Source organism: Micromonospora sp. NPDC023956 (assembly GCF_040639195.1).
Lineage (GTDB): Bacteria > Actinomycetota > Actinomycetes > Mycobacteriales > Micromonosporaceae > Micromonospora.
Genome location: NZ_JBEZZN010000003.1, coordinates 57,048 through 114,718, shown reverse-complemented (window position 1 = coordinate 114,718; position 57,671 = coordinate 57,048). Strand labels below are relative to the sequence as shown.

44 protein-coding genes, 1 tRNA gene and 2 pseudogenes (2 of these 47 cut by a window edge) are annotated in these 57,671 nt (G+C 72.7%); 25 read left to right on the top strand and 22 right to left on the bottom strand.

Annotated features, from left to right (window positions below):
- From AB0F58_RS06715 to AB0F58_RS06705, 3 genes are all read left to right on the top strand, one after another.
- Nucleotides 1-1,280, top strand: the 3' portion of a protein-coding gene (locus tag AB0F58_RS06715; RefSeq protein WP_357139014.1) for a carboxyl transferase domain-containing protein. It extends 322 nt beyond the left edge of the window; only the last 1,280 of its 1,602 coding nucleotides appear in the window; its start codon lies off the left edge, out of view; its stop codon occupies nucleotides 1,278-1,280.
- 182 nt (nucleotides 1,281-1,462) lie between these two features.
- Nucleotides 1,463-3,448 carry a biotin carboxylase N-terminal domain-containing protein gene (locus AB0F58_RS06710; protein WP_357139012.1) on the top strand — a complete coding sequence of 662 codons (1,986 nt, stop codon included), beginning with the start codon at nucleotides 1,463-1,465 and terminating at the stop codon, nucleotides 3,446-3,448.
- Entirely contained in the window at nucleotides 3,445-4,608 is a 1,164-nt protein-coding gene (locus tag AB0F58_RS06705; RefSeq protein ID WP_357139010.1) for an acyl-CoA dehydrogenase, read from the top strand. The genes AB0F58_RS06710 and AB0F58_RS06705 overlap by 4 nt, the downstream gene beginning before the upstream one ends.
- 12 nt (nucleotides 4,609-4,620) lie before the next feature.
- Here AB0F58_RS06705 and AB0F58_RS06700 read toward each other — a convergent pair whose 3' ends face one another.
- Together AB0F58_RS06700 and AB0F58_RS06695 are read right to left on the bottom strand one after the other, a co-directional pair.
- Complete coding sequence (locus AB0F58_RS06700; protein ID WP_357139009.1) at nucleotides 4,621-5,715, bottom strand: hypothetical protein; 1,095 nt, start codon at nucleotides 5,713-5,715, stop codon at nucleotides 4,621-4,623.
- On the bottom strand, nucleotides 5,712-6,647 hold the full coding sequence (locus AB0F58_RS06695; protein WP_357139007.1) for a transporter substrate-binding domain-containing protein: 936 nt from the start codon (nucleotides 6,645-6,647) through the stop codon (nucleotides 5,712-5,714). The genes AB0F58_RS06700 and AB0F58_RS06695 overlap by 4 nt, the downstream gene beginning before the upstream one ends.
- 126 nt (nucleotides 6,648-6,773) lie before the next feature.
- On the opposite strand from AB0F58_RS06695, the gene AB0F58_RS06690 reads away from it, so the two are divergent.
- Nucleotides 6,774-7,091 carry a hypothetical protein gene (locus AB0F58_RS06690; protein ID WP_357139005.1) on the top strand — a complete coding sequence of 106 codons (318 nt, stop codon included), beginning with the start codon at nucleotides 6,774-6,776 and terminating at the stop codon, nucleotides 7,089-7,091.
- Between the two features lie 103 nt (nucleotides 7,092-7,194).
- Here the strand turns inward: AB0F58_RS06690 and AB0F58_RS06685 are convergent, their stop codons facing one another.
- The 7 genes and pseudogenes from AB0F58_RS06685 to AB0F58_RS06655 form a co-directional block, all read right to left on the bottom strand.
- Nucleotides 7,195-8,706 carry a serine/threonine-protein kinase gene (locus AB0F58_RS06685; RefSeq protein ID WP_357139003.1) on the bottom strand — a complete coding sequence of 504 codons (1,512 nt, stop codon included), beginning with the start codon at nucleotides 8,704-8,706 and terminating at the stop codon, nucleotides 7,195-7,197.
- A gap of 30 nt (nucleotides 8,707-8,736) precedes the next feature.
- Entirely contained in the window at nucleotides 8,737-9,195 is a 459-nt protein-coding gene (locus tag AB0F58_RS06680) for a hypothetical protein (protein ID WP_357139000.1), read from the bottom strand.
- A 203-nt stretch (nucleotides 9,196-9,398) separates the two neighbouring features.
- Nucleotides 9,399-12,980 (bottom strand): annotated as a pseudogene (locus AB0F58_RS06675) (adenylate/guanylate cyclase domain-containing protein); the annotation flags it as partial.
- On the bottom strand, nucleotides 12,977-13,813 hold the full coding sequence (locus AB0F58_RS06670; protein WP_357138997.1) for an MBL fold metallo-hydrolase: 837 nt from the start codon (nucleotides 13,811-13,813) through the stop codon (nucleotides 12,977-12,979). The pseudogene AB0F58_RS06675 and the gene AB0F58_RS06670, both read right to left, overlap by 4 nt.
- A 125-nt stretch (nucleotides 13,814-13,938) precedes the next feature.
- The gene (locus AB0F58_RS06665; RefSeq protein ID WP_357138996.1) at nucleotides 13,939-14,400 is read right to left on the bottom strand and encodes a RidA family protein; all 462 of its coding nucleotides are present in this window, start codon (nucleotides 14,398-14,400) and stop codon (nucleotides 13,939-13,941) included.
- Entirely contained in the window at nucleotides 14,397-14,552 is a 156-nt protein-coding gene (locus AB0F58_RS06660) for a DUF4177 domain-containing protein (protein ID WP_357138993.1), read from the bottom strand. The genes AB0F58_RS06665 and AB0F58_RS06660 overlap by 4 nt, the downstream gene beginning before the upstream one ends.
- 46 nt (nucleotides 14,553-14,598) lie before the next feature.
- Complete coding sequence (locus AB0F58_RS06655) at nucleotides 14,599-15,075, bottom strand: hypothetical protein (RefSeq protein WP_357138990.1); 477 nt, start codon at nucleotides 15,073-15,075, stop codon at nucleotides 14,599-14,601.
- 621 nt (nucleotides 15,076-15,696) lie between these two features.
- Here AB0F58_RS06655 and AB0F58_RS06650 point away from each other — a divergent pair.
- From AB0F58_RS06650 to AB0F58_RS06640, 3 genes are read left to right on the top strand one after another with little or no spacing between them, the layout of a single operon-like run.
- Nucleotides 15,697-16,320, top strand: a complete 624-nt coding sequence (locus tag AB0F58_RS06650; RefSeq protein WP_357140371.1) for a hypothetical protein — start codon at nucleotides 15,697-15,699, stop codon at nucleotides 16,318-16,320.
- Nucleotides 16,321-16,346: 26 nt separating this feature from the next.
- The gene (locus AB0F58_RS06645; protein WP_357138987.1) at nucleotides 16,347-17,324 is read left to right on the top strand and encodes an ArsA-related P-loop ATPase; all 978 of its coding nucleotides are present in this window, start codon (nucleotides 16,347-16,349) and stop codon (nucleotides 17,322-17,324) included.
- A 54-nt stretch (nucleotides 17,325-17,378) separates the two neighbouring features.
- Complete coding sequence (locus tag AB0F58_RS06640) at nucleotides 17,379-18,527, top strand: ArsA-related P-loop ATPase (RefSeq protein WP_357138984.1); 1,149 nt, start codon at nucleotides 17,379-17,381, stop codon at nucleotides 18,525-18,527.
- A gap of 63 nt (nucleotides 18,528-18,590) precedes the next feature.
- Here AB0F58_RS06640 and AB0F58_RS06635 read toward each other — a convergent pair whose 3' ends face one another.
- The gene (locus tag AB0F58_RS06635) at nucleotides 18,591-18,908 is read right to left on the bottom strand and encodes a WhiB family transcriptional regulator (protein ID WP_357138980.1); all 318 of its coding nucleotides are present in this window, start codon (nucleotides 18,906-18,908) and stop codon (nucleotides 18,591-18,593) included.
- A 402-nt stretch (nucleotides 18,909-19,310) separates the two neighbouring features.
- On the opposite strand from AB0F58_RS06635, the gene AB0F58_RS06630 reads away from it, so the two are divergent.
- Nucleotides 19,311-21,746, top strand: coding sequence for a transglycosylase domain-containing protein (locus AB0F58_RS06630; RefSeq protein ID WP_357138977.1), 2,436 nt, complete (start codon nucleotides 19,311-19,313; stop codon nucleotides 21,744-21,746).
- A gap of 108 nt (nucleotides 21,747-21,854) precedes the next feature.
- On the opposite strand, the gene AB0F58_RS06625 is transcribed toward AB0F58_RS06630, so the two are convergent.
- A complete protein-coding gene (locus AB0F58_RS06625) occupies nucleotides 21,855-22,310 on the bottom strand; it encodes a GatB/YqeY domain-containing protein (RefSeq protein ID WP_357138974.1) in 456 nt (151 codons plus the stop codon).
- Nucleotides 22,311-22,335: 25 nt separating this feature from the next.
- On the opposite strand from AB0F58_RS06625, the gene AB0F58_RS06620 reads away from it, so the two are divergent.
- Entirely contained in the window at nucleotides 22,336-23,229 is an 894-nt protein-coding gene (locus AB0F58_RS06620; protein ID WP_357138972.1) for a metallophosphoesterase, read from the top strand.
- Between the two features lie 110 nt (nucleotides 23,230-23,339).
- Nucleotides 23,340-23,416: transfer RNA gene (locus tag AB0F58_RS06615), tRNA-Pro, on the top strand.
- 70 nt (nucleotides 23,417-23,486) lie between these two features.
- Here AB0F58_RS06615 and AB0F58_RS06610 read toward each other — a convergent pair.
- The 5 genes and pseudogenes from AB0F58_RS06610 to AB0F58_RS06590 form a co-directional block, all read right to left on the bottom strand.
- Entirely contained in the window at nucleotides 23,487-24,704 is a 1,218-nt protein-coding gene (locus AB0F58_RS06610) for a site-specific integrase (RefSeq protein ID WP_357138969.1), read from the bottom strand.
- Nucleotides 24,704-24,901 (bottom strand): excisionase family DNA-binding protein, encoded by a 198-nt coding sequence (locus AB0F58_RS06605; RefSeq protein WP_189048713.1) that lies wholly within the window; start codon nucleotides 24,899-24,901, stop codon nucleotides 24,704-24,706. The genes AB0F58_RS06610 and AB0F58_RS06605 overlap by 1 nt, the downstream gene beginning before the upstream one ends.
- Nucleotides 24,898-26,459, bottom strand: a pseudogene (locus tag AB0F58_RS06600) (replication initiator). Before AB0F58_RS06600 ends, AB0F58_RS06605 begins: the two are co-directional and overlap by 4 nt.
- 1,083 nt (nucleotides 26,460-27,542) lie before the next feature.
- The gene (locus tag AB0F58_RS06595; protein ID WP_357138966.1) at nucleotides 27,543-28,988 is read right to left on the bottom strand and encodes a hypothetical protein; all 1,446 of its coding nucleotides are present in this window, start codon (nucleotides 28,986-28,988) and stop codon (nucleotides 27,543-27,545) included.
- 1,005 nt (nucleotides 28,989-29,993) lie between these two features.
- Nucleotides 29,994-31,073 carry a helix-turn-helix transcriptional regulator gene (locus tag AB0F58_RS06590; protein ID WP_357138964.1) on the bottom strand — a complete coding sequence of 360 codons (1,080 nt, stop codon included), beginning with the start codon at nucleotides 31,071-31,073 and terminating at the stop codon, nucleotides 29,994-29,996.
- 346 nt (nucleotides 31,074-31,419) lie between these two features.
- Between AB0F58_RS06590 and AB0F58_RS06585 the strand changes: the two genes are divergently transcribed.
- The 6 genes from AB0F58_RS06585 (at nucleotide 31,420) to AB0F58_RS06560 (ending at nucleotide 37,003) form a co-directional block, all read left to right on the top strand.
- On the top strand, nucleotides 31,420-32,622 hold the full coding sequence (locus AB0F58_RS06585) for a helix-turn-helix domain-containing protein (RefSeq protein ID WP_357138961.1): 1,203 nt from the start codon (nucleotides 31,420-31,422) through the stop codon (nucleotides 32,620-32,622).
- Between the two features lie 2 nt (nucleotides 32,623-32,624).
- Nucleotides 32,625-32,864, top strand: coding sequence for a hypothetical protein (locus AB0F58_RS06580; protein WP_357138958.1), 240 nt, complete (start codon nucleotides 32,625-32,627; stop codon nucleotides 32,862-32,864).
- 412 nt (nucleotides 32,865-33,276) lie between these two features.
- Nucleotides 33,277-33,660, top strand: coding sequence for a helix-turn-helix transcriptional regulator (locus tag AB0F58_RS06575; RefSeq protein WP_357140368.1), 384 nt, complete (start codon nucleotides 33,277-33,279; stop codon nucleotides 33,658-33,660).
- The gene (locus AB0F58_RS06570) at nucleotides 33,657-34,556 is read left to right on the top strand and encodes a hypothetical protein (protein ID WP_357138956.1); all 900 of its coding nucleotides are present in this window, start codon (nucleotides 33,657-33,659) and stop codon (nucleotides 34,554-34,556) included. Before AB0F58_RS06575 ends, AB0F58_RS06570 begins: the two co-directional genes overlap by 4 nt.
- A 549-nt stretch (nucleotides 34,557-35,105) precedes the next feature.
- Nucleotides 35,106-35,975, top strand: a complete 870-nt coding sequence (locus AB0F58_RS06565) for an alpha/beta hydrolase (RefSeq protein ID WP_357138953.1) — start codon at nucleotides 35,106-35,108, stop codon at nucleotides 35,973-35,975.
- Nucleotides 35,972-37,003 carry a 3-oxoacyl-[acyl-carrier-protein] synthase III C-terminal domain-containing protein gene (locus AB0F58_RS06560; protein ID WP_357138951.1) on the top strand — a complete coding sequence of 344 codons (1,032 nt, stop codon included), beginning with the start codon at nucleotides 35,972-35,974 and terminating at the stop codon, nucleotides 37,001-37,003. Before AB0F58_RS06565 ends, AB0F58_RS06560 begins: the two co-directional genes overlap by 4 nt.
- A gap of 139 nt (nucleotides 37,004-37,142) precedes the next feature.
- Here AB0F58_RS06560 and AB0F58_RS06555 read toward each other — a convergent pair whose 3' ends face one another.
- Both AB0F58_RS06555 and AB0F58_RS06550 read right to left on the bottom strand, forming a co-directional pair.
- Entirely contained in the window at nucleotides 37,143-41,201 is a 4,059-nt protein-coding gene (locus tag AB0F58_RS06555) for an alpha/beta fold hydrolase (RefSeq protein WP_357138949.1), read from the bottom strand.
- Complete coding sequence (locus tag AB0F58_RS06550) at nucleotides 41,198-46,843, bottom strand: type I polyketide synthase (RefSeq protein WP_357138946.1); 5,646 nt, start codon at nucleotides 46,841-46,843, stop codon at nucleotides 41,198-41,200. The genes AB0F58_RS06555 and AB0F58_RS06550 overlap by 4 nt, the downstream gene beginning before the upstream one ends.
- A 205-nt stretch (nucleotides 46,844-47,048) precedes the next feature.
- On the opposite strand from AB0F58_RS06550, the gene AB0F58_RS06545 reads away from it, so the two are divergent.
- From AB0F58_RS06545 to AB0F58_RS06530, 4 genes are read left to right on the top strand one after another with little or no spacing between them, the layout of a single operon-like run.
- Nucleotides 47,049-48,473, top strand: coding sequence for an NAD(P)/FAD-dependent oxidoreductase (locus tag AB0F58_RS06545; RefSeq protein WP_357138943.1), 1,425 nt, complete (start codon nucleotides 47,049-47,051; stop codon nucleotides 48,471-48,473).
- A complete protein-coding gene (locus tag AB0F58_RS06540; RefSeq protein ID WP_357138940.1) occupies nucleotides 48,470-49,453 on the top strand; it encodes an AfsA-related hotdog domain-containing protein in 984 nt (327 codons plus the stop codon). The genes AB0F58_RS06545 and AB0F58_RS06540 overlap by 4 nt, the downstream gene beginning before the upstream one ends.
- A 53-nt stretch (nucleotides 49,454-49,506) precedes the next feature.
- A complete protein-coding gene (locus AB0F58_RS06535) occupies nucleotides 49,507-50,835 on the top strand; it encodes an FAD-dependent oxidoreductase (RefSeq protein WP_357138937.1) in 1,329 nt (442 codons plus the stop codon).
- A 23-nt stretch (nucleotides 50,836-50,858) separates the two neighbouring features.
- The gene (locus tag AB0F58_RS06530) at nucleotides 50,859-51,662 is read left to right on the top strand and encodes an SDR family NAD(P)-dependent oxidoreductase (RefSeq protein WP_357138934.1); all 804 of its coding nucleotides are present in this window, start codon (nucleotides 50,859-50,861) and stop codon (nucleotides 51,660-51,662) included.
- Nucleotides 51,663-51,739: 77 nt separating this feature from the next.
- On the opposite strand, the gene AB0F58_RS06525 is transcribed toward AB0F58_RS06530, so the two are convergent.
- The 3 genes from AB0F58_RS06525 to AB0F58_RS06515 all read right to left on the bottom strand — a co-directional run bounded on the left by AB0F58_RS06525 (nucleotide 51,740) and on the right by AB0F58_RS06515 (nucleotide 53,754).
- The gene (locus tag AB0F58_RS06525) at nucleotides 51,740-52,543 is read right to left on the bottom strand and encodes a MerR family transcriptional regulator (RefSeq protein ID WP_357138931.1); all 804 of its coding nucleotides are present in this window, start codon (nucleotides 52,541-52,543) and stop codon (nucleotides 51,740-51,742) included.
- The gene (locus AB0F58_RS06520) at nucleotides 52,536-53,072 is read right to left on the bottom strand and encodes a hypothetical protein (RefSeq protein WP_357138928.1); all 537 of its coding nucleotides are present in this window, start codon (nucleotides 53,070-53,072) and stop codon (nucleotides 52,536-52,538) included. Before AB0F58_RS06520 ends, AB0F58_RS06525 begins: the two co-directional genes overlap by 8 nt.
- 160 nt (nucleotides 53,073-53,232) lie before the next feature.
- The gene (locus AB0F58_RS06515) at nucleotides 53,233-53,754 is read right to left on the bottom strand and encodes a hypothetical protein (RefSeq protein WP_357138926.1); all 522 of its coding nucleotides are present in this window, start codon (nucleotides 53,752-53,754) and stop codon (nucleotides 53,233-53,235) included.
- Between the two features lie 110 nt (nucleotides 53,755-53,864).
- Between AB0F58_RS06515 and AB0F58_RS06510 the strand changes: the two genes are divergently transcribed.
- The 5 genes from AB0F58_RS06510 to AB0F58_RS06490 all read left to right on the top strand — a co-directional run bounded on the left by AB0F58_RS06510 (nucleotide 53,865) and on the right by AB0F58_RS06490 (nucleotide 57,470).
- A complete protein-coding gene (locus AB0F58_RS06510) occupies nucleotides 53,865-54,380 on the top strand; it encodes a SigE family RNA polymerase sigma factor (RefSeq protein WP_357138923.1) in 516 nt (171 codons plus the stop codon).
- Nucleotides 54,377-55,642 (top strand): hypothetical protein, encoded by a 1,266-nt coding sequence (locus AB0F58_RS06505; protein WP_357138921.1) that lies wholly within the window; start codon nucleotides 54,377-54,379, stop codon nucleotides 55,640-55,642. The genes AB0F58_RS06510 and AB0F58_RS06505 overlap by 4 nt, the downstream gene beginning before the upstream one ends.
- A 72-nt stretch (nucleotides 55,643-55,714) precedes the next feature.
- Nucleotides 55,715-56,308, top strand: coding sequence for a hypothetical protein (locus tag AB0F58_RS06500; protein WP_357138918.1), 594 nt, complete (start codon nucleotides 55,715-55,717; stop codon nucleotides 56,306-56,308).
- A 107-nt stretch (nucleotides 56,309-56,415) separates the two neighbouring features.
- Complete coding sequence (locus tag AB0F58_RS06495) at nucleotides 56,416-56,946, top strand: hypothetical protein (RefSeq protein WP_357138915.1); 531 nt, start codon at nucleotides 56,416-56,418, stop codon at nucleotides 56,944-56,946.
- Nucleotides 56,943-57,470: an aminoglycoside nucleotidyltransferase gene (locus tag AB0F58_RS06490; RefSeq protein WP_357138912.1), complete on the top strand. Its 528-nt coding sequence runs from the start codon at nucleotides 56,943-56,945 to the stop codon at nucleotides 57,468-57,470. The genes AB0F58_RS06495 and AB0F58_RS06490 overlap by 4 nt, the downstream gene beginning before the upstream one ends.
- A gap of 111 nt (nucleotides 57,471-57,581) precedes the next feature.
- Here the strand turns inward: AB0F58_RS06490 and AB0F58_RS06485 are convergent, their stop codons facing one another.
- Nucleotides 57,582-57,671, bottom strand: the end of a protein-coding gene (locus AB0F58_RS06485; protein WP_357138909.1) for a bifunctional metallophosphatase/5'-nucleotidase. 1,620 nt of this gene lie beyond the right edge of the window; 90 of the gene's 1,710 nt are visible here — the last part of the coding sequence; the start codon falls outside the window, past its right edge — the gene reads right to left on this strand; it ends in the stop codon at nucleotides 57,582-57,584.

The following is a 57,671-nucleotide window of genomic DNA, read 5'->3' as shown; positions in this document are numbered from 1 at the left end:
CGACGGTCCGCGGTGGCGCGGTCAACCCGTGGTCGCTCGCCAAGACCCGCCGGGCCGGGGAGATCGCGCTCGCCAACCGGCTACCGATGGTGAACCTGGTCGAGTCGGCCGGAGCCGACCTGCCCACCCAGGCGGAGATCTTCATCCCGGGCGGCCGGGTCTTCCGGGACCTGACCCGGCTCTCCGCGGCACGCATCCCCACGGTCAGCGTGGTCTTCGGCAACGCCACCGCCGGTGGTGCCTACATCCCCGGCATGTCCGACCAGACCATCATGATCCGGGACCGGTCGCAGGTCTACCTGGCCGGGCCACCGCTGGTGAGGATGGCGACCGGCGAGGACGCCGACGACGAGTCGCTGGGCGGGGCGGCGATGCACGCCACCCGCTCCGGGCTGGCCGACTTCCTCGCCGAGGACGAACCCGACGGCATCCGGTTGGCCCGGCGGTGCGTACGCCGGCTCAACCGGCGCAAGCAGGGCCCGCCGCCGCGTACGGCCCACCCGGCCCCGCCCCGGTACGACCCGGAGGAGCTGCTCGGCGTCGCCAGCGCCGACCTCAAGGTGCCGTTCGACCCCCGTGAGGTCCTCGCCCGGGTGCTCGACGGCAGCGAGTTCGACGAGTTCAAGCCGGCGTACGGCACCGCGCTGGTCACCGGCTGGGGCGAGTTGCACGGGTACCCGGTCGGGGTGCTGGCCAACGCCCGGGGGGTGCTGTTCAGCGAGGAGGCGCAGAAGGCGGCCCAGTTCATCCAGCTCGCCAACGCCGCCGACACCCCGCTGGTCTTCCTCCAGAACACCACCGGCTACATGGTCGGCACCGAGTACGAGCAGCGCGGCATCATCAAGCACGGCGCGCTGATGATCAACGCGGTGTCGAACTCGACCGTGCCGCACCTGACGGTCAACCTCGGCGCGTCGTACGGGGCGGGCAACTACGGCATGTGCGGACGGGCGTACGAGCCGAGGTTCCTGTTCACCTGGCCGAACGCGAAGTCGGCGGTGATGGGGCCGGCGCAGCTGGCCGGGGTGCTGTCGATCGTGGCCCGGCAGGCCGCCGCCGCGCGGGGACGCGAGTACGACGAGGACTCCGACGCGGCGATGCGCGCGATGGTCGAGCAGCAGATCGAGTCGGAGTCCGGGGCGCTGTTCCTCTCCGGTCGGCTCTACGACGACGGGGTGATCGATCCCCGGGACACCCGTACCGTCCTCGGCCTCTGCCTGTCGGTGGTGCACGGTGCCCCGGTGCGGGGCGCCGACGCCTTCGGCGTCTTCCGGATGTGACTCCCGTGAGCGCGAGGAACGCAGCGCAGCGGAGTCCCGCAGCCGCGAACGAAAGGTGGGCACCGTGAGCGCGAGGAACGCAGCGCAGCGGAGTCCCGCAGCCGCGAACGAAAGGTGGGCACCGTGAGCGCGAGGAACGCAGCGCAGCGGAGTCCCACAGCCGCGAACGAAAGGTGGGCACCGTGATCACAAGACTGCTGGTGGCCAACCGGGGTGAGATCGCGCGCCGGATCTTCGCCACCTGTCGGGCGCTTGGCGTGCAGACCGTCGCCGTGCACGCGGACGCGGACGCCGACGCGCCGTTCGTCGCCGAGGCCGACCACGCCGTACGCCTGCCCGGGAACACGCCGGCCGAGACGTACCTCCGGGTCGATCTGCTCCTGGACGCGGCCCGCCGGACGGGCGCGGACGCCGTGCACCCGGGGTACGGCTTCCTCGCCGAGAACGCCGTGTTCGCGGCGGCGGTGACCGACGCCGGGCTGACCTGGGTCGGTCCGCCGGCCGCCGCGATCGCCGCGATGGGCGACAAGATGGCCGCCAAGGCGCTGCTCGCGGAGGCCGGCGTGCCGATGCTGCCGACCTGGACCGACCCCGACGCGGTCACCGACTTCCCGGTGCTGGTGAAGGCGTCCGCTGGCGGCGGCGGGCGGGGCATGCGGGTCGTCCGGGACGCCGAAGGCCTCGCCGCGGCGGTCGCCTCCGCGAGCCGTGAGGCGGCCGGCGCGTTCGGCGACGGCACGGTCTTCGTCGAGCGGTACGTCGAGCGTGGCCGCCACGTCGAGGTGCAGATCTTCGGGGACAGCCACGGCACGGTCGCCGCACAGGGGGTACGCGAGTGCTCGATCCAGCGCCGGCACCAGAAGCTGATCGAGGAGGCCCCCGGCGTCCTCCCGTCCGGCCTGCGGGAACGGCTGCACGAGGCGGCGGTGGCCGCCGGGCGGGCGGTCGGCTACGTCGGCGCGGGCACGGTGGAGTTCCTGCTCGCCCCGACCGGGGAGTTCTTCTTCCTGGAGATGAACACCCGCCTCCAGGTCGAGCACCCGGTCACCGAGCTCACCACCGGCCTGGACCTGGTCCGGCTGCAACTGCTGGTGGCCGAGGGCGAGCCGCTGCCGGAGCAGGCCACCGACCCGACGTCGACGCGCGGCCACGCGATCGAGGTACGGCTCTGCGCCGAGGACCCGGCACGTGACTGTCGGCCGGCCACCGGCACCCTGCACCGGTTCTCGATCCCCGACGTGACGCGCGAGTTCGGCACCCTACGGTCGGCCGGGTTACGCCTCGACTCGGGCGTGGTCGACGGCTCGACGGTCGGGGTGCACTACGACTCGATGCTGGCGAAGCTCGTCGCCTGGGCGCCGACCCGCGCGCAGGCGGCCCGGCTGCTCGCCGGTGCGCTGGCCCGCGCCGAACTGCACGGGGTGACCACGAACCGGGACCTGCTGGTCCGGGTGCTGCGGACCCCGGACTTCCTGGCCGCCGAGGTCGACACCGGCTTCCTCGACCGGTGCCCGGAGGTCTTCGCCCCGCTGCTGCCGGCCGACGAGCTGCCGCTGACCGCGCTCGCCGGCGCGCTCGCCTGCGCCGCCGCCCGCCGCGCCGAGGCGCCGGTGCTCGGTTCCCTCCCGTCCGGCTGGCGGAACGTTCCGGCGTTTCCCCAGGTCACCCGCTTCTCCGGAGCGGATGGCGAGATCGAGGTCCGGTACCGGCTGGACCGCGCCGGCCGGCTCGCCGAGTGGTCCACCGACCCGTCCGACGAGCGGACCGTCACCCTCGTCGGGGCCGCCGCGGACCGGGTGGTGCTGGACGTCGACGGGGTGCGGCGGACCTACCGCGTACACCGGGTGGGGCCGGAGGTCTTCGTGGACGGCCCGGAGGGGGCGACGAGCCTCACCGAGCTGCCCCGGCTCCCGCTGCCCACCGCCGCGCTGACCGCCGGCTCGCTCCTGGCGCCGCTGCCCGGCACGGTCACCCGCCGGCACGTCGACGTGGGTCGCCGGGTCACCGCCGGGGACCTGCTGCTGACGCTGGAGGCGATGAAGCTCGAACACCCCGTGCTCGCCCCGGCCGACGGTGTCGTCACCGAGCTGCCGGTGCCGGCCGGCGGGCAGGTCGAGACCGGCACCGTGCTGGCCGTGGTCGACCCGATCCAGGAGGACGTGCGATGAACTTCGACCTGACCGACGAGCAGGAGCAGCTCCGCGACGCCGTCCGGGGCCTGGGTCGGCGGTACGGCCACCGGTACTTCGTCACGAAGGCGAAGGCCGGCGAGCACACCACCGAACTGTGGGACGAGGCCGGCCGGCTCGGCTACCTGGGGGTCAACATCCCCACCGAGTACGGCGGCGGGGGCGGCGGCATCACCGAGCTGGCGATCGTCTGCGAGGAGCTGGCCGCCGCCGGCTGTCCGCTGCTGCTGCTGGTGGTCTCCCCCGCCATCGCCGCCACGGTGATCGCCCGGCACGGCACCGACGGGCAGCGCCAGGAGTTCCTGCCCGGGTTGGCCGACGGTTCGCTGAAGGTGGTCTTCGCGATCACCGAGCCGGAGGCCGGATCGAACTTCCACCGGCTCGGTACGGTGGCCCGCCCCGACGGCGACGACTGGCTGCTCTCCGGGCGCAAGTGCTACATCTCCGGGGTCGACGAGGCGCAGCACGTGCTGGTGGTGGCGCGGACCGAGAACGCCAGCACCGGGAAGCTCGAACCGGCGCTCTTCGTCGTGCCGACGGACGCGGCCGGGCTGACCTGGTCGAAGCTGGACATGGAGATCGTCTCCCCGGAGAACCAGTTCCTGCTCTACCTCGACGACGTGCGGGTGCCCGCCGACGCGCTGCTCGGCGGATCGCCCGATGCCGGCCTGCCGGCCCTCTTCGCCGGCCTGAACCCGGAGCGGATCACCGTCGCCGCGATGGGGGCCGGCACCGGTCGGTACGCGATCGAGCGCGCCTCGGAGTACACCGCCAGCCGGGCGGTCTGGGGCGGGCGGAGCATCGGCGCGCACCAGGGGGTGTCCCACCCGCTCGCGCACGCGGCGATCCAGGTGGAACTGGCCCGACTGATGATCTACAAGGCCGCCGCCCTCTACGACGCCGGCCGGGACCTGGAGGCCGGGATCTCCGCCAACATGGCCAAGTACGCGGCCGGGGAGGCCGCCGCGCTCGCCGTGGACACCGCCGTCCAGGTGCACGGCGGCGCGGGCATGACCACCGAGTACGGCGTCGCCACCCTGCTCGGGGCGGTCCGTGCCGGCCGGATCGCGCCGGTCAGCCGGGAGATGATCCTCAACTTCGTGGCCCAGCACGTGCTCGGTCAGGACCGCTCGTACTGAGCGGCGCGCCGCTCAGGCCGGGGTACGGCAGGCGGCGTCGATGCGGTGCACCGGTCGCACCCGCCGGCCCAGCCCCTCCAGCAGCGAGTCCTCGACGTGGAAGTCGTGGATCCGCAGCCGGTGCCGGGGCAGCTCGTCCTCGTTCGGGCAGAGCACCTGCGCCTCGACCCGGTCCACCGGGACGAACCGCACCCCGCCCCGCGCCTCCAGGATCGTCATGTGCACGTCGTCGACGGCCACCACGTGCCCCCGCACGTCCTCGCTCCCCCCGGTGCCGGCGGAGACCGTGACCACGGTCAGCGGCAGCACCGGAGTGGTGATCACCGGCAGCGCGGCCCAGGCCAGGACGACCAGCACGGCGGTCTGGGTGATCGGGGCGAGTGGACGGAGCACCGACCGGGGCAGTGGTCCGGCGACGGCGCAGGCGAGCAGCGGCGGCCCGCCGAGCAGCAGCAGGGCGACCACGTCCCGCTGCGCCCCGGCGTCGAGCACGGTCGGCCAGACCAGCCAGCCGTATCCCGTCAGGAGACCGAGCAGGAGCAGCAGTCGGGGCAGCAGCCGCTCGTGCAGCCGTTCCGGGGTGATCTGGAACGCGGCGGCCATCGCCGGCAGCAGCAGCGGCAGGTAGAGCAGCTCCCAGGTGACCAGGGCGAACAGGAAGCTCGTCAGCACCAGCCAGGCCGGGGTGATGTCGGCCCACCGGGCGAAGATCGGCGGACGGACCGCCGGGACGCGGCCGGTGGCGTCGGGGCCCGCCCGGTCGGCGCTGACGGCGAAGACCGCGCCGAGGGCGAAGACGGCGACCAGGACGGTGGAGACCAGTTGGGCCGCCGTGGTGAGGAAGCCGGCGATCAGGTTCACCGGGCCGACGTTCGCCACCAGCAGCAGCGTGGTCTGGAGCTCTCCCCCGGCCTCCACCGCGAGCCGGAGCACCGAGAAGACCGCCGGCACGCCGACGACGAACGTCCAGAAGGACTGGCTGGCCCGCGCCCGCCGCTCGGCCTGGTCGGTGTCCCGGTCCCGCCGCCCGGCCGGGTCCGCCCGGTGGTCGTCGCCGGCCGGGGCGGGCTCCCGGACGGTCGCGTGGTCGTCGACGGGGGCGCTCATCGCGTCGGCGCCTTGTCGTCGAAGTCCACCAGGTCCGGCACGTCCAACGGCCGCGGCTGCGGCAGGTCCGCCTTCAGCCACGGGCCGAGCGTGGTGTGGTAGGCCGTCAACCAGGGACTACTGCCGTCCCGGCGCCCCTGCTGGTAGCTCTTGTCCAGGAAGTAGGCGACCAGGTCGCGCAGCGCCCGGTCCCCGATCGGCACGCCGACGCCGATCCGCTCGCTGGTGCCGAAGGGCATGTCGACGATCTGGAACTCGGTGGCGAACTGGGAACGGAACCCGGCCAGGATGGCCTCGTCGGAGCTGACCACGTCGTACAGGCCCTCGCGGATGCCCCGGACGCAGTCGCTGACGTCCTTGACCACCCGGGGCCGGATGCCGTGCTCCTCCAGCTCCGCCTCGCTGGTCGATCCGCCGCTGGCGCAGACCCGCAGCTTGGGGTCGCGCAGGTCCTCGATGGTCCGGACCCGGTCCTTGAGGCGGAGCGGGACCAGGACCTCCTGGGTGGTCACGAAGTACGGGCCGGCGAAGAGCACCTGCGTCTCCCGCTCCCTGGTCATCGAGAAGCTGCTGACCACGAGGTCGACCGCACCGCTCTGGAGGGCGGGGATGCGGTCCTCGGTGGCCAGCGGCACCAGGTCGATCCGCTGGTCACCCTCGTAGCCCAGCGACGCGGCGATGTACCGGGCGATCTCGACCTCGAAGTTGACGAAGGCGTTCTTCTGCCCGCCGAGCAGCGGGTCGAGGGTCGCCACCCCGATCCGCAGCTTCGGCTGGCCGTGGACCTGCGTCTCGCGCAGCTTCTCCTGCACCGAGGGGACCTGCGGTTCCTGCCGGCTGTCGCAGCCGGCGACCGCCGCGAGCGAGAGTGTCAGGGTGACCGCCAGCGCGGTGACGATCGATCGGAGGTGGGGCCGGGACAGCTTGTTCATGGACGGCCTCCCGAGGAACGGACCTACGGGCCACCGAGGGTAGTCGATCGACTCCAGCACGTGCCGCACGTGGACGGAAACGGCCCGCGCGGTTGACAGCGCGGGTAACCGGACGATGCTGGACGGGTGACGCGTCTACCCCGATCCCGTGCCCGGATCCTGGCGGTGACCGCCGTGCTCGCGACGGTCGCCGTCCTGGCCACCATGGTCGTCCTGCGTCGGGACGACTTCCTGGGCGTGGTGCTGGCCATCCTCGTCGTACTGCTCGCGATGACCTCGGGGGTCGCCGTCGACGCGGCCCGCCACCAACCGCCGGCCACCCCGGTGGCCGCGCCCCCGCAGCAGGTCACCGGCGGCCTGCGCGGCATCGACGCGGACACCCTGGAGACGCTCGACGATCCGATGATGGTGGCGGCGCTGCGCGCCCGGCTCCGCGACCGCTGACCGCACCGCCGGGCCGGCGCGGGCCGTTCCCGGGCCATCGAACCGCAGCGGGCCGCTCCCGGGCCGCCGGGCTGGCCGCGTGGGTGGCGGCGGAGCCCCCGGCTCAGCCCAGGCTGAGGGTCGGTGTGGCCAGGCCGTCGACCCCCCGCCCGGCCAGGCAGCGGTACGTCCGGTCGGGGTCGGTGTCCTCCGGCGGCAACACCTCCAGCTTCCAGCCGTCCTCGTGGGTCAGGCCGCTGGTCAGCCGGAACGTCGTGGGGTTGCAGACCTGCCGGATCGAGGGTGCCGCCTTGACCGCGTCGTGGGCGGCGCCGACCAGGTCGGTGGGGAGGTCGCCCTCGGCGTAGCTCTCCCAGGTGTGCCGCCGGTCGCACCGGACCCGGACGGCCTGCGCCCGGGTGCCCCGGACCCGGACCGGGCCGAAGCACTGCAACTCGTCGGCACAGCGGCCCCCGGCGGGCAGCTCGGTCGCACCGTCCACACAGCCCGGTAACACCCCGGCGACGGTGGTGGTGGACGGCATCGGGTCCGGTGTCCGGGAGCTGTCGGCCACCCAGGCCCCGGCACCCGCCGACGCGACCAGGGCGAGCACGCCCGCTCCGCCCAGGAACCAGCGCCGCCGGCGGCGCACCGGCGCCGGCACGGTGGGGTGGTCCTGCTCCGCCGGGGTACGGGGTGCGGGTTGACCGGTGTGCCCCCGTGCCGGTTCGTCGCCGGTGCGCTCGGCCGGGCCGGGGGGCCGCCAGGGCCCGACGAAGGTCGTCCCCCCGTGGTGCGGGGAGTCCGCCGGGTCGAGCGGCAGTCCGGCCAGCAGACCCCGCAGCTCGACCGCGGAGGGGCGGGAACGCGGGTCGTTCGACATCCCGCACCGGAGCACCTCGAGCAGCCCGTCCGGCACGCCGGGCAGTCCAGGGATCGGGTGGTTGAACATCTCCAGTACGGTGACCAGGCTCGGGTTGCGCTCCGACTGCCAGCGCGGGGGTCGGCCGTGCATCACCGCGTAGAGGGTGGCGCAGAGGGAATAGACGTCGACCGCCGGCGAGGGCGGGCTGTGGTTGAACATCTCCGGCGGCGCGTACGCCGGGGTGAGCACCTCCATGGTGACCGTCGGATCCCGCACCTCGGCGAGCACCGCCAGCCCGAAGTCCGCCAGCACCGCCGAGTTGAACTGCGAGTGCAGGATGTTCGCCGGCTTCACGTCACGGTGCAGCACCCCGGCCGCGTGCGAGTGCGCCAGCGCGTCGGCGATCTTGACGCCGAGATCGCGCGCCTCGACCGGGCCGAGCGGGGAGGTGCGCATCCGTTCGGCGTACGACCCGTCGCAGAGTTCCATGATGAGGTACGGATGCTGGTCGATGGTGACGCCGACGTCGAAGAGGTCCACCACGTGCGGGTGGGACGACATCCGGCCGGCGGCCCGCGCCTCACGCAGGAAGCGGGCCTGGTCCCGCTCACTGTCCAGGGTGCGGTTCTCCACCTTGACCGCGACCTCACGTCCGACGGAGATCTGCACGGCCCGGTAGACGGTGGCGTAGCCACCACGGGCAAACACCTGCAAATCCGTCAGACCGGGCACGATGGGCTTCGGCAGGGCGCCGGGCGGGGTGGCGGTCACAGCTCGAAAATACCCAACTCGTCCGGCGGCTCAGCGCCCCGCACCGGTGACCAGCGTGGATGGCCTCCCGGTGTCGGGCGGGTCGGCGAGGTCCCGGCGGGCGTCCAACCGGAGACCCACCGCGGTCGCCAACGCTCCCACGCCCTCCCACCCGGCCACTCCGAGGAAGCCGACCGGGGCGATGTCGGCCACCACCACGAGGGTGAACACGGTGACGGTGACCAGCCGGAACACCACGGTGAACCGGAAGAACGCGCGCCACTCGCTGACCGCCGCGAGGAGGTAGTAGACCCCCATGTTGAACGCCGCCATGGAGGACGCCACCAGGAAGGCGCCGGTGTGGTCGCCGGATGCCCGGGTCGGCGGCACGGCGAGACCGAGCAGGCCGAGCAGGGCCGCCGGCCAGAGCAGCCCGAGCACGCCGCTCAGCAGTGCCATCCCGCCGAAGACCGCGATGGTCCAGCCGGCGGCGGAGCGCGGCAGCCTCATGACGGTCCTCCTGTGGGTACGGCCGTCACCGTGGACCACCGCTGTGGTCCTCAACGCTAGCCGTCACGGCCCGTCCGGGCATCGGCGGAACCGGCAGATCCCACCGAACCGACCGAGTCCGGTGTCGCGGGCGTGCCCGACACGGCCGTCGACGCCTCCGCCCGAGCCGGCGGGGTGACCGGATCGGGCGGGCCCGCGCGGAGCAGCCGGGCGCGCAGCGCCTCCGTGCCGGCCCGCTCGCTGCGCTGCTCCGTCGCGTACGCCAGCCGGACCGCCTCCTCGGCGGCGGCCAGCGCCTCGACCGGACGACCGCACGCGGCGGACGCCTCGGCCAGCACCGACGCCGCGATCACCTGGCTGCGGACGTCCTCGGCCGGGGCGGCGACCGCCCGGCGGGCCCAGTCCAGCGCCTGCTCGTGCTGACCGAGGGCGAGCAGCGCCGAGGCGTACCGGGCCAGGGTCTGCCGGCGGGAGATGAGCAGCGCCGGGGTGTTGCCGGCGGTCGCCACCGGGGCGAGCAGCCCCACCGCGGTGGTCGGGTCACCGGCCGCCAGCCGGGCCATCGCCAGCAGCACCCGGGGGGCCACCTGCGCCGGTGCCTGCGGATTGTGCGGCTCCACGGCGGCCAGCACCTCGCGGGCGTACCGTTCGGCCGCCGCCCCGTCGCCGAGGTCCAGGGCGACGAAGCCGCGCAGCGTGCCGGCCATGCCGGTGAGCAGCGGGTGGGTGGTCCGCCCGGCGTCCTCCAGGGCGTCGGTGAGCAGGTCGGCGGCGTGCTCCGGCTCGCCCAGTCCACGGGCGATCGCACCTCGTACCACCAGGGCGAAGCCACGGCCCCAGTCGTCCGAGGCGGCGACGAAGTCCCGGTACGCGCGCCGGGCCGAGCGATCCGCCTCGGCCAGTTCGCCCAGCTCGGCGGCGGCGTACGCCTCGACCGCGCGCAGCGTGCCGACCACCCACGCCTCGCCGATCCGCTCGCCGAACGGCAGGAAGATCCGTGCCAGCCGGTACGCCTCGCGCAACCGGCCGGCGAGCAGCCGGGCGAACGCGGTCGTCCCGCGCAGCCAGGCCCGCCCGTACGGGTCCTTCAGTTCGGCGAAGAGCCGGGCCGCCCGGCCGAGCACCGCGTCGGTGCCGGCGAAGTCGCCCCGGGTGGTGGTCACCCAGGCCAGGTTCTGCAACGACCACGCCTGCCCACGCGGGTCCTGCGCGGCCAGGCTGACCTGGTACGCGGCGGCGAGCCGGCTGCTGGCCTGCCCCAGCCGCCCGGTGACGAAGTCGGCCATGCCGAGCCGGCGCATCGCCGAGGCGCGCAGCGTGGGCAGCTCGGCGGCGGCGGCCACCTGCAACGCCTCCTGCCAGACCGCCACCGCCCGCCCCAGGTCACCGAGGTTCTGGTACGCCTGCCCGGCCAGTAGCAGCGCGTTGGCCCGGGTCGCGCCGTCGTCGGTGGCGTTGGCCGCGATCTTCTCGGCGAAGGCCAGCGCGTCGGCGGCCCGCCCCACCTGGAGCAGCGCGCGGGCGTGCACCACCCGGGCCACCACCGGCAGCCCGTCCCGGGCCAGCTCGGCGGCGCGTTCGGCGTACTCGACGGCGAGCGCCGGCTCCCCGGCGGCGAGCGAGCGGCGGGCGGCCCGGTCGAGCGCGGCCACGCCCAGCGGGGCCACCGTCCGGGCCGGCGCGTCCGGCCGGAGCCGGACCGCGTCGGCGAGCGCGGTGGCCCGCTCGGCGTGCTCGGCGACGAACTCGTCCCGGGCGGCGTCGGTGAACCCGCCGGGCACCGGCGCGTCGCCGGAGTCGGCCGGCGCGGCCCAGCGGGCCAGCGCGGCGTGCCGGTCGGCCAGGTCCGCCTTGCTGACCCCGGCATAGGCGGCCTCCCGCATCAGCGGTGTGGCGAACGAGTAGCCGGTCCGGGTGCGGTGCAGCATCCGGCGTTGCAGCAGCTCCTCCACGGCCCGGTCGTGTTCGACCGCGACCACGGCGGCCGGTCGGCCGTCCCGCCCGGTACGCCGTTCCCGCAGCGCCTCCAGCGTCCCGCTGGGCACGGTGTCACCGACCACGGCGGCGTCCCGCAGCACCGAGCGGGCCTCGGTCGGGAGCGCGTCGATCCGGGCCGCCAGCACGGCGGCGAGGTCACGGGAGAGCAGCCGGCTGCCGAGCGAGCCCGGGGCCAGCCGCCAGGTCGCGACGCCGGTGCCGTCCCGCTCCGCCCCGGCGGTCAGCGCACCCCGCTCCATCAGCAGGGTCACCAGTTCGGCCAGGTAGAACGGGTTGCCCTGGGCGGTGGCGAGCAGCCGGTCGGCGTCGGCCTGGGGCAGCTTCCCGCCGCTGAGGTAGGTGGTCAGCAGCCGGGAGGCGTCCGCGCCGCGCAGCGGGGGCAGCACGTACACCTCGGCCTCGGAGAGCCGGGTCAGCGCGCCGGCCGTCCGGACCAGCTCGGGGCGGCCCAGCAGCAGCACCAGCACCGGCCCGGCCAGCCGGGACAGGGTCACCCCGAGGGCCTGGGTGGTCTCGGGTGTGGCGTCGTGCAGGTCGTCGACGACCACCACCAGGGGGGCCTCGGCGGCGAGCCCGCTGAGCAGTCCCGCCACCGCGGTCGGCACCGCCTCGGCGTCCGGCGGTGGGCTGTTCGCGCTCCACTCCGCGTCGTCGGCCGGGCCGCCGTGCGCGCCGGGCAGATCGACGTAGCCGAGCAGGGCCAGCAACTGCTCGGTGGCGAGCGGCGGCGGCACCGGTTGCACCCGGGCGAGCCGCTGTTCGAGGCGGCGCAGCCGTTCCTCCACGGCGGGTCGGGTGACCGCAGTCGCGGCGTCGCCGGGCAGACCCACCGCGGCCCGGACCAGGTCGGCGAGGGGGGCGAGCCGGCGACGCTCACCGAAGGCCGCGCAGCGTACCGAGAGCACCCGCGCGCCGGTGTGTGCGGCGAACCGGCCGGCGCCGACGTCGTACCCGGCGGCGAGGCGTTCCACCTCGGCGGCGAAGCGGGACTTGCCGATCCCCGCCTCGGCGGTCATCAGCAGCACCCTCGGCTCGGTGCGGTCGATCACCTCGGCGAGCCGGCCGGCGACCCGGCCGACCTCGGCCTCCCGGCCGACGAACGGGGCCTCGTCGCCGAGGCCGGATCGGGTGCCCGGCGCGTCCAGGAGACCGAGCAGCTCGTACGCCTCGACCGGCTCGCGCTTGCCCTTGAGCCGCAGCGGGCGCAGCGCCCGCCAGGAGGCGACGTGCCGGGTGGCGGCGGCGGTGCGGGCCCCGGCGTAGACCGCGCCGACGGCGGCGGCGTCGGCCAGCCGGGCGGCGGTGTTCACCGTGTCGCCGATGACCGTGTACTCGATGGCGGCCTGGATGCCGGCGATCACGTCCCCGGTGTTCAGCCCGACCCGCAGGCCGAGCGGGGCGCCGCCACCGCGTTCGTCGTCGAGCACCCGGCGGACCGCCCGCTGCATGGAGAGCGCGGCCCGCACGGCCCGCTCGGCGTCGTCCTCGTGGGCGACCGGCGCGCCGAAGACCGCCATGATGCCGTCGCCGGTGAGCTTGTCGACGTGCCCGCCGAAGGTCTTGACCGCCCCGGCGAGCGCGGCGAGCACCCGGTCGGTGACCGCGCCGACCCGCTCCGGGTCGAGGTCCTCCGACCAGGAGGTGAAGTCGGACAGGTCACCGAAGAGCACGGTGACGACCCGACGCTCGGCCGCCGGCAGGGTCGCGGCGGCCGGTAGCGCGGCACCGCAGTTGTGACAGAACCGGGCGCCGGGCACGGCGACGGTCTTACACACCGGGCAGGTCACGGTTGGTCCAACCGCGCTTCTCCGCCACCGGATTCCCGGGGCGTCACCCCGAGGTACTCCAGCTGGGCCCGGACCGACCACTCGGCCGCCCACCACAGCGAGCGGTCCACGTCCACGTAGACCCGGGCGACCACCTCGGCGGCGGTGGTGTCGCCGGCGGCGACCGCCGCCCGGACCTGGTCGAGCCGGGCACGCCGGTGGGCGAGGTAGTAGTCGGCCGCCGCACCGCAGTCGGCCAGCGCCGGGCCGTGTCCCGGCAGGGCGACGATTCCCCGGTACGCCGACAGCCGTCCCAGGCTCGTCAGATAGTCCCCGAGGTCACCGTCGGGGTGGGCGACCACGGTGGTACCCCGGCCGAGGATGGTGTCACCGGTGAGCACCACCTGTTCGCCCTGGTGGTCGACGAGGAAGCAGACCGAGTCGGCGGTGTGCCCGGGAGTGGGCACCAGGTCGATCAGGAGACCGGAACCGCCGAAGGACTCCCAGGGCTCGCCGAGGGGTTCGGCGTCGATGGTGTGCGCCGGGTCGACGGCGAGCACCGGCACCCCGCCGAGCAGCTCGGCCAGGCGGCGGGAGCCGTCGGTGTGGTCCGGGTGCCCGTGGGTGACCAGCACGAACCCGATCGGCGCGTGCGCGGCGATCCGGGCCAGGTGCTCCTCGTCGGCGGGCCCGGGGTCGACCACGACCGCCTCGTCGTGCCCGGGAGCGCGCAGCAGCCAGGTGTTGGTGCCGTCGAGGGTCATCGGGCCGGGATTCGGCGCGCGCAGCAGCGTCACCCAGTCCGGCAGCGAATCCGCCAGCGCGGCCGCCGGCGTCGTCATGTGCCCCGTCATGGCTGCGATCGTACGACCCGACGGGCCACTCGTCGCGATCTTGAAATTCGTACCGCCCGGCGGGACGCGTACCCCGCCCGGCCGGGCCGCAGCCCGCCGGGCAGGGTCACGTCGAACGGGACCGGTCAGGCGACCTCGACGATGACGTCCACCTCGACCGGGGCGTCCAGGGGCAGTTCCGCCACGCCGACCGCGCTGCGGGCGTGCCGCCCGGCCTCCCCGAAGACCGTGCCGAACAGGTCGGAGGCCCCGTTGATCACGCCGGGCTGGCCGGTGAAGCCGGGGGCCGAGGCGACGAAGCCGGTCAGCTTCACCACCTTGACCACGTTCTCCAGACCGACCAGCGCCTCGATCGCGGCGAGCGCGTTCAGGGCGCAGCGCTGGGCGAGGTCCTTGGCCTGCTCGGCGGAGACCCCGGCGCCGACCTTGCCGGTGGCGAGGAGCTTCCCCTCGGCCATCGGCAGCTGCCCGGAGACGTAGACGGTCCGCCCGGACTGCACCGCCGGCACGTAGCTGGCCACGGGAGCAGCCACGTCGGGCAGCTCCAGCCCCAGCTCGGCGAGCTTGGCGTACGGCGTGGCGGTCATGCCCTGGGCCGCTTCAGGTAGGCGACGAGCTGCTCCGGGTTCGGCCCCGGGATCACCGAGACGAGTTCCCAACCGTCCTCGCCCCAGTTGTCGAGGATCTGCTTGGTCGCGTGGACCAGCAGCGGAACGGTGGCGTACTCCCACTTCTGCATCGTTGCCGGGCTCCCGTTGTCGTGGGGTGGATGTTCCGCCGACAGCCTACGGCCCGGTCGAGGGCCGGGGCACGGGACGCGGCTCCGGGACCAGTGGCGCCTCCCCGCAGGGGCCCGGGTGCCGGTAGCGCTGGGGGCAGCGGGAACGGTCGGGCAGGAGCAGGTCGCAGAAGACCCGGCGTCGGTTGTTCTGGTCGTCGGCGGTGGAGACGGTGGTCTCCCCGGCGTCCAGCTCGGGCAGGAAGCCGAGGGAGTCGGCCACCCGGCCGGCCAGTGCGGTGGCCGCCGGGAGGTCCAGCACCCGGACCGGCAGGTGGATCACGTAGCCGGGCTCGTCGTCGTCCTGGCCGCGTTCGACCGGCAGGGCCCGCAGGCGCAGGGGTTCGACCTGGTCGGACGACCGCCGGTACGGCCGCTCGTTGCACGGGGACGCCACCGCCGCGTCCCCGGCCTCTCCCCGGCGTGCGGGCCACCGGTCGCCGTCGGGGAACTGGGTACGGGGAGTGTTCTCCGCGTCGCGCATGCAACTGCCTCCGGGCGTCGATACCTGTCCGATCTGCCGTCTGCGGGTGGGCGTCACGCCCGCACTCTTCCCCCGCGCCGGGGCCGAACGTAGGGCCGAAATCCGACACCGGCAACTGGGCGCGCTCGAATCATCACGGACAGTCATATATGCGACAGCCCGATCGTCCGGTTGCGGATATCGCCGCCGGCCACTCCACCGGTAGTCGGCCCCGCCCACCCGCACCGGGCACCGACGACGACGCCGACCAGGTTGGCCGGCACCGGTGACATCAGCACCGGGACCCCCGGCGCACCCCGCAGACCGCTACCCTCACGGTCGGGTCGGCGCTCCCGACCCGACCGACAGAAGCGTCACCGCCGCCGGTGACCGCGTAGCGCACTCCCGGGGGAGACGATGACCCAACCGCCGCAGGGTGGCCCGTACCCGCCGCCGAGCGGTCCGCCGTTCGACACCGGCCAGCCCCAGCCCGACGGCCCGTACGGCCCCGCCCCGCAGTCCGGTGGCGCGCCGGGATACCCGCCCCCGCCCGGCACCCCGGCCCCGCCGCCCGGGTACGGCGCACCCGTCCCCCCGCCGGTGTCCGGCGCACCCGGGTACGGCGCACCGGTGTCCCCCTCCGTGCCCGGCGGCTCCTTCCCGCCGCCCCCCGGGTACCCGGCCCAGGGCGAGGGCGGCTACCCGCCCGGCAACGCCTATCCGCCCGGCACCGCCTACCCGCCCGGAAACGCCTACCAGCCCGGCAACGCCTACCCGCCCGGCGGGGCGTTCCCGCCCGGCTACCCGCCGCCGGCCGCGCCGCGCAAGAAGCGTGGGCTGCTGATCGCCTCGATCATCGTGGTGGTCGCCCTGCTGCTCTGCGCCGGTGGTGGCACGGCGGCCTTCTTCCTGCTGCGGGGAGCCGACTCCGGAGAGGGCGCGGACGAGCCGACGACGGCGGTGAAGAACTTCCTCACCGCCGTCTACCAGGACCGCAACGCCGGCCGGGCGACCGAACTGGTCTGTTCCTCCGCCCGGGACCGGGAGAAGATCGCGGCCAAGGTGGCCGAGGTGGAGAAGTACGTCGCCGAGCACGACACGCCCCGGTTCCGGTGGACCGACCCGAAGGTGGACGAGCGGACCGAGGAGCGGGCCACCGTCACCACCACGGTGACCGTGACCACCGCCGACGAGAAGATCACCAACCAGGAGCTGCGGTTCACCGTGGTCCAGGAGACCGGTTGGTGGGTCTGCGAGGTCGGCTGATCCCGACCGGTGGTTAGGCTCGACTGGTGCGAGCAGCTGAGCAGCCGGTCGACCCGGCCGGCCACGGGTGGCCGGCCCGCCTCCACGTGGTGACCGGCAAGGGCGGCACGGGCAAGACCAGCGTGGCGGCGGCGCTGGCCCTGGGACTGGCCGCCGGTGGCCGCCGGACGCTGCTGGTGGAGGTGGAGGGGCGGCAGGGCATCGCGCAGCTCTTCGGCACCGACCCGCTCCCGTACGAGGAGCGGCACCTGACCGACGCGCCGGACGGCGGGGAGGTGAAGGCACTCGCGGTGGACGCCGAGGAGGCGCTGCTGGAGTACCTCGACATGTTCTACAAGCTCGGGGCGGCCGGCCGGGCCCTGCGCAAGCTCGGCGCGATCGACTTCGCCACCACCATCGCCCCCGGCCTGCGCGACGTCCTGCTCACCGGCAAGGTCAAGGAGGCGACCAGCCGGAGAAGTGGGCAGCGCCGGGCGTACGACGCGGTGGTGCTGGACGCTCCGCCCACCGGGCGGATCGGCCGGTTCCTGAACGTCACCGCGGAAACCGCCCGGCTGGCCAAGGTCGGACCGATCAAGACCCAGAGCGAGGGGGTGGCCGCCCTGCTGCGCTCCCCGATGACCGCGGTGCACGTGGTCACGCTCCTGGAGGAGATGCCGATCCAGGAGACGCTGGACGCGGTCACCGAGCTGACCTCGCTCGGTTTCCCGGTCGGGCGGATCATCGTCAACGCGACCCGGCCCCCCCTGCCCGCCGGCCGCGCCACCAGTCAGGCCGAACTGCGCCGGGGGCTGCTCGCCGCCGGGCTCCCGGCCGACCGGAGCACCGTGGCCGGACTCCACACCGAGGCGGTTGACCAGGCCGTTCGGCGGGATCTGGAGGAGACACTCCGCGCGGAGCTGACCGACCTGGGCCGACCGCTGGTGGAGCTCCCGCTGCTCCCGGCGGGGGTGGACCGGGAGGGCCTGGAGACGCTGGCCGCCGCGCTCGTCCGGGCGGATTGACTCACACCTGCGGCCGGCACGGCGCGGAGAGCCGCACGAGCCCGATACGCTCGATTGGTGCCTTCCGAAGACGCGGCGCCGCTGCTGGACGTCGACCACATCCTCGCCGACCCCGGCGTGCGGATCGTCGTCTGCTGTGGTGCGGGCGGAGTGGGGAAGACGACCACGGCGGCGGCGCTCGCGCTGCGGGCGGCGGAGCGGCACGGCCGGCGCACGGTGGTGCTCACCATCGACCCGGCCCGCCGGCTCGCCCAGTCCCTCGGCCTGACCGAGCTGGACAACACGCCCCGCCAGGTCAAGGGGCTCGACACCGACGGCGGCGGTGAGCTGCACGCGATGATGCTGGACATGAAGCGGACCTTCGACGACGTGGTGCTCCAGCACACCGACCCGGCGAAGGCGGCGGAGATCTTCGCCAACCCCTTCTACCAGGCGATGAGTTCGACCTTCGCCGGCACGCAGGAGTACATGGCGATGGAGAAGCTCGGGCAGCTCCACGCCCGGGGCGAGTGGGACCTGATCGTGGTGGACACCCCGCCGTCCCGCTCGGCGCTGGACTTCCTCGACGCGCCGGCCCGGCTCTCCCGCTTTCTCGACGGCCGGATGCTGCGGCTGCTGCTCGCCCCGGCGCGCAGCGGTGGGCGGAGCATGTTCAGCCTGGTCACCGCCTCGTTCGGGATGTTCTCGAAGGTGGTGCAGAAGGTGCTCGGCGCGCAGCTGCTGACCGACCTCTCCGGTTTCGTCGCGGCGCTGGACTCGATGTTCGGCGGCTTCCGGCAGCGCGCGGAGCAGACGTACCGGATCCTCCAGGCCCGGGAGACGGCGTTCCTCCTGGTCGCGACGCCGGAGCCGGACGCGGTCCGGGAGGCCGCCTACTTCGCCGGCCGGCTGCGGGAGGAACGGATGCCCCTGGCCGGCCTGGTCCTCAACCGGGTGCACCGGCCGGCGGTCACCACCCCGGACGCGACGGAGAGCCTCGCCGCGGCGGACCGGCTGACCGAGCTGGGCGGCCACGAGGCCACCGTGGACGTGCTCCGGGCGCACGCCGCCCTGCTCCAGCAGTCGGCCCGCGAGCAGCAGGTGGCGGCGTCCTTCGGTGAGGCGTTCCCGGCGGTGCCGACGGTGGCGGTGACGGCGCAGCCCGCCGACGTGCACGACGTCGACGGGCTGCGGACGATCGGCGCGGCCATCAGCCACACCTGAGTGCTGCGGCACACGCTCCGGTGAGCGTGACCGGTGCCGGGCGGGCCCGGCACCGGGCGCGGGTCACCCCACGTTGACCAGGATCTTGTCCTTGCCCGCCTTGTCCTTGGCGTTCTTGCGCATGGCGGCCTCGAACATCTTGCGCCAGCTCGTCACCTGGGGATGCCGGCGCAGCAGCGCCCGGCGTTCCCGCTCGGTCATGCCGCCCCACACACCGAACTCGATCCGGTTGTCGAGCGCGTCGGCCAGGCACTCGTACCGCACTGGGCAGCTCCGGCAGATCCGCTTCGCCACGTTCTGTTCCGCGCCCTGTACGAACAGGGCGTCCGGGTCTCCGTTCTGACACGCCGCCAACGACGGCCAGTCAGTGATCATGCCCATCTGTACTCGTCCCCCCTTGCAGTACCTACCGACTCCGTGCGGTTCAGCCGGATTTCCCCCGGTCACCCGCGCCCGACCTTCCCCAAGGCGGCACGGACGACATCTGGCTCTGTCGCCGCCATCATCATGCTCTGTAGTCACCCGATTACGCAACGTTGTCGGCCAAATCCATCATTTCGGACACATCGCGCGTCTCGGGCTTCGGCCCGCCGCATACCCCGGCCGACCGCCTGAAAACCCGGCGGCGTCCCCACGATCCGGGGACACTCGTCCGCCGTGTCGCGCAACCCCGTACCGGGGGTCGTGCGTTTAACACAACGAGGGCGGCGCAGGCAGGAAATGGGGGAAACCAGCCCCGAAGTCGCCCAATACCTACTCGCGTACTCTGTCGAGGTGACCTGGATGCGGAAACGTGACCACAATCTGCTGACCAACGCCGCATCGCTCCTGATATGCGGCCTGCTGGCCGGGGTGGTGGTGGCGGCCGCCGCGTTCCCGGCGGTGGCGATGTCCGGGCTGGCCGCCAAGGCGGGCGCGGAGACACTCGGGAAGCTGCCGCCGGACCTCACCGTCAAGCGCGCCCCGCAGATCAGCTACCTGCTCGCCTCGGACGCCAAGACCCCGCTGGCGACCATGTACGACGAGAACCGCCGCGACGTCAGACTCAAGGACGTCGCCCCGGTCATGCGGCAGGCCATCGTCGCCGCTGAGGACCACGACTTCTACAAGCACAACGGCGTCGACTTCAAGGGCGTCGCGCGGGCGTTCGTCAACAACAGCTCCGGCGCGGCCTCCCAGCAGGGCGCCTCGACGCTGACCATGCAGTACGTCCGGCTGGCGATCGCGTACTCGGCGAGCCACCCGGCCGACGTGGTGGCCGCGACCGAGGACACCACCGCCCGCAAGGTCCGCGAGATGCAGTACGCCGTCCAGGTGGAGAAGAAGTTCTCCAAGGACGAGATCATGGAGCGCTACCTCAACATCGCGGCCTTCGGCAACGGCGCGTACGGCATCTTCGCCGCCAGCCAGGTCTACTTCAACAAGACGCCGGCCAAGCTGACCGTCGACGAGGCCGCCATGCTCGCCGGCATGGTGAAGGCGCCGACCAGCTTCGACCCGACCACCAAGAGCGGCTACCCGCTCGCGGTGGAGCGCCGCAACTATGTGATCAACAACATGGTCGAGATCGGCGCCGTCTCGAAGGAGGAGGGCGAGAAGGCCAAGGCGGTCAAGCTCACCGTCAAGGGCAAGCGGGCGCCGAACGGCTGCGTGCAGACCCGGGACGCCAAGTGGGGCTTCTTCTGCGACTACCTCTACCGCTGGTGGCTCCAGCAGGAGGAGTTCGGCTCCACCACGTACGACCGGGAGCGGCGGCTCAAGAGCGGCGGCTACAACATCGTCACCACCCTCGACGTCCAGGCCCAGCGGGGCGCGGACAGGGCGGTGCGCAAGGCCAAGCCGGTGACCAGCAAGGAAGCCGCGATGGTGGCCGTGGTCGAGCCGGGCAGCGGCCGGGTCCGGGCGCTGTCGGTGAACCGGAACTACAAGCTGGACGACCCGAACAAGCCGCAGAACAAGCCGCACAGCGACCCGGTGCAGCGGAAGAAGAACAAGAAGCTGGGCAACTACCCGAACACGGTGAACCCGCTGCTCAGCGGTGGCGACGGCATCACCGGTTACCAGGCCGGCTCGACGTTCAAGATCTTCACCATCGTGGCCGCGCTGGAGAAGGGCATCCCCCTCCAGTACACGATCAACTCGCCGAAGCAGTTCAAGTCCGAGTACATCGTGGAGCGGGGTTCGAAGGCCGCCTGCCCGGGAACGAGCAACTACTGCCCCACCAACTCGGTGGAGAGCATGGCCGGCCCGCACAACATGTGGAGCGCCTTCGGCCGCTCGGTGAACACCTTCTTCGTCCCGCTCCAGCAGCAGGTCGGCGCGAAGAACGTGGTGAAGGCGGCACAGAAGCTCGGCATCACCTTCCGGGCCAGCAACGACGCCACCTTCGCCGCCACCGACCAGGCCGCGAACCAGTGGGGCGCGTTCACCCTGGGTGTCTCGCAGACCACCCCGCTGGAACTGGCGAACGCGTACGCCACCCTCGCCGCGGACGGCAAGTACTGCGAGCCGATCCCGGTGCAGAAGATCACCGGCCCGGACGGCAAGACCCTGGACATCGCCAACCCGCGCTGCGAACAGCGGATCAGCACCGAGGTGGCCCGCGCCGCCGTGGACGCCGCCCGCTGCCCGCTCGGCGACCGCTCCTCGACCTCGCGCTGTAGCGGTGCCACCGCCCCGAACGTGCGTGGCATCGTCGACGCGCCGGTGGCCGGCAAGTCCGGCACCACCGACTCCGAGAAGACCGCCTCGCTGGTCGCGATGACCAAGCAGTACGCGGTGGCCGGCATCATGGCCGACCCGGACTGGCCGCAGACCAACGTCAAGATGAAGCACAACCAGCGGGACGGCATCAACCCGCCGGTGTACGAGACGCTGCGGGACGCGATGAAGGGCAAGGAGCGGGTCAACTTCACCCCGCCGAGCGGCAAGATCGTCACGGGTGACCAGCGCTCCATCCCCCGCGTCCGGTGCGAGTCCGTCGACACCGCCCGCAACCGGCTCAAGGGCGCCGGCTTCGAGGTCGTGGTGAGCGACGTCCGGATCGCCTCGAGCTGCCCGGCAGGGAGCGTCGCCGGCACCAGCCCGGACGGCCGCACCATCAAGGGCGGCGTGGTCACCATCCAGATCAGCACCGGCAACGAGGGCGGCGACAACGGTGGCGGCACCCCACCGGGCGGCCCGCCCCGAGGTGGTGGCACGGACCGTCCCAACGGGTAACCGTCGGACACCACGAGGGGCCCCTGCCGTCGCACACCAGCGACGACAGGGGCCCCTCGTCAGTTCCGGTACGTCAGCCGATCACCCCGACCGGCGTCGACCGACCGCTCAGACGGCCAGCTGGCGGCGTACCTCGGCAGCCACCCGGCCTCCCTCGGCCCGGCCGGCCACCGCGGCCTGGGCCGCCTTCATGGCCGGGCCCATCTGGGCCTTGCCACCGAACCCGCCCGCGGTGAGCGCCCCCGCGACCAGCTCGGCCAGCTCCTCGTCGGAGAGCTGCTTCGGCAGGTAGCGCTCCAGCACCTCGCCCTCGGCGGTCTCCTTGCCGGCCTGCTCGGTGCGCCCCGCCTCGGCGAAGGCGGTCGCCGCCTCGCGGCGCTTCTTCGCCTCCTTGGTCAGCACGGCGAGCACCTCGTCGTCGGAGAGCTCCCGCTTGGCCTTACCCGCGACCTCGGCATTGCCGACGGCCGCCAGGGCCATCCGCAGGGTGGAGGTGGTCAGCTCGTCCCGGGCCTTCAGGGCGGCCCGCATGTCGGCGGTCAGGCGGTCCTTAAGCGTGCTCATGGTCGGTCAAACTACCCTGAACGCCATGCGAAAGCGCACCTTATTCCGGCTCGCGACCGCCACCGCCGCCCTCGGCGCGGCCACCCTGGCGTACGCCTCGCTCGTCGAACGCAACATGTTCACCCTCCGCCGGTACGACGTGCCGGTGCTGCCGGCCGACGCCGAACCACTGCGCATCCTGCACCTCTCCGACCTGCACATGACTCCTGACCAGGAGCGCAAGCAACGCTGGGTGGCGTCGCTGGCCGCCCTGGACCCGGACCTGGTGGTGGTGACCGGGGACAACATGGCCCACCCCGAGGCGGTGCCCGGCGTACTGCGCGCCCTCCAGCCCCTGCTCAGCTACCCCGGCGCCTTCGTCTTCGGCTCCAACGACTACACCGGACCGGTCTGGAAGAACCCGTTCACCTACTTCCTGCCCGACCGCGAGTACGTCGACGGGGTCACCCTCCCCTACGAGGAACTGCGCGCGGTGTTCACCGGCGCCGGCTGGACCGACCTGAACAACGCCCGGACCACGGTCAAGGCCGGCGGGCGCGTCGTCGAACTGGTCGGAGTCGACGACCCGCACATCGAACGGGACGACTACTCGCTGGTGGCCGGGGCGGTCTCCGAGACGGCCGACGTCTCCCTCGGCCTGACCCACTCCCCCGAGCCCCGGGTGCTGGACGAGATGGCCGCCGACGGCTTCGACCTGCTGCTGGCCGGGCACACCCACGGCGGTCAGGTCTGCGTACCGGGGGTGGGGGCGCTGGTGACCAACTGCGGGCTGCCCCGGACCATGGCGAAGGGCCTGCACCGCTGGCCCGGATCCGACTCGTGGCTGCACGTCTCGGCCGGTCTGGGCACCCACCCGACCGCCCCGATCCGGTTCGCCTGCCCGCCGGAGGCGAGCATCCTCACGCTGATTCCCCGCTGATCCCACCTCCGTGAGGGGGCCGGACCGCCCCGGGTAGGACGCCGGGACCGGGGCGGGGGATACCGAGTTTGATCCCCGGGGCGGGTGGGCTAGTATTTGTCCGCACGCCTCGGGGTGTGGCGCAGCTTGGTAGCGCGCTTCGTTCGGGACGAAGAGGTCGTCGGTTCGAATCCGGCCACCCCGACCAGGTAAGAGGGCACATCCTATCGAAGGATGTGCCCTCAGTGCATTGGTACAGCAGTGAAGTACAGCAGCGGCTAGCGCAGGCTCTCACCGAGGCGCTTGAGTGCGTCGCGGGCGGCGTCCGAGGACGCCTGCGAGTAGATCTCCATCGTCACCGACACCTCCGCGTGCCGGAGCACCTGCATGATGACGCGCGGATGCACGTCCAGGTCGACGAGCAGGGTCGCGCAGGTACGCCGGGCGTCGTGCACGGTGATCTTCCGGACCCCGGCACGGGCACAGCGGGCATCCCAGGACCGGTTGAAGTTGCGCGGCTCCACGGGCGTTCCGTAGCGGGTGGTGAACAGCAGCCGCGAGCCCTGCCAGGCAATCCCAGCTTGGTCGCGGTCGTTCTTCTTCGCGCTCTTGCGGAGGTCGAGTGCCGTCGCGCAGATGTCCGGCAGTGGGAGCGTGGCGTCCGAGGTCTGCGTCTTGGTCTCGCGGTGCAGCAGTTGGCCGCCGACCCGTTGCAACTGCCAGCCGATCGACAACTCCCCCGCCCCCAAGTCGACGGCGTCCTCGGTGAGACCGAGTACCTCGCCCTTGCGCAGGCCGAGGACCAGGATCAGCACGTACGCCGCGTAGAGCGGATCCCGGTCGGCCCGCGCGGACTCCAGGAAGCGACGCGCCTCGTCACTGGTCCACGCCCGGCCCCTACGACGGCGGACGGGTGGGAGCTTGACCAGCGCGGCAGCGTTGCGGGTGACCAGTTCCTCGGTGGCGGCGTGGTTGAGCGCCGAGCGCAGCACACCCCGGATGTCCTTGACCGTGCGGGCGGACGGCGCGTCACCGCAGCACCGGCCGAGCGCGCAGCAGCGCCGCCTGAGTTCCGGGCGGCGGGCGTCCTTGCCCTGGGCGCAGCACTGGCAGGTACGGGCCACCTCGTTGATCCAGGTCTGCACGTCGCGCACCTGAAGCCGGTCGAGCCGCTTCCCGCCGAGGCCGGGAATCACGTACAACCGAAGGATCGTCTCGTACGTGGCACAGGTCAGCGGCGCGAGGTTGGGGCGCACGACCTCCCGGTGCCAGTACGTCAGGTAGTCACCGAGGGACGGAACGCGGGTGGCGACCGGCCCGGCCTTGGCCTGCTGGTGCAGCTTGATCCACTTGTCGTGGACGACCTCGCGGGTCTGGCCGTAGACGTACTTGCGGGTGCGCTTGCCGTCCGGCTTGGTCACCCAGACGTAGGCGGCGAAGCCGTTGCGGTACGGGAAGATCGAGCCTTCGCCGTTGGCGCGTGACCGTCCGGGCATCAGGCGGCCTCCTGCCGTTCGACCTGCTCGCGGACGTACTCGTCGACCCACTCGGGGAGGACGCGACGGTACTTGCCGTCCTTGATGGAGCGCAGTTCACCGGTGGCGATCTTCATCTTGACCTTGGACAGGCCGAAGCCGAGCAGCACGGCGACCTCGGCGGGTGAGTACCAGCGCGGGGTGAGGTGTCGGGTCATGCCGCCACCCCCGACCACGCCTCGTGGGCGAGTTCTTCCCGGCCGACGCGGCTGCGCTCGCGGTGTTGGGCGGCGACGGTGTTGGCGAGTAGGGCGTCCCCGTTGGTCAGCCATCCGGAGCCGGTGAAGGTGAGGGTGCCGACGGTGATCGTGTCGGCGGTGTCGTCCTCGGTGCGGCGATAGGCGGCGCGGGTCTCCCGGAGCAGGCCGAAGGTGACCGAATAGCGGCGGGCCTTGGTGAGGAAGTGGCCGCCGTAGCCGAGCATGTGCGCCCAGCGGCGCAGCCCGGCGTAGGCGTTCGGTTTGCTGTCAAGGTCGCCTTGACGCTCGCCGGCCGGGGCGGCGGTGTTGCTGGTCTGGTGGTGGGTGGGACGGCCGAGTCGCCAGCAGGCGTCGATAGACGGGCCAGGTGGTCGCCTTCCGGGTCGGCGTAGGCGTCGATGGTGTCGGGGGTGAGGCGGGTGGAGCAGTGGCCGGTGACCTCGGTGGACTTGGTGGCGTACTTCGCCAGGTAGGCGGCGACCTTCCCATCGGTCACGTCCCCGTCGCCGGTACCGATACGGCGTACGTCGATCTGCTCGCCCCAGGCGATCGACCAGCCCTGCGGCCGGTCGGGGTGCGCGGGAGTGGTGACGGTGATCTGCCGGGCGGCGGCGTGCACGGCGGCGTCAAGGTCATCGGCGGTGATGCCGGCCGGCGGCGGGACGAGGGCGTGCCGGTCGTGGGGGTCGACGCCGTCGAGGCGGAGCAGGACGTGGAAGTGCACCGCGCCCCGGCGCTGCATCTCGGCGACCTTGCCGTGTGACACCCGCACCGGCGGCACCCGACGGACCTTGCCGGTGCCGGTGACGACCTGGACGTGACCGATGCCGCGTCGACGGCACAGGGCGGTGAGGTGGCGTTCGATGGCCTGCTTGGTGCGCCGCCACAACTCCCCGGAGAAGGCATTCCACACGACCTGGTGGTCGTGGTCGTAGCAGTCCAGGCACAACGGCCGACCGAGCTGCGGATCATCGGCGTCATGGCGGGCGAAGCAGGCCGCGGACCGCCCGTGCGAGCAGGTGCCGGCGGTGCGGCGGGCGTGGCAGGGTGCCGGTCGGCAGTCGCAGCGCCGCCGCTCGGTGCAGGTGTGCCGGGGGATGTGCCGGTGATGGACCGGACCGAACGATGGGGCGGTGAAGGTGGCGAAGGCGACCGGATGCCGGGCGACGGTGGTGGGGACGGTTTTGCCGCCGGTGAGGCCGCAGCGGACGACCTGGAAGGCGTCGCCCACGTAGACCCAGGCGCAGTCGGGGCACTGGGCGGCACGGCGGTTGCCGCACGCTTTGTACAACGTTCGGTCGGGTAACTCGTCGGTGTGCCGCTCTCCAAGCATCCGGCCGGTGCCGGGCTCGACGGCGGTGAGGGTGCCGGTCAGGCGGATCGGACGGGTGCAGCCTCCGGCGGCGCGGGTGTGCTCCAACCAGCCGAATAAGTCCGGGGTGCCGGCGCGATGCAGGGCTTGGGCGTCCCGGCCCGCGACGAGGCCGGGGCGGTGCAGGGTGATCAGGGTGGACACGGGTTTCTCCTCAGGGGTGGCAGGGGACGGGTACGAACTGCCACCGGTTGTCGGAGCGGTGTCCGTCGGTGGTGTTCGTGGTGTCTCCTGGCACCGCCGGGGAGGGCGGCTGACGCCGGAGGGCGGAAGCGTGGCCGAGCCACTGACCGCCGATCGGGAACGTCCTTCCGGTGCGGGATCGTGGGCGTGATGCCGGGACGGGTGGGTGCCTGGTCGTCGGCTTCCGGCGGGTTACCGCAGGCAATCCCCACCCGTCGAGGTGCACGAATCCGGGCCACCGTGGACGGCAGGAAAGGCCATACTGGGCCGCTCAGCGGACTTCGGGAACCGGCACAGCGGCCGGTGCGATCGAGAGCCGGCGGGACGTTACCCGCATCAGCGGCAGGAAGGCCGCTCGGCAACTCCACAGTCGAGTTCAGCGATCCGGCAGGAAGGCCGCGCTGGCGTGCTCGACGAGGACCACGGTAGCACCGAGCACCGACACGTCGACCCGCAGTGACCCCGACCGGAGGCGATCCGGCCGGCTGCCGGCCGGTGTGGGAGGACTTTCTGTACATCTATCAAGGCGGCCCTGAACGGGCCGCACGCGCCGCCGCCAGGGCGCGTGCCCGTCGCTCCGCTGTCGCTCCGACTCCGGTCACGCAACACGCCCGGCGGCTGGCGCGGAGGGGCGGGTAGCCCGGTGGGCCGCCGGATGACGACAGGCCGTTTTCCCGGTGGGGTGGCGGGGCCGGCAGCCGGCCGGGCCGCGCGGCGAGCACCGCGCGGCGTGGGGGAGCGGACGCCGGCCGCGTCGGCGGCTGGCGGGTCGGTGGCGGGGTTGCGGTTACTGCGCCTCCGGCGGGGGCGCTCCGGCTCCAGGATGGCCGGGGGTCCGTCGGCGGCTTGCGGTCCGTGGGTGGTGGCGGTGGGAGCCATCCCGCCTACCCTCGACCCGGGCGAGCCGAGCAGACCACCGCCCGACCCGCCAGCGTCCGTACGGGCGTCAAGGCCGTCTTGACGTGGCGGGCCGGGCGGAGGCCCGCTCCCCAGCGGGCGGGTCGACGGCAGACGGGATGGACAAAGAACTTGATTTCTCAGATATCAGCGTTCAATAAGATTGTACTGGGTGGCGTAAACTCGCAATTTTTTCATCATATAGCTGGCGATTTTATTGGGTGTGCAATGGGCGGAGCTGAGATGATGAAATTCTAGGTGTAGTCGCCTATTGTCGACTGGCACGATGGCATCTACAATAGCGTCTCCCCCGAGGGGTACCTCATATTTGACGTCCCTCGGATCGAATCTTTCACCTGCATCCCCCACGAATTTTAGTATTGCCTCGTTGATGGATCGGTGCTGCTTGCTCGATAATGCTTGAATGGCATCGTATGCGGTGAGCGTGTACTCGGATGTCTTACCCTTATTGGTTGTCAGGACTTCCGGGACGGGTTCGCCGGCTAGGAAACGGGCAAGATCGGTGGTCTTGTAAGCTGTCCTTCCGGTGCTTCGGTTTGGGGAGAAGTCAAGGCCGGATAAGGCGTTTCTGATGGGCGAGCCAGCTTGAGACTCGATACCACATGCATGGGCAACAGTTGATGGGGTAAGTGCTACAAGCTTGGCTTGCAGCAGGGATGAAACCCATGCCAAGTTGCTTTTCTGTGTCGCCCCTCGGGATCTCCAGAATTTCCCGGGCTCCGAGAATCGTGCAGAGCTTATGACCTCATCAGTGCGAAGGCGATAAGTATTTGGATTGCGTAGCCGAGCAACGTGTCCCACGACTTGCGAGTGTGATGATACGACGAAAATGACTTCCGGGAGGCCCGTAATGTTCTCCGAGAAGTCTTCTTGGTCAACGCGAATCTGGTTAATGCCTGTAAAAAATTCGCCCAGTGTCGAATACTGGTCAACCAGCTCACTTGCACTGGACTCGTTAATTCCGAATTCGTCCCAGCTTTGATTGAGCTGGTCCAAGATTAGGCCGACAGCCTCCACCCATTGCGATTTGGCTGGACCGTCGATCGAAAAGACTGCCCTGTCTGGACAGAAGCTCTCGCTTCCAAAGCTTCTGGCTGTGCCGACTAAACGGTCTCTCCAAGATTCATCGGTGGTCGGCCAGACGAACAGCAAATCGGGGCGTCCGCGAACTAGGTTGTTTAGTGCCCCCATGACGTCTCGGAGCCCTTGTTCGTCATCGGTGCTCTCGCGTCCGTCGATTAGAACGAGTGTCGCGCGGTCGTCGATCTGGCCGGAAATGTTAGCTACAACCCATTCAGGAATATTCCGTAGCGGGAGAGAAAACTGAGGAGGAACGGAGATTACGGGTTTAAATGATTCTCGCAGGAGGACTGCGGCTGCGTATACGGCGGTAGTCTTTCCCTTTCCGGGAGGGTTGTGTACTACTGCTAAAGTTCCTGCGCCTTGCGCCATATTGAATCGAAGTAGCTTGCTAAACTGACGTAAGTCCCTGTCTACCTTGAGGATCAAAGGGGCGTAATTTAAGGCCCCCATGCGCAATACAGACTCGAATTTTGTAGGGAGGACCTCCACCGACTTCCTTTCTTCTTCGTTCTTCGAACTGAGTGGCGGAGCCCCGTGCCTCAGCCAGCCCTAGACGCTCCATGTTGACTCTAGCGGTATGCACTGCTTGAGCAAACGAGGCCGATGATCCCAGCGGGTCCTGCTGCTTACCCGGTAGGGGCGGGGTTGGTTTCGCGGGAGCAGTACATGAAGGGCTGACGAGAGACGATGGCGGATCGGCGATCGACGTCAGGGCCCACGCGGGGCACGCTTGGTCGGCACCCTGCGCTTCCAGGCGGAAGGGCAGGGTTTCATCGATCCGGACATCGGTCCGCAGGTGTCGTCGGCGGGCAGGTTCTGCCGTGAAGCCCTGTTGCGTAGAACCGCTACCCTCCACTGTGGGGTAGGAACCACCTCCCGCCGTAGCCCCAGGCGGCGGACCGGAACGCTAGCGCCGGTCTGGGTTCGTCATCTCCCTGATGGGAGGCGGCGGCCGGAGAGGATCCGAAATGCGCTCCACGCGCAAACCGAGAGTGCGGCGACGGGAACGTGCAGGTGGCAGCCAGGTACTGCGGAGAAGCAGCGAGATCGGACGAGTTGTCGAGACTTCGCTGAAGATCGTCTACTTGGTTCTGCTCATAGCCGGTCACTGGCACTGAGGTTCGGTCGAGGACCCAAGCGGTTCCTCTACCCGCGATGGGGGCCTTCCTTCGTCCGAGGGAGGCCCCCATCGCCTATTCCCGCAAGTTGCGGTGGGCACTGGCGACAGCAACGGTGACAGCAACAGGGCCGGACGCGGAGGTCCGAGCAAGGAGGGCTACGGATCAGCGCCCGACGTCAGGGACGTGCGCGGACGCGCCCGGACGGAGCGCCCAGAACTTACAAGCGAGGCGTCGGGCAGCGAGGAGGCAGCGCGAGCGTCGACACAGGTCAACTCCGAACTTGAACCGACGGTGCTCAACACCTGCTCAGCGACGCAGAGCACCATCGGACGACAACAGCCGACAGGTTCAGTCCGCATCCCCCCAGCGGGGGTCAGACTGGCTTGCGTGCCGCTCTCTCGACTTCTTGTAGGACCAGTCCGAGGGTTTGTGAGCGGCGATCTGCTGGCAGCGTTGACCAGGCCCGCCGGGCGTAGGCGAGCCCCCCGGATCGGTCTCCGGACTTGGTCATCATCAGGGCGCGGTGTAGCTCGATGTGGGTGGCGAACCGGGTCAGTGACGCTGGTCGGAGCCGGTCGGCGTCAGCCTGGGCCTGTTCGCCTGGGCCGATGATGCCGAGTCGGGCGTAGAGCATCGACCGGAAGGTGGCCATTCGCCAGGCGGGTACGGCGGCGTCGGAGATCTCGCTGTCTGATGAGGCGGTCTGATCAAAGACCCGTCGTGCGTCTTCGTCGGCCGTGATGGCTCGGGCGATGTCGCCTCGTCCGGCGGCGACGTGGGCGCGGGCCATCAGGGCCTGGAGGCGACCGAGCGATGGCCGGTCGGACAGAGCGATGGCTTCGTCGGCGTACCGCTTTGCGACGGGCAATGCCGCGCCTTCGTACGCCAGGGCGATGGCAGCCCGGCCGCGTACCCAGACCCGGACGGCCAGGTCGCCCGAGCGGTCGGCGGCGATCCTGGCGGTGTCGTACCAGCCGATTGCCTCGGTCGGGTCCTTGGTCGTCTTGCCGTAGGTCGTGAGTGCACGGGCGGCGGTCGCCCACATCGTTGGGCTGTCGAGCTGCTGTTGCAGGACGACGAGATCACCGGCGAGCCGGGTCTGAAGGTTGTCGGCGCCGATCTCCATGTAGTCCCGGCCGTACTGCTCGACCCGGTCACGCCAACGGTCCTCGCTGTCCCGCTGGCCGGTCAGCGCGGCGGTGAAGCCGGAGCGGATCAGCTCGTTGGCAGCGATCGGCCCGATGGTGACGGCTTGGAGAAGGTGTCTGCGCTTCACGTCCGGGTCTCCCAACGCTCGCGCGTAGGCGAGCACGATATCCGGCGTCGCGGTCCGGCGTCCCGCCTCGACGTTGCTGAGGTGCGATGCCGAGTAGCAGGTACGGGCCGCGATGGAGGCCAGTGTCACGCCGGCCTCAGTACGAGCGTGCCTCAGATGTGCGCCGAGGTCATCCATCGGCTCCCCTGTGAAAGGTCCTGAAAGCATCGAGACGCTTCCGATGCGTAGTCGTGGGGTCACAGAGTAGAGCCCAGACGCGGTCGGCGCAGCCGGTGTGCGAACCGGGCTTGGTTGCGTCGCCAGCCGGGCGCGGCGGCTTCGGTCCTTCCACGAGCAGCGCCGCCGCGCCCTCCTCTTACTGCGGAGGTGGGAATGAACGACGACGTTCCGGACCAACCGAGGGGCGAGCAGATCCAGCAGGCGGAACAGGAAGCGGCACGGCAGCGGATCCTCGCGCAGGCCGAGGCGGATCGAATACCAGCCGAGGACACGGATCGGGCGGTGCCGGACCGGCGGTGGCGTCGTGGACAGCACTGACCTGCTGCCGGTCGGTCGTCGAGTCGCGTACTGGCGGGGTCGGCGGAAACTGTCGCAGCAGGTGCTCGCCGATCGGCTCGGCAAGTCGAAGAGCTGGGTGGACAAGGTCGAGCGGGGTGTCCGGTCACTGGACAAGGTGTCGACGCTTCAGAACATCGCCGCCGTTCTGCGGATCGACACGGCCGTGCTGCTCGGCCGGGACGCTCAGCCGGCCGGGGTGACCGAGCGCGTCGAGGGTGTGGAGCGGATCCGGGTGGCTCTGTCCCGGTACGAGATCGCGTTGGAGCGACCGGCATCCCGCCGCCCTGTCCAACCGGCCGATGAGGTGGCGCGGGAGGTCGGGCACGTGTGGAGCACCTTTCAGCACGCCCGCTACCCGCAGGTCGTCGACCTGGTGCCGGGGTTGTTGGCCGACGCACAGCGCACCCACGCCCACGATCCCGACGCGGGTCGGGTGCCGCTGGTGGAGGCGTACCGGGTGACGGCGTCGTTGCTGGTGAAGCTCGGGGCCCCTGACGTGGCATGGCTGGCGGTCGACCGGGCCATGATCACCGCCACCGGTGACGGGGTGTCGGTAGCTGCTGCTGCCGTGCAGCTCGGTCAGGTGTTGCGCGAGTCGGGACAGGCGCGGGTGGCGAAGTCCGTGATGCTCGCCGCCGCCTACCGCATCGCCCCACCGGTGATCGAGTACGGCACCCCAGCCGAGCTGTCCCTGTGCGGCACCCTGCTGGTGCAGGCCGCCCTGGCCGCCGCCCGCATCGGAGACGACCGCACCGCCGCCGACCTGATCGACGAAGCCGCCGACATGGCCGTCCGGGTAGGTGACGGGCATGACCACCACCGCACCGCGTTCGGGCCGACGGCCTTGGAACTGGCCCGGGTCGCCACAGCGGTGGAGTTGGGCGAAGCCCGCGAGGCGGTAACTCGACACGAGAAGGCCACCACACGGGACGGCTGGCGATGGCTGCCCGCCGAACACCGGGCCGCCCACTTGATCGACGCCGCCCGCGCCTACCTCCAAGCCGACGACCCGGTCAACGCCAGCCGAGTCCTGATGGAGGCCGACCGGATCGCACCCGCCGAGATCCGCCACCGACCAGGCGGCCGAGACATCCTCGCCCAGGTCGCCAGAGAGCCCACCGCCCCGACAACGCTCACCCACCTCGCCACCACCCTCGGAGTGGGCTGAGGATGACCGCACCGTTCCTGTCCCTGGCCCAGATCCGTAACCGGCTGATCCTCACCGCCCGCGCGATCCTCCGCGACCACCGACCCGGCCCCGACGGACACTGCCCGATCTGCCGAACCGCAGGCTGCCCGGTGGCGACCGCCGCCCGCAACGTCCTCCGCACCGCCGAAGAAGTACAGCAGCGGAGTACAGCAACCAAACCGACCACACCCGACCCGGACGACCCGCAGCAGGCCGGATGACCTCGGATGACACCCGATCGGACCGGCCCGCCGAGAGTTCGGGACGAAGAGGTCGTCAGTTCGAATCCGGCTACCCCGACCAGAGGTAAGAGCAGGTCAAGGCCCCTCCGCAAGATGGGCCCTGATTCGTTCCTGGCGATCACTACTCGTCCGCAGGCAGCGAGAAGGCAGCGAACGGTGTGAGCACCCGACGATCCCGGTCGCGGGTCGAGTGCGTATACCGGTTCAAAGTTGTGCTGGAACCGCTCGCTGTCCGTCGGTCGCACATTCGGAAGGCTGACCACTCAAGACTGTGCCGGGCGGTGCGCGGGCGGTGGTCCGGAGTGAGACGCCTACTGAGGACGGTCAGGCAAGCCGACCACTGCGAACAGTCATCTTGGCTATATACTCATGTTGCTTGTATATTCAGGCCATGCGATCGACTTCGCGTCCCGCGCTGCGGGAACCGTCGTACTTCGTCCTTGCCGCCCTGCTCGGTGGACCGCTCCACGGTTATGCCGTGATCAAGCGGGTGACTGAGCTGTCCGATGAGCGGGTGACCCTCGCTGCTGGCTCGCTGTACTCGGTGATCGACCGGCTGCTCGGCGAGGAACTCATCACGGCCGACGGTGAAGAGATCGTCAATGGGCGTGCCCGTCGCTACTACCGGCTCACGGACGAGGGCTACCACGTACTCACCGAGGAGGCCGACCGGCTCGCTCGGGCCGCCCGGGTGGTCATGGACCGCCTGCCGCGCCGGATCTCACCGCAGGGAAGCACCCGTCAACCTTCTACCGCGAGGATCAGACCAGCATGAGTTCCGATGTTCTGGAGAAGCGTTACCGCATGCTGCTGCGGGCCTATCCGGCTAGTTACCGCCGCGAACGCACCGACGAACTGATCGACACGTTGATCGGCGACGAACCGACCACCCGCCGCTGGCCCAGCGTCCGGCAGGCGGCCTCGCTGATCCGGGGCGCCCTACAGGTGCACGGTGGCAGCACCGCAGCCCGGCCCACCGCCGTGCTGCTCTGGCAGGGCATCCACCTGGGCGCCATGGCGGTGCTGGCGCTGGGTGCGCTCATCGGCCTGGACGACCTCGTCGAGGCGTTCCAGTTCGGCGGACTCTCGGACCCCCTGGCCGTCCTGCGGGATCAGGGCATCTACGAGGTCATGGTGATCGCGGCGCTGGTGGCGCTCGTCGCCGGCCGCACCCGCACCGCTGCCGTCCTGGTGGTGGCTGCGGCGGTGGTGGTGCCGACCGTAATCTCCCCGTACCTGTTCCTCAACGGCCTGCCGCAGTGGTGGGCACCGGTTGTCGCCACGCCTTTGATCATGGTGTTCCTGCGGCGTCCGGCGGACGTACCGCCGGCGCCTCGGGCCAACGCCGTTCTGGTCACCGCCGGCATACTCGCCCTGCATCTGATCCCTGCGGGAGGCTTCCGCATGGTCGACACGAGCTCGCGGATCGCGGCCGCCACCATGGTGATCGCCGGGGCAGCCGCCTTCCTGTGGGTGGCGACGGCTGACCAGCGACTGCTGATCGCAGTCGTCCCCACCCTCCTGCTGGGCACGCTTTACCAACTGGGCAACGCCGTGTCGACGGGGGAACTGCTGCGCCGGCCCGACGCCCTGCCGTCCCTGGTCCTCGCGGTCCTCATGGCAGTCGGCGCGGTCGTCTCGACCCGGCTGCGACAGCGCACCCGCGCCTGACCGACGACGGGAGGTCCGGCCGCGGCCGGACCCCCCGGGCAAGAATCGCTGGTCGCGTACAAATGAGGGCGACAGTTCCGTTAGCGCACGCGGACGCATGGACGGGGCAGCTCCAGAGGATGCCGATACCTACCACTCCGGTGCCGCGAGCTGGGGCGCAGCACCAGGGCCGCGCCGCCCCGGAAGGTGGCCCGGCATCGTGATGGGATCTTCAGGCTGACGGGGTGCTCGCGCGGATCGTCGGTCCGACTGTCCCCGATGACGTACAACTGGGCTCGACTCCGACCTGTTTGGACAGTCGGGCTTTTCAGAGTCCATTGCGGACACGTCTGCTCGTGGGTGCTTCGTTCCGGGTGGCCCGCCCGACCCGGCCGGGGATATGATCGGCGAGCATGATCGGGTGCGGGATGCGAGACCTCATCGGGTCGGTCGGCGGCAGCAGGTCGCCGCGTTCCCGACACGTCGCCGGCCCTCTGCCGCTGTCCACATAGTGACTCCGGGCATCGACCTGTCGGTGCCGGAGGTTCGGCCGCGACCCCAGGAGGCCCCGTGCCGGAAGTGACCCTGTCCGCAGGCACCATCGACTACGACGACACCGGAGGCACCGGGCCCGTCGTCGTGTTGCTGCACGGGGTGGCGATGGACGCTTCCCTGTGGCGCAACGTGGTGCCGGCGCTGGCTGCGGACTACCGCTGCATCACCCCGACCCTGCCGCTCGGCGGGCACCGCCGGCCGATGCGCCCCGACGCCGACCTCACCATGCACGGCATGGTGAAGCTGGTCGCGGAGTTCCTCGACGCACTCGACCTGCGCGACGTCGCGCTGGTCGCCAACGACTGGGGCGGGCCGCAGGTGCTCATCGCCGACGGGCTCGCCGACCGGGTCGGCCGACTGGTGCTGTCCTCCTGCGAGGCGTACGACAACTACCCGCCCGGCCAGCCGGGCAAGTCGCTGCTCCAGATGTCGAAGCTGCCCGGAGGGCTCCTGCTCGCCGCCACCGCCCTGCGCTTCCGGCTGCTCCAGCGGTTGCCCACCACGTTCGGCCTGATGGCCAAGCGTCCGGTGCCCCGCGACGTCATGCGCCGCTGGTCGCAGCCGATGCAGTCGGATCCCGCGATCCGCCGCGACCTGCGCAAGTACGTGGTGAGCGTCCCCGACAAGGCGGAACTCGCCGACATCGCCAAGCGTGCCGTCGCGTTCGATCGGCCGACCCTGATCGTGTGGGCGACCGAGGACAGGGTCATGCCGGTCGAGCACGGCCGTCGCCTGGCCCGCGAGTTCCCCGACGCGGAGCTGGTCGAGATCGACGACTCGTACGCGCTCATCCCCGAGGACCGGCCGGAGGCGCTGGCCGCCGCGCTGCGCGAGTTCCTGCGCCGGACGGACGACGCGGACGGGCGAGGGCGGGCGCCGCAGTGACCGGCGGGTCCACTGCCGGCCGCACGGTCAGCGTCGCGGGGGTCGGCGCCTACCTGCCGGAGCAGGTGGTGGGCCTGGACTTCTTCTTCGACGGGCCGCTGCCGGACGACCCGATGCTGCACAGCCCGCTGGTCGGGCCACCCTCGTTGCGCCACCACGTCGCACCCGACCAACGGGCCAGCGACATGATCCACCGGGCGGCGACGCCGCTGCTCGGGCGCCTCGGGATCGCCGCCACCGACATCGACATCCTGCTCACCAACGTGCTGGTACCCGACGAGCTGTTCACCGGGTGCGGAGCAGAGACCGCCGCGCTGCTCGGCTGCGCGCCGGAATGGATGATCGACCTGCACAACACCGGCTGCGCCTCGTTCGCGTACATGTTGCGGCTGGCCGGTGCGCTGATCTCCACCGGCCAGGCGCGGACCGCCCTGCTGGCCAACGTGCAGAACGCCGGCGGTCAGGTCTTCAGCCAGTCTCAGGTCCGCCTCCTGCCGCATGCCCGTACGCCGGGCGACGGGTGCGGGGTGGCGGTGCTCACCGCCGACGACCGGTCACCACTGCTCGGCACCGCCGTGCGGAACACCCCGTCGGCAGCGGCCGACCTGCGCGTCGGCGTCGAGGGACGCAAGTACTGGGAGCCGGGGACCGGTCAGGTCGACGTCCGGTTCGACCCGACCCGCACCCAGCAGACGCTCGATCTCGGCAACCGCGTGGTGCCCGAGGTGGTCCGTGAGCTGTGCGAGGACATCGACGTCAAGGTGACCGACATCGACGTGTTCATCACCAACCAGCCCAACCGGACCTTCCTCCGCAACTGGCGCGACGCCCTCGGCATCCCGCCCGAGCGACACCTGGACACCTACGGCACCCTCGGCAACCTCTACGGCGCAGCGCTGCCGGTGACCCTGGACCATGCGCTGCGCGGGGGCCGGGTCCGTCCCGGCGACCTGGTGGTCATGGCCGGGTTCGCCCACGCCGGGGACTTCGCCGCCGCCGCCGCGTTCCGCTGGCAGGCCAAAGCCTGACCCCACCGCCGGAGCCTGCCCCCACCACCGGGGCGGCCACCGCCGGCCCTGCCCCCCGTCCTGCCCGCTCAGCCACGCTGGGCGGGGGTCACCGCCGGTCCGGGCCGCCCCTCCCGCCCGGCCAGCCACGATGGGCGGGTCACCGCCGGTCCGACCCGCCGTCCCATCCGGCCAGCCACGCGTCGACCGCTGCGGCGGTCGCCTTCACGTCCTCCTGAAGCAGCGAGAAGTGGTCACCGGCGACGGTGACCACGGTGCCGTCGACCTGCCAGCGGGACCACCGGCCCGAGCCGTCGGTCGGCTCCGCGTGCACCAGCAGCGTCGGCACCGGGGCCGGTTCGGCCGTCCAGCCGTCCAGCGTCCGCAGGTAGCCGCCCATCGCGAGCACCGCGTCGTCGTCGATCGACAGGTACTCGTGATCCAGGTCCAGGATCGCGCCCATCGCCCAGGCGAAGGTGTCGGCCCGGTCGGCCCGCCCCGGCTCGAACGTGTCGAGCATGACCAGCCCGCGAGGGGCCCGGGGGGTGCCGGCGAGCCGGCCGGCCACGCCCTGCGCCAGCACTCCGCCGATCGAGTACCCGACCAGCAGGAACTCGCCCGGGCCGGCGGCGTGCAGCACGGCGGCACAGAGGCTGTCCAGCAGCGCGTCCCAGTTCCCGGGCAGCAGCTCCCCGGGACCGGAACCGGGTAGCTGCACCGCCGTCGTCCGCCGCCTGGTCGGCAGGGCCGCCGCGAACCGGGCGAACTGGTGCGGCCCCGACCCGGCGAGAAACGACGGTAGACACACCAGGGCGGGCGCCGTCCCGTCGGAGATCAGCACGCTCACCGGTGCCGGGGCCTCCGACGCGGTGGCGTAGCTCGGGCGGTAGCGGGCGGATTCGCTCAGCCAGCGCACCGCACGCGGCAGGTCGTCCGTGTCGGCGGCGGTACGCAGCATCGCGGTGAACGGCCCGGACCCACGCGCCGGTTCCCGCCGGCCGCCCGGCACGGACCCGCCGCCCGACTTGTCGAGCCCGCCACCCGGATTGTCGGAGTCGCCGCCCTGCTTGCCAAGCCCGCCACCCGACTTGTCGGGGTCCCCGCCCGGCACGGGCCCGGCCGGTCGGCCGAGGCGGGACCAGAGGTGGTCGGTCAGCCCGTCCAGCGTCGGGTGCTCCACGAGCGTGCGGGCCGGCAGGTCGAGCCCGGTGGCCTGGGCCAGCCGCCGGTGCAGGTGCACCGCGCCCATCGAGTCGAAGCCGAGTTCGAGCAGCGGCCGGTCGCCGGGGACCACTGTCCCCGGGGAGTGCCCGAGCACGGTGGCGGCCTGGCCGGTGACCAGCGCCGCCACCGCCGCCCGGTCCGGCAGCGAGGTGACCGTCACGGGCCCGTCCTCGACCGGGCCGACGTCGGCGGAGGACGGCCCGACGCGGGACACCCCCGCCGGCCGGGCCCCGGGCCAGAACCGCCGGTGCTGGAACGGGTAGGTGGGGACCGACACCGGGCAGGGACGGTCACCGCTCAGCGCCTGCGGCCAGTCCAGCTCGACCCCGGCCACGTCGAGTTCGGCGGCAGCGGTCAGTAGCGACTGGACTTCCGGCCGCCGGGCGCTCAACGTCGGGACCAGCAGGGCGGTGCCGCTCGCCGGCAGGCAGTCCCGTACCGCGGGGGTCAGCACGCCGTGCGGCCCGAACTCCACCCAGGTACTCGCGCCCGCCGCGGCCAGCCAGCGGACCCCGTCCAGGAACCGGACCGTGCCACGGACCTGCCGCGCCCAGTAGCCGGCGTCCGGGGCGGCCAGCGGCAGCCCGGTCAGGTTGGACACCACCGGTACCCGGCCGGCCGCCGCCGGCACACCGTCGATCTCGCGCGCGAACGCGGCGAGCATGGGGTCCATCTGCGGCGAGTGGAACGCGTGGCTGACGGCCAGCCGTTTCGCCCGGCGGCCCTGGGCCCGCAGCCGGTCGACGATCGGGTCGAGGGCCTCGGGGTCGCCCGACAGCACCACCGCCTCCGGCCCGTTGACCGCCGCCAGCGCCACCCGGTCCGCGACCTGGGCGATCAGCTTCTCCGCCTCGTCGGCGTCCGCCTGCACCGCGACCATCGTCCCGGCCCCGGGCAGCGCCTGCATCAGCCGCGCCCGCGCGCTGACCACCCGGGCCGCGTCGGGCAGGGACAGCACGCCGGCGACGTGCGCGGCGACCAACTCCCCGATCGAGTGCCCGAGGGCGAAGTCGATCCGCAGGCCCCAGCTCTCCAGCAGCCGGAACAGCGCCACCTCGACCGCGAACAGCACCCGCTGGGCGGTGCCCGTTCGGTGCAGCAGCTCCGCCCGCGCCGACCCGGGCTCGACGGCCAGCGCCACCCGGACCGGCGGGTCGTCGCCGTCGTCGTGGTGATGGGCGTCCAGCGCGGTGCACGCCGCCTCCAGCGCCTCGGCGTAGACCGGGTACCGCCGGGCCAGCTCGCGGCCCATCCCGGCCCGCTGGCTGCCCTGCCCGGTGAAGAGCGCCACCACCCCACGGCGGGGCGCACCGGCCACGCCGAGCGCGCCGTCCTCGGGATATCCGCCGGCGGCCACCTCGTCCAATGCGGCCCGCAGCTCGGTACGGTCGGCCGCGACGAGGACCGCCCGGTGTTCCATCCGGGTACGCCCGGCCGCTAGCGCGTGGGCCACGTCCACCAGGGCCGGTTCCGGCTCCCCGGCCGTTTCCGCGAGCCGTACGCGCAGCCGGGCGGCCTGCTCGCGCAGGGCGGCGGCCGAGCGGGCCGACAGCAGCACCGGCACCGGACCGTCGACCGGGCGCCGCTGTGCCGGCTCGGGCGCGGGTGGCGCCTCCTCCAGGATCAGGTGCGCGTTCGTACCGCTGATCCCGAACGACGACACGGCGGCCCGACGCGGGCGGGCCCCGGCCGGCCACGGGCGCGCCGCGCCCAGCAGGGCCACCCCGCCGGTCGACCAGTCCACCCGGCTGGTCGGCCGCTCGGCGTGCAGCGACCGGGGCATCCGGCCGTGCCGCAGCGCCAGCACCGCCTTGAGCACCCCGGCGACCCCGGCGGCGGCCTGGGTGTGACCGAGGTTGGACTTCACCGAACCGAGGTACACCGGCGCGTCGGCCGGCCGGTCCCGTCCGTAGGTGGCGAGCAGCGCGCCCAGCTCGATCGGGTCGCCGAGGCTGGTGCCCGTCCCGTGGCCCTCGACGAGGTCGACGTCGGCCGGCGTCAGGCCGGACGCGGCCAGCGCGGCCCGGATCACCCGCTCCTGGGCCGGCCCGTTCGGAGCGGTCAGCCCGTTGGACGCGCCGTCGGCGTTCACCGCGCTGCCCCGGATGACGGCGAGCACCCGGTGGCCGAGCCGCTGGGCGTCGCTCAGCCGGGCTAGCGCCAGCACCGCCCCACCCTCGGCCCAGCCGGTGCCGTCGGCGCCCTCGGCGAAGGAGCGGCACCGGCCGTCCCGGGACACCCCGCCCTGCCGGGAGAACTCGGTGAACACGCCGGGGGTGGCGAGCAGCGTCGCGCCGCCCACCAGGGCAAGGTCGCACTCGTCGCGGCGCAGCGCCGCCACCCCGAGGTGCGTGGCGACCAGGGACGACGAGCACGCGGTGTCCACGGTGACCGCCGGTCCGTGCAGGCCGAGGGTGTACGCGATCCGCCCGGACGCCACCGACGCCGCCGCCCCGATGCCCCGGTAGCCGCCCAGTTCCGCATCCGCGCCCTGGGTCAACCAGCCGTAGTCCTGGTACATCAGCCCGGCGAACACGGCGGTACGCGAGCCCGCCAGCGAGTGCGGGGCGATGCCGCTGTCCTCGATCGCGGTCCACGCCAGCTCCAGCAGCAGCCGGTGCTGCGGGTCCATCGCGAGCGCCTCGCGGGGCCCGATGCCGAAGAACTCAGCGTCGAACCCGGCGGCGTCGGCGAGGAACCCCCCGGCGTGGGCGTGCGAGGTGCCCGGCCGGTCGGGGTCCGGGTGGAACAGCGCGTCGAGGTCCCAGCCCCGGTCGGTGGGGAAGTCCCCGGCCACGTCGCCGCCGGCGTCGAGCAGCCGCCACAGGTCGGCGCCGTCGTGGATGCCGCCGGGGAACCGGCAGGCGGTGCCGATGACCGCGATCGGCTCGTCGGCCCGGTCGCGCAACTGCCGCAGACGTCGGCGGGAGTCCTGCAACTCGGCGGTGACCCGCCGGAGGTACTCCAGCAGGGTGTCGTCGTCGGTGCCGGTCACGCCACCCCCAAGGAGTCGATCAGGTTGATCAGGTCGGCCCGGTCGGCCGAGGAGATCCGGTCGGCCAGGGCGTCGTCGGTCCCGGGTTCGGCGGGCTCGACCTCCCTGAGCAGGCCGCGCAGCCGGGTGGCCACCCGGGGCCGGTCCGGTGCGGCCACTCCGGCGAGCAGGGCGGCCAGCCGGTCCAGCTCGGCGTCGACGTCCGGCGGCCCCTCGTCGGGCGCGTCCAGGTCGAGCCCGGCCAGCAGGAACGCGGCGATGGCGGCCGGGGTCGGGTGGTCGAACACCACGGTGGTGGCGACCCGCTGCCCGGTGACGCGGGACAGCCGGTTGCGGAACTGCACCGCGAGCAACGAGTCGAACCCCAGCTCCTTGAAGGTCAGGTCGGGGCGGAGTCCGGCACCCGACGGGCGGCCCAGCACCGCGGCCACCGCGTCGAGCACCAACTCCTCCACCAGTACCGCCCGGTTCTGCTCGGGCACGCCGCGCAGCCGTTCGGCGAGGCCGGGCCCGGTGCCGGCCGGCCGGGCGGCGACCGGTACCAGCCCGCGCAGCACGGCCGGGAGCAGCCCTGCCGCCGCCTGGGCCCGCAGCTCCGCGCGGGTGAAGCGGGCCAGCACCACCACCGGCTCGGCCCCGCCGAGCGCCCGGTCGAACAGCCGTAGGCCGTCCAGGGTGGACAGCGGTGCGATCCCGGCGGCGGCGACCCTGGCCCGGTCCGCGTCGCGCCCCTGCCCGGCCATCACCCCGGTTTCGCCCCACAGGCCCCACACCTGGGAAGCGGCCGGCAGCCCGGCGGCGTGCCGCCGGGCCGCCACCGCGTCCAGCACGGCGTTGGCGGCGGCGTAGTTGCCCTGCCCCGGCCCGCCGAGGGTGCCGGCGACCGAGGAGAGCAGCACGAACGCGTCGAGGTCCAGCGACGCCGTCAGCTCGTCCAGCAGCAGCGCGGCGTCCGCCTTGGGGCGCAGCACCCGGTCGAGCCGGTCGGCGGTGAGGGCGGTGACCAGCGCGTCGTCGAGCAGGCCCGCCGCGTGCACCACCGCGCGTACCGGGCGGTCCGCCGGCACCCCGGCGAACGCGGCGCGAAGCTGGGCCCGGTCGCCGACGTCGCAGCGGACCGCGTCCACGGTGGCGCCGGCTTCGGCCAGGCGACCGGCCAGCCCGGCGAACTCCGGGCTGTCCGGGCCGCGCCGGCTCAGCAGCAGCAGGTGCCGTACGCCGTGCGCGACGGCGAGGTGTTCGGCGACGACGGCACCCAACCCGCCGGTCCCGCCGGTGACGACGACGGTGCCGTCGGTGCGCAGCACCGGCCCGTCCGGTTCCGGACCGGTCACCGGCACCAGCCGGGGCACGTGCACCGTCCCGGCGCGGATCGCGAGCTGCGGCTCGTCGTCGGGCAGCGCCGTCGGGAGCGGCTCGTCGACGCCCACGTCGACCAACAGGACCCGGCCGGGGTTCTCGCTCTGCGCCGAACGGACCAGGCCCCACACCGCAGCCGCCGCCGGATCCGGCGCCTCCCCGGGCGTCACGGCCACCGCGCCGGAGGTGACGACGGCCACCCGCGCGTCCGAGGACTCACCGGTCAGCAGCTGCTGGAGCACGGTCAGGGCCCAGCCGGTCGCGGCCCGGACCCGGGCCGTGGGATCGGCGTCCGGGAAGGCGGGCAGCCGCTCGACGGAGGCCGGTGGCGTCGACGGGCCCGTCCCGGCGGGGCCCCAGGCCAGCCGGTACACCGAATCCGTCGGGCGGCCCAGCGCGGCGGCGGTCACCGGGCGGGCGGTCACCGAGTCCACGCTGACCACCGGCAGGCCGGTGTCGTCGTAGCCGATCAGGCCGGCCCGGGTGGGCTCCGCCGCCGTCAGCCGCACCCGCAGCGCCGCCCGTCCCGGCCGGTGCACCCGCACCCCGGACCAGCGGAACGGCAGGTACGTCCGGTCGTCGCCGGGCAGCCCGACGTGGAACGCCGCGTCGAGCAGCGCCGGGTGGATCAGGTAGCGCCCGGCGGTGTCCGCGGTCTGCGGGTCGAGGGCGACCTCCGCCAGCCGCCCGGCCCCGTCGGTCCAGGCGGCCCGCAGCCCCCGGAACGCCGGACCGTACTCCAGCCCCCGGTCGGCCAGCGTGTCGTAGAGCCCGGCCACCGGCAGTGGCGTCGCGGCACCGGGCCACGGCGTCAGGTCGGCGGGCACCGGTGGCCCGGCCCGGTCCACCGAGCCGGTCGCGTGGCACGTCCAGCCCTCGGGGTCGAGCGGATCCGCGTCGGCCGGTCGGGAGTACACCGCGACCGGGTGCTCCCCCGCGTCGTTCGGGCCGCCGACGGTCACCTGTAGGTGGACGCCGGAGTCGGCGCACACCAGCGGCGCCTCGATGGTCAGCTCCGCCACCCGGTCGCAGCCGATCGCGGTGGCCGCGTAGAGGGCCAGTTCCACGAAACCGGTTCCGGGCAGCAGCACCGAGGAGTGCACCGCGTGCTCGGCCAACCAGCCGGGCTGTCCCGGCTCGATCCGACCGGTGAACACCCAGCCTCCACCGTCGGCGAGCCGGGTCGCGGCGCCGAGCATCGGGTGCGTCGACGGGCCGAGCCCGGCCGCCCCGGCGTCCCAGCCGGCGGGCCGGGCCGCCACCCAGTACCGGCGACGCTGGAAGGGATATCCGGGCAGCGGCACCCGGGACGGATCCCCGGGACCGGTCAGCGGGCTCCAGTCGACCGGCACCTGCGCCGTGTCGGCGTCGGCCAGCGAACGCGCGAACCGGTCCAGCCCGCCGTCGTCACGGTGCAGCGAGCCGATCAGGACCGGCCGGTCCTCGTCCGCGCCACCGACCGCGTCGAAGATCTGTTCCATCGGCACCGACAGCACCGGATGCGGGCTGATCTCCACGAACGTCCGGTAGCCGGCGTCGATCATCCGGCGAACGGTCTGCTCGGCGAGGATCGGCTCGCGCAGGTTGCGGTACCAGTACTCGCCGTTCAGCGGGGTGGTCGTCGGATCCAGCGGCCCGCCGGTGACCGTGGACCAGAACTCGGCGTCGCCGGCCGCCGACCGCAGTCCGCCGAGCGCCCCGGCGAGCGGACCGCGCAGCGGCTCCATCCCGGCGGAGTGCGACGCGTAGTCGACCAGGATCGGGCGGGTCCAGACGTCCTGCGCCGCGCAGCGGGCGGCGAACGCCGCCACGTCGGCCGCGTCGCCGCTCACCACGGTCGACCTCGGGCCGCTGAGGCCGGCCACGGCGAGGTTGCCTCCGGCCCCGGCGATCAGCTCGCGGACCCGGTCGGCCGACTCGCCGACCGACAGCATGGCGCCACCGCCGGCGATCTCGGCGATCTTCCGGCTGCGGACCGCCACCACCCGGGCGGCGTCGCGGATCGACAGCGCGCCGGACGCGCAGGCGGCGGCGATCTCCCCCTGGGAGTGGCCGAGGACGGCGTCCGGCACCACCCCGTACGACCGCCACAGCTCGGCGAGGGACACCGCCACCGCGAACAGCAGCGGCTGCGTCACGTCGACCCGGTCGGGGTCGGCGGCGCCCGGCTCACCGCGCAGGACGGCGTACGGCGCCCAGTCCACGTGGGGCAGCAGGGCGTCGACGCACTCGGCGAACCGGGACGCGAACGGCGGGGCGGACGCGAGCAGGTCGAGCGCCATACCGGGCCACTGGGAGCCCTGGCCGGGGAAGACGAAGGCGGTCCGACCGCTGCGGCGCGGCACCCCGACGACGGCGTTGTCGGCCGACCGGCCGGCGGCGACGGCGTCGAGGCCGTCGAGCAGGGCGGGGCGGTCGGCGCCGAGCACCACCGCGCGGTGCGCGAACCGGCCGGGGGCGCGCCGCAGCGCCGCGGCCACGTCCACCGGTCGGTGCTCCGGCGTGGCGGTGAGCAGGTCCCGGATGTCGCGGGCCCGGTCGCGCAGCGCCCCGGCGGACCGTCCGGCCAGCACCAGCGGCACGACGGCCGGGTCGGCGGACCCCGACGTGACGGGTGGGCCGTCGGACGGTTCGACCGGTGGTTCGGCGACGATGACGTGGGCGTTGGTGCCGCCCACTCCGAACGCGGAGACCCCGGCCCGCCGGGGGCGTGCCCCGCGCGGCCACGGCACCGGCTCGGTGAGCAGCGACACCGCCCCGCCGGACCAGTCGATCTTCGTGCTGGGGTGGTCGACGTGCAGCGTTCGCGGCAGCACGCCGTGGTGCAGCGCCTGCACCAGCTTGATCAGCCCACCGACACCGGCCGCCGCCTGGGCGTGGCCGATGTTCGACTTGAGCGACCCCAGCCGCAGCGGACGGTCCGCGGGCCGGTCGGTACCGAAGACCGTGATCAGCGCCTGCGCCTCGATCGGGTCCCCGAGCACCGTGCCGGTGCCGTGCCCCTCCACCGCGTCGATGTCGGCGGCGGTCAGCCCGGCGTCGGCCAGGGCCTGCCGGATCACCCGCTGCTGGGCCGGCCCGTTCGGTGCGGTCAGCCCGTTGGACGCGCCGTCGGAGTTCACCGCGCTGCCCGGGAGCAGCGCGAGCACCCGGTGGCCGTGGCGCCGCGCGTCGGAGAGCCGCTCCAGCAGCACCAGCCCGACGCCCTCGGCCCAGCCCGTCCCGTCGGCGGTGTCGGCGAACGACCGGCACCGCCCGTCGGCGTTGATGGCGCCCTGGCGCGTGAACTCGACGAAGAGTTCCGGGGTGGCCAGCACCGCGACCCCGCCGGCGATCGCCAGGGACGTCTCGCCGCGCAGCAGCGACCGGCGGGCCAGGTCGACGGCCACCAGCGACGACGAGCACGCCGTGTCGACGGTCATCGTCGGCCCTTCCAGGCCGAACGTGTAGGACAGTCGGCCGCTGGCGGTCGCGCCGGCCGTCCCGATGCCCCACAGCCCCTGCAACTCGTCGGGACCGGACTTGGCCAGCGGGGCGTAGTCGTGGGTGCTCAGGCCCACGTAGACGCCGGTCCGGGAGCCGCGCAGGCTCTGCGGGTCGATTGCGGCATCCTCCAGCAGCGACCAGGTGCTCTCCAGGAGCAGCCGCTGTTGGGGGTCCATCGCGGTGGCCTCGCGGGCGGAGACGCCGAAGAACTCCGCGTCGAAGCCGGCCACGTCGTCGAGGAAACCACCGCCCCGGGCGATCGTCGTGCCGCGCCGGTCGGGGTCGGAGTCGGTGAGCGCGGCCAGGTCCCAGCCCCGGTCGGTGGGCAGCGGCGACACCGCGTCCACCCCGTCGGCCACCAACCGCCACAGCCCGGCCGGCCCGGTCACCCCGCCCGGGTAGCGGCAGGCCATCCCGACGACCGCGACCGGATCGTCGGTCCGGTCGGCGGCGGCATGGTCGGCGGCGGCGGCCGGTGCGGCCGGGACCTCGGCGAAGCCGAGCCGGTCGAGCAGGTGCGCCGCGACGGCCCGCGGAGTCGGATGGTCGTACAGCAGGGTCAGCGGCAGCGTGTCGCCCAGTTCGCCGGAGAGCATCCGGGTCAGCTCGACCGCGGCCAGCGAGTTGTAGCCGTACTCCAGGTAGGGGCGGTCGGGGTCGACCGCCGCCGCCTCCCAGCCCAGAAGGGCTCCGGTCCGCTCGCGGACCATGCCCAGGACCAGTTCGGCGCGCCGACCCGGTGGTTGCGCACCGATCCGGGTGACGAACGGCGTCGGATCAGGATGCCGGTCAGCCACGGAAGCTCCTTCTTGGACGCTCACAGCAGCGCGCAGCGTAGCAGCCGGGACCGGCCATTTTGGACCACCGATCTGGCTGGCCCGAGGGCCGAAAGGCCGGAGTGTCCACGAGGGAATCGGTTGGTGACAGACCGCCGGGCCGGGGCTAACCTCACTGTCCATATTCGTCGGTGGCGTCGGCGACGACGCGAGGTGAGGGTGGTCGATGTCCGTATCCACCTCGACCGCGCTCGGACCGGCGGACGCCGCACCGGATCCGCCGCGTCAGGTCGACGTCGTCATCGTGGGGGCGCGGTGTGCCGGCGCTCCGTTGGCCACCCTGCTGGCTCGGGCCGGGCGCACGGTGGCCCTGGTCGACCGGGCCGAACGGATCGGCAACACCCTCTCGTCCCACATCATGCAGGCCGACACCCTCCGCTTCCTGGATCGGCTCGGTGTCCTGCCGGACGTCCTCGCCACCGGCGCGCCGCCGTTCGTCGCGGCCGACACCCGGCTGGAGGACTTCCACGGGCTGCTCGGGTACCCGGGCGCCACGCACGGTCCGGGCGGTGGGATCTGCGTACGCCGGCAGGTGCTCGACCCGCTGCTGCTGGTCGCCGCCCGCCGGGCCGGGGTGCAGCCGGTGCTCGGCGCCAAGGTGACCGACCTGCTGACCGGTGACGGCCGGGTGACCGGGGTGCGGCTGCGTACCGTGGCCGGGCCGGTGGAGATCGCCGCGAAGCTGGTGGTCGGGGCGGACGGCCGGCAGTCCACCGTCGCCCGACTGGTGGGGGCCCGCCGGTACCACGTGGTCCCCGGAACGCGTGCCTACCACTGGAGTTACTTCTCCGGCGCGACGCCCGCCGGACCGCCGACGTTCGTCTTCCACCGCTGGGGCGACCAGTTCGTCCTCGGCGCGCCGACCGACAGCGGCCTCTACCTGGTCGGTACCGCGCACACCCTGCCCGTCGACGCGGCGGCCGGCCACCGCTGCACGGCCGAGGACTTCCTGGCCGACGCCACCGCCTGCCCACCCGTGGCACAGGCCCTCGCCGGAGCCCAGCGGGCCGCCGGGATCTTCGGCCTGACCGGGTTCGACGGGTACTTCCGGGACGGCGCCGGGCCCGGCTGGGTGCTGCTCGGCGATGCCGGCCACTTCAAGGACCCCGCCGCCGGTCGGGGCATCGGGGACGCGTTCCGTCAGGTCGACGCCCTCGCCGCCGCCCTGCCCGGGGTGCTCGACGGGCCGGCGCGGGACCTCGACAAGGCCACCGCCGCCTTCGCCCGGTGGCGCGACCGGGAGTTCCTCGCCCACTACTGGGTCGGCTCGGACCTGGGCCGCTCCGGCGAGATCCCGACCTTCCTGCCGGAGATCATCCGGCGGATGACGGACCGGGGCCGGGGAGCCGACCTGCTGGCCGTACTCAGCCACGACGCCCAACCGTCCACGGTGCTCAGCCCCGGTCGGGCCGTCGGCGCGGTCGGCCGGCTGCTCGCCGGTGGCCGGGTTCCCCGGCGCCGGGTACTCGCCGAGTTCGGTGCCGCCGTGGGCGACCAGGTCCGCCGGGCCCGCCTGGTCCGGCGGCCACGGCACGAAGCTGCCAACGCCCCGACGGCGGTCGCCGGGGCATCGACCGGAGGAAGCCGATGATCCGCTCCGACGCCGTCGACGTGCCGGACGTCGACCTGAGCTTCAGCCGGACGGTGCCCTGCGCCCTCGCCCACCGCAGGGCGCTCGGCGAGGTGTTCGTGGCCGACTCCACCCAGGTCGACCGGGACGAGTTCGTCCTCGCCGTGCAGGTCCCCCGGGCGCACAGCCTGTGGGGCGACCGGCGGATCGACGTGCACGATCCGTTCGCGATGGGTGAGGCGGCCCGCCAGTCCGTCTTCGTCCTGGTCCACCAGTACCTGGGCATCCCCCGCGAGCAGCCGTTCACCCTGCGGAGCTTCACCCTGCGGGTGGTCGACCTCACCGCGTTCGCCGACGACCGGCGGACCCCGCAGGAGGGCCTGCTCCGGTACCGCACCCGCAACCGGAGCGGGCTGTCCACCGGGGTCGGTGTGCTCACCCTGCGCGGTGAGCTGTTCCTGGCCGGTCGGCTCGCCATGGAGGTCACCGCCGAGGTGGTGGGGATGCCACCCGACGACTACGAGGTGATGCGGGCGTTCCAGCGGGCCCGCCAGCCGGACAGCGAGCCGGTGGCGCCGGTGCCGACGGTGCCGCCGGGACTGGTGGGCCGCTACGACGAGCGCAACGTCGTGGTCGGCGTCCCGGTCGACGGCGGGTCCGGCGAGGTGCGCTGCCGGCTGGTCCTCGACGAGGGGCACCCGTCGTTCTTCGACCACGCCTACGACCACCTGCCCGGCCCGGTGGCGGTCGAGGGGCTCCGCCAGGCGGCGGTGCTGGCGGCGACCGGGGCCGGTGCGCTGCCCCACCCGGTCAGCGTGGTGACCGGGTGCGAGGTCGCGTTCAGCACGTTCGGCCAGCTCGACCATCCGCTGGAGTGCACGGCGCGGGTCAGGGGCGTGACGGCCGACGGATCGGTCGAGGTGGCGGTCGCCATGTACCAGTTCGACGAGCAGCTCATCGACGGAACGATCACCCTCGTGTCCTGGCCGGTGGTCCGGTGACCGCCGGGCGGTCGCCCGGTCCGGGCAGCGGTGACGGAGAGGCAGGTGGCGGTATGGCGCCCACGGCGGAGGACGGCCCGACGGTCGCGGTGGTGGGCAGCGGGGCCAGCGGGCTCGCTGCCGCGTACCACCTGCACCGGCTCGGCCACCGGGTCGAGGTGATCGAGGCCGGTGAGGTGCCGGGTGGCCGGTTCGGGATCGACCGGCTCGGCGACCGGGCGGTGATGACCGGTGGCAAGAACATCGGCCGCCGGTACGAGCTGTTCCGGACGTTCACCGCGGCGATGGGTGAACATCCGTACGTGCCGTTCGGGATCAACGCGTCCCGGGTCGAGGGCGGGCGGGTGCTGACCCTCGACAGCGACCGGCGGCTGCGCAGCCTCGCCCACGTCGCCCGGATGGGTTCCCCGCGCGACATGCTCCGGCTGGCCCGGCTGGCCCGCGCGATCCGCGCCGACCCGGCCAACGGCTACCTCGGCTCGCCGCTGTTCACCGGGATCGCCCAGGCCAACGACCACGAGACGCTCAGCCGGCACTTCGGCAAGCGGGTGACCCGGGTGCTGCTGCGACCGATGGTCATCCGGAACAACGGGGCCGAGCCGGACGAGGTGTACCTGGGGACGTTCGGCACCAACCTGGCGATGCTGCTCGACACGTACGACCAGCTCGAACACGGCATCGAGCCGGTGCTCGCCGCCTTCGCCGAGCGGGTACCCGTCCGGCTGGGCACCACCGCCGTGGCCCCGGTGGTGCGGGACGGTGACGTGGTGGGCCTGCGGCTGAGCGAGCGGGGCGGCCCGGTGCAGACCCGGGAGTACGCCGCCGTGGTCCTGGCCACCACCGCCCATGCCGCGGCGGAGATCCTGCGCGGTGAGTTCCCGGCGCTGGCCAAGCGGCTCACCGAGCCGACGTACTTCCCGTCCACCGTGGTGCTGGTGGAGTACGACCGGCCGTTCTTCCGCACCGACGTGCGGGCCCTGGCGATGGACGACGGCCCGTGCACCAACGCCGGCTCCTACGGCATGGAAGAACGCCACATCGTGCGGTACACGTTCAGCGGGCGGCAGGGTCGGGCGCGGGAGCTGACCGACGACCTGGTCGCGGCGTGGGTGGACGACGCGGAGCGGCGGGTCAGCGGGCACCTCGGGCTGACCCCGGGGCGGCGGGTCCGGTCCGTCGTCCGGCACTGGCCGGCCGCCTACTGCGGCTACGCGCCGTTCCACGGGGAGTTCCTGGCCGGCGTGCACCAGCTGGTCGGCGACGTGCCGAGCCTGGCGCTGGCGGGCGACTACCTGCGGGGCGTGTCGATCGAGGGCTGTTTCCGGTCCGGGCACGAGGCCGGCGCGCGGATCGCGGCGCGGCTCGCCGGGGCGCAGCCGTGACCCGACCGGCGGGGTCGGCCGTGGTGACGGGGGCCTCGTCGGGCATCGGCACCGCGCTGGCGCGCCGGCTGGCGGGGCAGGGACTCGACCTGGTGCTCGTCGCCCGACGCGCCGACCGGCTGGCGGCGCTGGCGGCCGAGCTGCGCGAGACGTACCGGGTGGCCGTGGACGTCCGCCCGGTCGACCTCGCCGACCGGGCGGCGCGCGGCGCTCTGGCGACGGAGCTGGCCGGACGGGACGTGGCCGTGCTCTGCGCCAACGCCGGCTTCTCCAGCTGCGGTCACCTCCGCGACCACGATCCGGTGCAGCTGGCCCGCGAGGTGGAGGTGAACGTCGTCGCCGTGCACGAGCTGACCACCGCCGTCCTGCCGGGCATGCTGGCCCGCGACCGGGGCGGCATCCTGATCAGCGGCTCGACCGCCGGCGAGCAGCCGGTGCCGATGGCGGCCACCTACGGTGCGACCAAGGCCTTCCTCAACTCGTTCAGCCAGGCGTTGCACGAGGAACTGCGGGGCACCGGGGTGCGCTGCACCCTGCTCGCGCCCGGTCCGGTGCGTACCGAGCTGTACGACGTGGCCGGCGTGCCGGGCATCCGGAAGCACCGCTGGCTGCGCTGGCTGACCCCGGACCAGGTGGCGGCGGCAGGTCTGGCCGGCCTGGCCGCCGGCCGGCGGTGGGTCGTCCCCGGGATCGTGGCGAAGGCGCAGGCGTGGTCCGGCCGGCACCTGCCCCGGTGGCTGCTCTTCCCGGTCCTGCGCTGGTCGGTCCTGCCGCTGCTCGTCCCGGGCGGTCGCCGGCCGGAGCCCCGGGAGGGGGTCCTGTCCTGACCACCCGGGCGCCGACGGGGCCGGCGGAGGCCGGTGCGCGTCGCCGAAGGACACTCGACCTCGTTCCGGCCGCCGCCCTACGCCCAGGTGGCGGTGTCGGGGTCGATGCCGTGGGCCCGTGCGCTGGCGTCGATGCTCTGCCGGAACCAGGTGGCAAGGCCGGCGCGGATGCCGTCGTAGTGGGCAGCGAACGCCGGATCCGCCTCGTACCTGCGACCGAGACAGACCTGCATCTGCCGGGTGAGGGGAAAGTACGACGAGAACAGGTCACGGTGCCGCTCGACGAGATGATTCGCTTCTGGGCTACCCGGGCGGACACCGGCGTCCACCGCATCCCCGAGGGCACGGTCGAGGTCGGCGACGGCGTCGGCGATGGCCTGCCATTCCTCCGGACCGCGAGTCGCCGAGCGTTCCGCGTACTGCTGCCATTGCGTCGTGTCTCCGTAGCGCTGCCGGGCCTGGGCGGGCCAGTCCGGGTTCCACTCGGGGCCGAAGATCGCGGACTGCTGCTCGACGGTCAGCAGCAGGCCGCGTTCGTGGGCGGCGATCATCCGGTCCAGGCCGGCGCTGAGCTGCTGGAGGCGGTCGATCCGTTGGGCGACCTGGGCGCGCTGCGCGCGCAGTGCGCCGGGCACGTCTGCCGCCGAGTCGTCCAGGACGGCCCGGATCCTGTCCAGCCCGAGGCCGATCTCCCGGTAGACGACGATGCGGTGCAGCCGTTCCAGATCGTCAGCGGTGTAGAGGCGGTAGCCGGCAGCCGTACGGAGCGACGGTCGCGCCAGACCGATGTCGTCCCAGTGGTGCAGCGCGCGGACCGTCACGCCCACCCGCGTCGAGACCTGACCGACGGTCAGGCCGTCGGCGTCAGTGGCATCAGGCATGCTCCGCATTGTCGCCGCGACCGACGCCCGGCGGGGTGATCCCGATGGCTTCAAGGTTCCGCGCCTCCTGACTGGCCGGATCGAAGGGCTTCGCCGCAGTGACGACGATCCGCGCGTTCTCGGGGGTGATCACCTCCACGTCGCGGGTGTTCCAGGGCGTGTCCCGTGGGCCGTGGACCGAATCCGGGCGCAACGCCCGGCAGGCCTCGACGAGGGGATCGATCTGACTGAGCACGCACGCGAAACTGAAGCTCATCGCCGGTGCCTGTGCCGGAACGTCCGCCGCCGAGGCGAGGAGGACGTCCTGGAACGCCCACCGGCGCAGATGCACGAGCCTGCCGGGGATACTGAACAGCTCGAAGAAGCCGAGCCCGCGAATCCAGAAGTCCACCGACGCCGCCAGGTCGCCCGTGGGGATCGTCACGAACGCGGGCATTCCGTAGATGCCCCGGAACGGCTCCGGCGCCACCGCATCCGGGCCGGGATCGGGCACGGGACTCATCTCGAAAGCGTCGTAGTAGTCGCTCATGTGCCCCACCCTCCAGCCTTACGCAGCGTGAGGGTCAAGTCGTGTCTTCCCCCCGCCGAAGAGGTACGGCAGCGGAGGACAGCGAGCGAGCCGACCGCACCCGGCCCGGACGAGCCGCAGCAGGTGCCGCCCGGTGCTCCCCGGTCGGAGGCGCTCCGGGTCAGACGCGCTCGAAGGTGAGGTCGAAGTCCTTCCGCCAGGACCTGCCCTCGTCCTCGGACGCCTCCCAACGGCCGAGGATGCGGTCCTTCTCGACGTCGCCGACGAAGCGCTGGTGGAAGTCCGGGTCCGCACGGGTCATCGTCCAGTGCCCAGCGTCGAAGGTCATCGCGAACTCGCGGCAGACCCCGCGGTCGTCCTGGTAGAGCGCGACGAACCGGTCGTTCGCGTCGCTGCGCCCGAGGACGAGACCCATCTCAGAGTGCGCGTGCCCGTTCCCGCCGAACTCCGACCGCACCACCAGCAACGACTCCCCGAGCCACGTGACGGTGGTGGTGCCCGGCACCTCGGTGCCGGACGGTTCGAGGAACCATGCCTCCGATATCGTCGTCGTCCACTCGCCGACGAGCCCGCTGAGCTTTGCCATCTCGGTGTTGCGCATCGTTCCTCCGATCGACCCGACGCTACTCGATACGTCGATGACCAGGGTCAGCGTAAGACCCGCGGGAGCGAGGACCAGCACGCCGGAGCCGGTGTCGGCAGACCGGTGGCCACCGTCGCCACCGGGCGGGGCAACCATTCCGCCGGGTGGCTCCGTTCCCCAGACATGAGACGAGCGCGAGGTCCGGCGCGGTGAATCGCGCCGACGAGGACGAGTACCGGCAGTTCGTGACTGCTCGGCTGGAGCCGCTACGGGTGACCGCGTATCTGCTCTGTCGGGACTGGCACACGGCGGACGACCTGGTTTCCATCACCATCGGCAAGCTCTACCGGCACTGGCCACGGGTGCGCGCGATGGAACACGTCGATGCGTACGTCCGGGGAATGCTGACGAACGCCTGGCTGGACGAGCGGCGCCGGCCGTGGCGGCGGGAGAGAGCCACCGACGAACTGCCCGACCTGGTCGACGTGACCCTTCCGCAGGCAGCACTGGCGGACCGGGAACTGCTCCTCGACCTGCTGGCACAGCTTCCTCCCCGTCGACGGGCGGTGGTGGTGCTGCGCTTCTACTGCGACCTCTCGGTGGAGGAGACCGGCCGGGCACTGGGGATCAGCGCGGGAACGGTGAAGAGCCAGGCGGCGCGCGGCTTGGAGAGCCTTCGCGCACTCGTGGCGGACCAGGTGTCGACGAGCGGAGAGAGCGCGTGAGTTACCGGACGATGTTCAGGGAGGCGGTGGGGGAGATCCCGCCCACCTCGATCGACGTGGACGGGGTCATCGCCCGACAGCGCCGGGCGCTTCGGCTGCGTCGGCTCGCCGTGGTGACGGCAGCGGCAGCCGCGGTGGGTGCGATGTCGTTCGGGGCGGTGGCCGTCACCGGTCGACCCGCAGCCGAGCTGCCGACGGGTCCGAGCCCGACGAACCCGGCGGTACGCATCCCGGCGCCAGCGCCGGGCGAATCGTTCACGCCGACGGACACGGCGATCTTCGCGGCGGTCGGGCGGGTCGCGCCGGACCTGGAATGGGGTGCGCCGCAGGGTGCCGGGCGGGTCTGGGACTCCGGGCCGACCACCCGTGGCTACGCCCCGAACGGTTACTACGGGAGCGGATGGGTCCGGTCCGGGGACCGGACCGGTGAGCTCTCCGTACAGATCACCTCTGACTGGGGCACGATTCCTCCCTGCGCCGCCGATGCGGTCAGCAAGGACGGCTGTGCGACCACCACCGGGCCGGGGGGCGAGAAGATCAGGACCTCGTCGATCCGTGACCGGGATCAGGGAGCGGCGAGTCGCGGCCGGCCGCCCGTGCCCTCGGTGCGGAAGAACGCGTTCGTGGAGCGGACCGACGGGGTGGTCCTCATCCTGACCGTCGAGGGTCAGGATGAGGACCTGCCGCTCACCGTCGCGCAGTTGACGGCGCTGGCGCTCGACCCGGCCGTAGCCGAGGTGGCCGCGGAGCCGTTGCGGTTCGACGCCGGCGCCCAGCGAATGTCGATCGACAGCGCGGTGCTCGCCGCGTTGCAGAGGGAGGCGCCGGGAGTCCGAGGAGCAGCGGGCAGGGGGCCCGTCTTCACTCCGAACGACCTGGGAGCCGGCTGGAGTAGCCGGGGAGGTGCGCACACCGGGGACGCCTACCAGGGTCAGGGTCGGATCCTGGTGAGCAGAGTGGCCGGACTCTTCTCGGTGAGGATCCACCGGGGGGATCCCGGTCCTTCCGGAAACCTGAGCTGCGAAAAGCCGTCCCGGACCGACGCCTGCGAGGCGGGTACCGGACCGAACGGCGAACGCTACCGCACCGTCACCCGCAACGGTGCTGGCGCCTCGGCGGAACGGACCGTGTACGTGCTGCGCAGGGATGGTTCCTGGCTGGTGGTGACCCTCGGCGCTGACGGCAAGGGGAGATTCGCCCTGACCGCTGCGCAGCAGCAGGCCGTCGCGTTCGATCCGGCGGTTGCCCTGGCCGGTCGGTAGCGGGATGCCGGACGGGCGCGGGGCGGGCCGGCGGCCCGCTCCGCGCCGAACCGTCTGGCACGATCGGAGCCCATGCACCCCTTCCAGCACTTTCTCCCCGCCGGGTTCGACCAGGTGGCTGCGGACACCTGGGCCAACGGTGAGCGGATCGTGATCCAGCCGGTCTTCTTCGACCTGGTTCCCGACCTGCCCGCCGCGCTGACGGATCTGGCCGCGCTTCGGCAGGGACTGGCGAGAATGGCCGCCGCCCAGGGCGGCGCGCTGATCGAGGCCGACGTCGTGCCGGTCGGCGGTCAGCCGGCACTTCGCCAGGTCATCAAGGTCAAGCTGCCCAACCAGCCCCATGGCCAGGCCTTCCTGGGCAGCTACATCGCGCCGAAGGCCACGTGCAGCGCGGTGCTGCGGGTGCAGGCCGCCGAGGGCGGGACGACCGGCCAGCGGGAGGCGCTGGTGATGGCCGAGATCGGCCCGGCGAACTACTTCCGGCCCCACCCGTACGGGCCCGACGGCGAGGGTGGGCTGCCGTCGCACGTCGCCGACGACCCGGCGTACGACGCCCGGTTCCCCCAGCATCCCCTGACCCGGGTACGCCAGGTACTGACCCAGCTCGCCCAGCAGGTCGAACTGCATCCCGGCTTCGCCGCGCTACCACCGTTCACCCCCTGAGACCCTCCAGGTCCGCCACCGAGAGCGTGCCCGCCGCAACCGGTCCGGTCGGCCCGGAAGCGGTAACCGCGTTGCCCGCGACCGCGCCGGCAGAGCAGGATTTCGGGATGACCACTGTTGCCCGGGTGGACGCGGAAGAGGTACATGCCGTCCTCGACGCCCTCACCGGCGTCGGCTGCGCGGCGTGGATCGGCGGTGGTTGGGGTGTCGACGCCCTCGTCGGGCGGCAGACCCGCAGTCACCGGGACCTCGACCTGCTCGTTCCCGCCGATCGTGAGGCGGCGGCCCTGCGGGCTCTCGGACTGCTCGGCTACGCGGTCGAGACCGACTGGCGTCCGGTCCGGGTCGAGGTCGTCGCCGCCCGGCGCGGCCGGGTCGACCTGCACCCGGTGACGTTCGACGCGACGGGGGACGCCCACCAGGCCGGTCTGGACGGTGGTTCCTTCCGCTACCCCCGTGACTGCTTCACCACCGGCACCATCGCCGGTCGCCCGGTCGGCTGCCTCTCCGTCGCACAGCAGATGGTGCTGCACAGCGGCTACGAACCCCGTGACGTTGACCGCACCGACCTCGCCCTGCTCCGCCAGCTCGCGTCGACTGCCACCGGGCGACCTCCGCAGGCCACCGGGACACTGTGAACTCCCGCCGGTACCTGATGACCGCCGAGGACGTGGTGGGCCTGCTCGACGGCCTCGACGCACACCGGGTCGACGCCTGCGTGGGCGGCGGGTGGGGCGTGGACGCGTTGCTCGGGTCGCAGACCCGGGAGCACGCGGACCTCGATCTCTGGGTGCCTGCCGACCAACTCGAGCAGGTGTTCGTCGCGTTCGCCGCGCAGGACGTCGACCGGATCCTTCCCTGGCCAGGCGACCGGCCGTGGAACTTCGTGCTGCACGACGGCATCCGACGGCGGGTGGACCTGCATCTCTACGAACCGCTACCGACCGGCGTGATCCACTACGGCTCGGCGGTGGACGGGGTCTCCTTCCCCGCCGAGGCGCTGAACGGTCGCGGCGCCGTCGCCGGCAGGCCGGTGAGCTGTGAGGCACCGGAGTGGGCGGTTCGCTGGCACGTCGGCTATCCACCCCGGGACGTCGACCGGCACGACGTACCGCTGCTGTGCGAGCGGTTCGGGATCGAGCTTCCGGCGGACTTCCGCTAGCCGACGTGCACGACGGACCCGCACCGCTCTCCCCCGGCCCCGGGGCAGCGCCCGGGGGAACGGGGACGGGCCCCGGAGCGGGTGCTCCGGGGCCCGTCCTGGTGGCGAGGGTCAGCCGACCTCGGCCGTGGTACGGATCCGGTCGAGGGCCGGCGCGGCGATCGGCGAGCTGGCCTTCAGGTACGCGATCAGCGCGTCCAG

Excerpts from the sequence above, each read along its gene's own strand:
- AB0F58_RS06705 (WP_357139010.1), top strand. The coding sequence starts at position 3,445 with ATGAACTTCGACCTGACCGACGAGCAGGAGCAGCTCCGCGACGCCGTC.
- AB0F58_RS06700 (WP_357139009.1), bottom strand. The coding sequence starts at position 5,715 with ATGAGCGCCCCCGTCGACGACCACGCGACCGTCCGGGAGCCCGCCCCG.
- AB0F58_RS06695 (WP_357139007.1), bottom strand. The coding sequence starts at position 6,647 with ATGAACAAGCTGTCCCGGCCCCACCTCCGATCGATCGTCACCGCGCTG.
- AB0F58_RS06680 (WP_357139000.1), bottom strand. The coding sequence starts at position 9,195 with ATGAGGCTGCCGCGCTCCGCCGCCGGCTGGACCATCGCGGTCTTCGGC.
- AB0F58_RS06670 (WP_357138997.1), bottom strand. The coding sequence starts at position 13,813 with ATGACGGGGCACATGACGACGCCGGCGGCCGCGCTGGCGGATTCGCTG.
- AB0F58_RS06665 (WP_357138996.1), bottom strand. The coding sequence starts at position 14,400 with ATGACCGCCACGCCGTACGCCAAGCTCGCCGAGCTGGGGCTGGAGCTG.
- AB0F58_RS06660 (WP_357138993.1), bottom strand. The coding sequence starts at position 14,552 with ATGCAGAAGTGGGAGTACGCCACCGTTCCGCTGCTGGTCCACGCGACC.
- AB0F58_RS06655 (WP_357138990.1), bottom strand. The coding sequence starts at position 15,075 with ATGCGCGACGCGGAGAACACTCCCCGTACCCAGTTCCCCGACGGCGAC.
- AB0F58_RS06635 (WP_357138980.1), bottom strand. The coding sequence starts at position 18,908 with ATGGGCATGATCACTGACTGGCCGTCGTTGGCGGCGTGTCAGAACGGA.
- AB0F58_RS06630 (WP_357138977.1), top strand. The coding sequence starts at position 19,311 with ATGCGGAAACGTGACCACAATCTGCTGACCAACGCCGCATCGCTCCTG.
- AB0F58_RS06625 (WP_357138974.1), bottom strand. The coding sequence starts at position 22,310 with ATGAGCACGCTTAAGGACCGCCTGACCGCCGACATGCGGGCCGCCCTG.
- AB0F58_RS06620 (WP_357138972.1), top strand. The coding sequence starts at position 22,336 with ATGCGAAAGCGCACCTTATTCCGGCTCGCGACCGCCACCGCCGCCCTC.
- AB0F58_RS06610 (WP_357138969.1), bottom strand. The coding sequence starts at position 24,704 with ATGCCCGGACGGTCACGCGCCAACGGCGAAGGCTCGATCTTCCCGTAC.
- AB0F58_RS06605 (WP_189048713.1), bottom strand. The coding sequence starts at position 24,901 with ATGACCCGACACCTCACCCCGCGCTGGTACTCACCCGCCGAGGTCGCC.
- AB0F58_RS06590 (WP_357138964.1), bottom strand. The coding sequence starts at position 31,073 with ATGGATGACCTCGGCGCACATCTGAGGCACGCTCGTACTGAGGCCGGC.
- AB0F58_RS06580 (WP_357138958.1), top strand. The coding sequence starts at position 32,625 with ATGACCGCACCGTTCCTGTCCCTGGCCCAGATCCGTAACCGGCTGATC.
- AB0F58_RS06575 (WP_357140368.1), top strand. The coding sequence starts at position 33,277 with ATGCGATCGACTTCGCGTCCCGCGCTGCGGGAACCGTCGTACTTCGTC.
- AB0F58_RS06570 (WP_357138956.1), top strand. The coding sequence starts at position 33,657 with ATGAGTTCCGATGTTCTGGAGAAGCGTTACCGCATGCTGCTGCGGGCC.
- AB0F58_RS06545 (WP_357138943.1), top strand. The coding sequence starts at position 47,049 with ATGTCCGTATCCACCTCGACCGCGCTCGGACCGGCGGACGCCGCACCG.
- AB0F58_RS06540 (WP_357138940.1), top strand. The coding sequence starts at position 48,470 with ATGATCCGCTCCGACGCCGTCGACGTGCCGGACGTCGACCTGAGCTTC.
- AB0F58_RS06535 (WP_357138937.1), top strand. The coding sequence starts at position 49,507 with ATGGCGCCCACGGCGGAGGACGGCCCGACGGTCGCGGTGGTGGGCAGC.
- AB0F58_RS06525 (WP_357138931.1), bottom strand. The coding sequence starts at position 52,543 with ATGCCTGATGCCACTGACGCCGACGGCCTGACCGTCGGTCAGGTCTCG.
- AB0F58_RS06520 (WP_357138928.1), bottom strand. The coding sequence starts at position 53,072 with ATGAGCGACTACTACGACGCTTTCGAGATGAGTCCCGTGCCCGATCCC.
- AB0F58_RS06500 (WP_357138918.1), top strand. The coding sequence starts at position 55,715 with ATGCACCCCTTCCAGCACTTTCTCCCCGCCGGGTTCGACCAGGTGGCT.
- AB0F58_RS06495 (WP_357138915.1), top strand. The coding sequence starts at position 56,416 with ATGACCACTGTTGCCCGGGTGGACGCGGAAGAGGTACATGCCGTCCTC.